A 56,562-nucleotide genomic window follows, 5' to 3' on the forward strand; every position below is an offset into this window, starting at 1 on the left:
CTGGGGGCCGACATCGGGTGGGACATCTTCAACGGCCAGGACGTCGCCATGTACGCCTGGCAGGCCGGCGGCTCACTCGTCACCTCCGACGGCAGGTGGAACCTCGACACGCCCCAGATGATCGACGCCCTCGACTACAACGCGTCCTTCTTCACCGCCGGGACCGCCGACACCAGTGGGCCGACCTTCCTCGACGCACAGCCGTACTTCGTCTCGGGCAGAACAGCGAGCATGATCACCGGCCCCTGGGTCATCGGCCAGCTCGACACCGCCGCCAAGAAGAGCGGCTGGACGGCCTCCCATGTCGCCACCGCCCCGCTGCCCGCCGGAGCGTCGAGCAGCGTCTCCTTCTCCGCGGGCGGTACCTGGGGCGTGCTCGCCGACAGCGGGAACCCGGACGCCGCCTGGAAGCTCGTCCGGTACCTGGCCAAGCCCACCACCCAGGTCGCGCAGTACAAGGCCTACGGATCGCTGCCGGCCGTCGTCTCCGCCTGGGACGACCCGGTGATCAAGGGCCAGCCGCTCATGGCGGCCTTTCTCACCCAGCTCAAGAACACCCGGGCGTTCCCTCAGATCAGCACCTGGCAGCAGGTCGCGACCCGGCTGGGCAAGGAGATGGAGGCCGTCGCCAAGGGCAGGCAGACCGCGGCGAAGGCGGCCGCGGCCATCCAGGCGTACGCCGAGAGCGTCGGCACGGGCAGGAAGTGATGACCACGACCGCCGTACCGGCCACCAAGAGGGCCCGGGCCGTACCGAAGACGGCTGCACCCAGGGCGTCCCGGGCCCGCCGCACCGCGGTCGCGTGGCTCTTCCTCGCCCCCTTCGGCGTCGTCTTCGTGGTCTACACGGCGATCCCCACGGTCGCCGCGCTCGCCCTGAGCCTCACCGACATCCGCGGCGCCGACCTGCGCACCCCGTTCGCCGTGGACTTCACCGGCATCGACAACTACCTCCGGCTGTTCCAGGACGACACCTTCGTACGGGACATCCTCAACACCGCCCTCTTCGTGGCCGTGGGCGTGCCCCTGACGATGGGCGCCGGTTTCGCTCTGGCCCTCGTGCTGAACTCCGGCGTCAGCAGGCTGCGCGGTGCCTTCCGGACGGTCTTCTTCGCTCCCGTCGTCACCAACGTCGTGGCCGTCGCGCTGATCTGGCAGTACGCCTTCCACGTCGACGGCACGGTGAACAAGCTGCTCGGCGCGGTCGGGTTCGCCGGACCGAACTGGCTGGACGACCCCGACCTGGCCATGCCGGTCGTCATCCTGCTCGGCGTCTGGCGCAACTTCGGCACCGCCATGGTGCTGTTCCTCGCCGGTCTCCAGGCGGTCCCGCGGGACGTGTACGAGGCCGCCGCCCTGGACGGGGCCGGCCGGTGGCGCCAACTCCGGCACATCACGCTGCCGTTGCTGCTGCCCACCACCCTCATGGTCTCCGTCCTGCTGACCGTCTTCTACCTCCAGGTCTTCGACGAGCCCTACCTCCTCACCGGCGGCGGCCCGCTCGGCTCCACCGAGTCGGTCGCGCTGTACACCTACCGCCAGTTCGGCGCGGGCGAGTTCGGGATGTCCTCGGCGGCGTCCTTCGTGACGCTCGCCCTGGTGACCGTGGTCAGCGTCGTCCAGTTCCGGCTGCTGAGGTCCCGCACATGAACCGTGCCGCCCGACCCCTGCTGTACGCAGCCCTGGTGCTGTGCGCTCTGCTCACCCTGCTGCCCTTCGCGTGGGGGGTGAGCGGCTCGCTGCGCAGCCTGGACGAGATCCGCTCCGACCCCGGGGCCCTGTTCCCGCACCAGCTCACCTTCGGCAACTTCACGCGGCTGTTCGAGACCCAGGGCTTCGGCCGGTTCCTGGTCAACAGTGTCGTCGTCGCGCTGATCGTGGTCGCCGGGAACATCCTGGCCGCCTCGGCCGCCGGGTACGCCCTCGCCAAGCTCGACTTCGCGGGCCGGCGGCTCGCGTTCGGCGCGGTCATGGCGGCGATGATGGTGCCGTTCACCGCGGTGTTCGTCACCCAGTTCGTGATCACCGTGGACCTGGGCCTCGCGGACACCCTCACCGGGATCGCCCTGCCCGGCGCCGCGCTCCCGCTGTCGGTCTTCATCGTGCGCCAGTACGCCCTGTCGATCCCCGACGAACTCCTCGAAGCGGCCCGCATCGACGGCGCCGGCGAGTTCCGGATCTTCTTCAGGATCTTCCTGCCGCTGGCCGGACCCGCCGTCGCCACGATCACGATCATGTCGTTCCTCAACTCGTGGAACAACTTCATCTGGCCGCTGGTCGTCGCCCAGAGCATGTCCACCTACACCCTCCCGGTCGGCCTCGCCGCCACCAGTCAGGCCGCGGCCCATGTCACCGACTACGGCCTGCTGCTCGCGGGGGCGATCGTCGTGATGCTGCCGGTGCTCGTGCTCTTCCTCTTCCTCCAGCGCTACTTCGTGCAGGGCATCGCCGGAACGGGGCTGCGATGAGCACGCGGGTCACCGTCCGGACCCGGGTGGCCTCCGAGTTCGCGATCGGCATCAGGAGCGGCTACGACCCGGTGACGGGAGGAGACGCGTGCTGATCGCCGGCATGAACCAGAGTGCCGTACGACGGGTCAACACCTCCGTGATCCTGAGGGCGTTGGCGGTGTCGGCCGGCCCGCGGAAACTCACCGAACTCGCCGCGCAGACCGCTCTGTCCCGTCGCACGATCGAGCTGGTCCTGGACTCGCTCGTCGAGGCGGGCTGGGTCGCCGAACTCGACCGGGTGCCCATCAGCGGCTGCGCCGGACGCCCGGCCCGCCGTTACGAACTGCGGGCCGAACACGCCCTGTTGGCCGCCGTACGGGTCACGACCGTCGACGCCTCCGCCGTCGTCGCCGATGTGCGCGGCCACATCCTCGGCCGGGCCCATGGTCCGCTGCGCGCCTACGAAAATCCGGACACCACCCTCGACGACGCCGCCGGTCTGGTCCGCCGGGCCCTCGACGACGCCGGCGGCTCGGTGGACCGGCTGCGCGCCGGGGCCATCGCGGGCGGCGGTGCCATCGACGACGAGGGAGTCGTACGGCGTCTGGTGCACACCACCCGCTGGGAGGGCGTGCACCTGCCCGAGGAGCTCGGCCGGCGCGTCCCGGTGCCCTGGTTCGCCGACAACGACACCAACCTCGGTGCGCTGGCGGAGCGTTGGCGGGGAATCGCCGCGGATCACGACAACGTCGTCTGGGCGATGCTCGGAAACCGGACCGGGCTCGGCATCCTCATCAGGGGGGCCGTGCACCGTGGGCTCGACGGTGCCGCGGGTGAGATCGTCGAGGCACGCTCGATGCCGGCCGGCTCGGTCGAGGACCGGCCGGTCGCCGCCCTGACCTCTCCGCTGGCCGCCCAACGCGCCCTCGCCCTGGCCCGGTTCGAGGCGGCCCGCGCCGGTGACACCGCCGCGCTCGCCGAGGTCGACGAGTTCGTGGAGAACATCGCCTCGATCCTCATCACCCTGTCCTGGACGGTCGCCCCCTCGCTCATCGTCCTCGGCGGCGGCCTCGAGGACGCCGCCGACGTCCTGCTGCCGCGGGTGCGCGCCGTGTTGCGGGACGCCCGGGCCCCCGCGGTCGAACTGCGCGCCACCGCGCTCGGCCACGACGCCCCGCTCGTCGGCGCGGTGAAGCTCGCCCTGGACCGCATGGACACCGAACTGTTCGGACCGCTCGTCCCGGTCGACTGACCCCCACACCACACGCACCCGGAGCTCCACTTGACCCACACCCCCCGCACGGATGTCCTCATCGTGGGCAGCGGCATCATGGGCTCCCTCGTGGCCCGCCTCCTGCGCAGGAGCGATCCGGCGCTGCACATCACCATGGCCGACGGCGGCAGCCCGATCGGCGGTGCGCCCGGGCGGCACCTGCACGACCTCGACGATCCCGAGCTGTGGGCCCGCTACAACGAGAAGGTCGCCACCGGCATCCAGGGCATGTACACGGGAGCGGAGGTGGTCCGGGAGGTGGCGGACAGCCTTCCCGGCCTCACTCCCGGCATGTTCCACGCCCTCGCCTTCGGCCAGGACGCCGAGGCGATGCCGCAGGCCGCGCTCGCCTGGAACGCGGGCGGCATGGGCGTCCACTGGACCGCCGCCACCCCCTGGCCCGCCCCGGACGAGGTCTTCGACTTCGGCGACCCCGACGCCTGGGCGGCCGACCTCGACACCGCACGCAGGCTGCTCGCCGTCACCCCCGCCGCGATCGGCCCGACCAAGGTCGGCGAACTCGTCCTCGATGTCCTGCGCCGACGCTACGGAGGCGCAGGACCCGCCGACCGGGCCCCGCAGCCCATGCCCATGGCCGTCACCCCCACACCCTCGGGCCCCATGCCCCGCACGGCCCCCGGGACGATCTTCCCCGCCCTCGCGCAGGGCGGCGATCCGGCCTTCACCCTCCTCACCGGCACCCTCGTGACCGCCCTCGGCACGGAAGGCGGCCGGGTCACGAGGGCCCGTCTGCGCCGCGTCGCCGACGGCACCGAGTCCGAACTCCGTGCCGGCACCGTGGTGGTGTGCGCCGACGCCCTGCGCACCCCGCAACTCCTGTACGCCTCCGGCATCCGACCCGAGGCCCTGGGCCGCCGGCTCAACGAGCACGCCTTCGTCACCGCCCGCGTCCTGCTCGACCTCGACCGGTTCGGCCTGGACGCCGACGCCCTGCCCCTGCCGCGTCCCGGCGAGTTCAGCACGGACTCGCTGTGGCTGCCCTGCAACGGGCCCGCCCAGCCCTTCCACGGCCAGATCATGAACCGCACCTACGTCGACGGGACCGGCCGGCCCCTCGCGCACTCCGTCGGTCTGTCGCTGTACGTCCCCGTCGAGTCGCGACCGCAGAACCGGCTCGTGTTCTCGGCGAGCGGGACCGATCTCGCCGGGCTGCCCCGCATCCGCGTCGAGTTCGGCTACTCCGAGGCCGACCGTGCGCTGATCCGCCGGGCGCTGGACGAAGTCCGTTCCGTCGCCGAGGAGTTCGGCCCCTTCGATCCCGCGACCGAGTCCACCGTGCTGCCGCCCGGTTCCTCGCTGCATCTCACCGGCACGGTCCGGGCAGGCGTCAGCGACGACGGCACCAGCGTGTGCGACCCGGACGGAAGGGTGTGGGGCTTCGACAACCTGTATCTGGCGGGGAACGGAGTCGTTCCCACGGCGATGGCCGCCAACGTCACCCTGACCGGCGCCGTCACCGCGGTACGGGCCGCCCGTGCCGTCACCGCGCGCATGTGAACGACTGGCACCTGAACCATCGAGAGGAACCGAAAGTGACCGACATCGCCAGGGAATACCGCATCGCCCTGCCCGCCTGGATCGACGACGAACTCGCCGACACGCCCGCCACCCTGCCCACCCACGAGGACCGGATGCGTCTCGTGCACCGCCTCGCCGACCGCAACTGGCGCGAGGGCAACGGCGGTCCGTTCGCCGCGCTCGTCGCCGAGCGCGCCTCCGGCCGGATCGTCTCCGTCGGCGTGAACGTCGTGCTGTCCACCGGAGTCTCCAGCGCGCACGCCGAGGTCGTCGCCCTCGGCCTCGCCCAGGTCGCCACCGGCAGCTGGGACCTCGGCGGCGACGGCCTGCCGTCCCACGAACTGGTCGTCAACTGGCGCCCCTGCGTGCAGTGTTACGGCGCCACGATGTGGTCCGGAGTGCGCGGACTGGTGGTCGCGGGTGAGGGTCCGGAACTGGAGGAGATCACGACCTTCGACGAGGGCCCGGTCGGCTCCGACTGGGCCGAGCAGTTCGAGAACCGAGGCATCGAGGTCGTGGGAGACGTCCTCAGGGACGAGGCGCTCGCGGTGTTCCGGAACTACCGCAAGGCCGTCGACGAGTCCGACGACGTCGTCGTCTACAACGCGCGCGGGGGAGCGGAATGAGCCCCCGCTTCGCGACGGACGTCGTCACCTTCCACCACCCCGGCTTCTGGGACCGCGACTCCGCCGACGCGGTCCGCGCCTGGGCCGCGGACCGTCCGGACCGCTTCTGGGGACGGGTGCTGGACACGCTGGCCGAGACCGAGGTCACCGGCATCGAGCTGACGTTCGCGCCCGGCAACATCGACTCGGCCCTGCGCGCCTTCGGCAGCGCGGAGGCGTTCCGCCGGGAACTGGCCGGCCGCGGTCTGGCGGTCGTCAGCGCCTTCGTCGCCGACAGCGACGCCCCCGACTGGCGGCACGGCGGCAACCTGTCCGCGATCGTCGCGGACGCGGAGCGCCGCGCCGCCTTCCTGGCCGAGGTGGGCGCCGAGGTCCTCGTCGCCGGACTGCCGATGAGGACGACGTACGGCACCCGCCCGCCCTTCTTCGTCGACGCCGCCTACATGAACCGGATGGCCGACATCGCGCACGCGGTGGGCGAGGCGGTGTCCCGGTCCGGGGTGCGGCTGGCGTTCCACACCGAGTCCCACAGCACCCTCTGGTACGAGCGGGACATCGACCTGTTCATGGCTCTGACCGACCCGCGCTACGTCTGGCTGTGCCCGGACTCCTGCCACATCGCGCTGGGCGGCGGCGACCCCGTCGCGGTGGCCCGGCGCCACACTCCGCGCATCACGCTGGCCCACTGGAAGGACGCGGTCGCTCCGATCGACGTCCATCTCACCGTCGACGACACGGTGTACTCCCGGCAGCAGCCGTACATGGCGGAGCTGGGCAGGGGGATCGTCGACTGGGACGGCTGGGCGGACGCGATGTCCCGCACGCCCGGCGCGGACACGGTCCTGATCGAACTGGACGAGGCCGCCGATCCGGTGGTCGCGCTGCGGGCCGGCACAGCCGTCGCGAAGCGGGTGCTAGCGGCGCAGTTCGCCGTGAGCGGTCTCCGGGAGCCGCAGGTAGACCAGTGACGAGCCGAGGCACAGGAGGGCCACGTACCAGGGGAACAACCCGGCGTGTCCCAACTCCTTGAACAGCGTGCCGATGTACGGCGCCGTCCCGCCGAACAGCGCGACCGTCAGGGAGTACGGGAACCCGATCCCGGCCGCCCGCACCCGGGGCGGGAACACCTCCGCGTTCACCGCCGCGCTGATCGAGGTGAACCCGGTCAGCAGCACCATCCCCGCGCACTGCACGAGCAGCAGGACCGCGAACGAGTCCCGCAGCGCGTGCAGCAGCGGCACGCTCAGCAGCGCGAACCCGACCCCGAAGAACAGCAGCAGCGGCCGCCGTCCGAACCGGTCCGACAGCAGGCCGCCCAGCGGCTGGAGCAGACCGAAGAAGGCCAGCGAGATCGTGCCCGCGAGCAAGGCGTCGGACTTGTCCACCCCGGCGTTGAGTTCGGCGTACGTGGGCAGGTACGACGTCCAGGTGTAGTACGCGATCGTGCCGCCCATGGTGATCCCGCAGATCAGCAGCGACTCGCGGGGATGGCGTCGCAGCGCCTCCAGCAGGGCGGGCCGCGGCGCCGACCGCTGCTCCGCGCTGCGGGTCTCCTGCGCGCCCTGCCGGATCCAGAAGCCGACCAGGGACAGCGCGGCCCCGAGCACGAACGGCACCCGCCAGCCCCAGGCGTCCATCCGTCCCTCGCTCAGTGTGTCCACCAGCACGGTGGCGATCCCGGACGCGAGGAGCTGCCCGGCGGTCGTCGACACGTACTGGAAGCTGGAGAACAGCCCGCGCCGGCCCGGGCCCGCCGACTCCACCAGGAAGGTCGTCGAGGCCGCGAACTCCCCTCCCACGGACAGCCCTTGGAGCAGTCGGGCGAGCACCAGGACGACCGGGGACAGCACGCCCACCGCCGCGTACGTCGGCGTCAGTCCGACCAGCAGGCTGCTGCCGCCCATCAGCAGGATGGTGACCGTCAGCGCGGCCCGCCGCCCGTGCCGGTCCGCGATCGCCCCCATCAGCAGCCCGCCGACCGGCCGCATGAAGAACCCGACCGCGAACACGGCGAACGTCGAGAGCAGCGGCACGAGCGAGTTGTCCGCGCCCTTGGGGAAGACGGCGGCAGCGATGTAGGTGGCCAGAAACGTGTAGGCGTACCAGTCGTACCACTCCACGGCGTTGCCCACGGAGGCAGCCAACAGCTGGCGTACAGGCCGTTTCGCGGGCGGCGCCACCGGACGTGTCGTCTCTGTCATGATCGCGACCATCCCCCGCTCGCGCCGCATCACACCTCCCGTACCCGCGACTTTCACATCAGCGACACCAGACCCTTCCCTGTCGTTTGGTGGACTTGGAAAACTCGCTGCGCGCACCTTCCGTCACGTTCCGGCCACCGATGCGCAGGATGAGAGGTCCCCTCACTCATGACTGACGTCAACCGGCGCAGATTCCTCCAACTCGCGGGTGCCACCACGGCCTTCAGCGCGTTGTCGAACAGCATCCAGCGCGCCGCCGCCCTCCCGGCCCACCACCGCACCGGGACCATCGAGGACGTCGAGCACGTCGTCGTCCTGATGCAGGAGAACCGCTCCTTCGACCACTACTTCGGCTCGCTCAGGGGCGTGCGCGGCTTCGGCGACCCGCGCCCGGTCACGCTGGACAGCGGCAAGTCCGTCTGGCACCAGACCGACCGGAACGGCAAGGAGATCCTGCCCTTCCGGCCCGAGGCGAACGACCTGGGCATGCAGTTCATCCAGGACCTGCCGCACGGCTGGAACGACGGACACGCCGCCTTCAACGGGGGCAAGTACGACAAATGGGTCCCCAACAAGGGGTCCACGACGATGGCGTACCTGACCCGCGAGGACATCCCCTTCCACTACGCCCTCGCCGACTCCTTCACCATCTGCGACGCCTACCACTGCTCGTTCATCGGCTCGACCGACCCGAACCGCTACTACATGTGGACGGGTTACACGGGCAACGACGGCCAGGGCGGCGGCCCGGTCCTCGGCAACGACGAGGCGGGCTACGGCTGGACTACCTACCCCGAGCGCCTGGAGAAGGCAGGGGTTTCCTGGAAGATCTACCAGGACGTCGGCGACGGGCTCGACGCGAACGGCTCCTGGGGCTGGATCCCGGACGCCTACCGGGGCAACTACGGCGACAACTCGCTGCTGTACTTCAACCAGTACCGCAACGCCAAGCCCGGCGACCCGCTGTACGACAAGGCCCGCACCGGCACCGACTACACCAAGGGTGAGGGCTACTTCGACCAGCTCAAGGCCGACGTCAAGGCCGGGAAACTGCCCCAGGTCTCCTGGATCGTCGCCCCGGAGGCCTTCACCGAGCACCCCAACTGGCCCGCGAACTACGGCGCCTGGTACGTCGCCCAGGTCCTGGACGCGCTCACCTCCGACCCGAAGGTCTGGGCGAGGACAGCCGTGTTCATCACCTACGACGAGAACGACGGCTTCTTCGACCACGTCGTCCCGGCCTACCCGGCGGGTTCCGCCGCACAGGGCAAGTCCACGGTCGACCCGGCCCTCGACCTGTTCCAGGGCAGCGCCAGCCACCCGGCCGGCCCCTACGGCCTCGGTCAGCGCGTGCCCATGCTCGTCGTCTCGCCCTGGAGCAAGGGCGGTTACGTCTGTTCAGAGACGCTCGACCACACATCGATCATCCGCTTCCTGGAGCGCCGCTTCGGCGTCCACGAGCCCAACATCTCGCCCTGGCGGCGGGCCGTGTGCGGCGACCTCACGGCGGCCTTCGACTTCTCCCGCAAGGACACCAAGCCGGTTGCCCTGCCGGACACGGACGGCTTCGAGCCGCCGGACCGCGTGCGACACCCCGACTACGTGCCGGTCCCGCCCGCCGTCGGAGCCCTGCCGAAGCAGGAACGCGGACTGCGTCCGGCCCGCCCGCTCAAGTACGCCCCGCACGTGGACGGTTCGGTCGACGCGAAGGGCGGCAGGTTCACGCTCGCCTTCGCCTCAGGGGCCAAGGCCGGCGCCGCCTTCCTGGTGACCTCCGGCAACCGCACGGACGGGCCCTGGAGTTACACCACCGAGGCCGGCAAGTCCGTCTCGGACACCTGGAACTCGGCGTACTCGAAGGGGTCGTACGACCTGACCGTGCACGGCCCCAACGGCTTCCTGCGCTCCTTCAAGGGGTCGAACAAGACCGCCGGGCCCGAGGTCACCGCCCGTCACAGTGGTGACGACATCGAGCTGACCTTCACCAACAGCGGCTCCGGCCTGGTCCGTCTGAAGGTCGAGAGCGGCTACGGCGACCGGGTGCGGACCTTCACCGTGCGGCCCGGCACCACCGTGCGGCACACCTTCGGCCTCGCCAGGAGCCGCCGCTGGTACGACCTCACCGTGACGGCCGACGGGGACCCGGCGTTCCTCAGGCGATTCGCCGGACATGTCGAGAACGGGCGCCCCGGAGTGAGCGACCCGGCCGTCATCACCGGGTAAAGCCGCTGCGCAAGCCGCCGAACAGGTGGCCGGATCGCGATGGTCCCGGGGTAATGTGCCCCGGTGACCACGCATTCGAACACACCTGCCGGTTGGTACCCCGATCCGCACGGAGCGCCCCAGACGCTCCGTTACTGGGACGGGGCGCAGTGGACCCAGCACACCAACGGCCAGCAGCAGGCGGCGGGCCAGGCCCAGGCCGTCCAGGCCCCGCCGGCCCAGCAGGCGCCCCAGATACCGCAGCAGGCGGCCGGCCCCGACGCGCGCGTGCAGCGTCAGGTGCAGCAGCAGGCCGGGGTCACTGCGGGCGGTGCGGGCGGCGGCACGCTCTTCACCGAGCCGGTGCTGGTGGTGAACCAGAAGGCCAAGCTGATCGAGCTGACCAACGAGTACAAGGTCATGGACCAGCACGGTCAGCAGATCGGCTCGGTCACCCAGGTCGGGCAGAGCGCGCTGCGGAAGATCGTGCGCTTCCTGTGGAGCATCGACCAGTTCATGAAGATCAGGCTGGAGATCCGGGACGCCCACGGGCAGCCGGTCCTGCTGCTGACCCGGCCGGGAAAGATCTTCAAGTCCCGTGTGATCGTGGAGCGTCCGGACGGTTCGCCGGTCGGTGAGATCGTCCAGCAGAACATGATCGGGAAGATCAACTTTGCGCTGATGGTGGACGGTCAGCAGGTCGGCGCGATCAAGGCGGAGAACTGGCGGGCGTGGAACTTCGCGATCGTCGACCACGCGGGGAACGAGGTGGCCCGGATCACGAAGACGTGGGAGGGGCTGGCCAAGACGATGTTCACGACCGCGGACAACTATGTCCTCCAGATCCACTACCAGTTGCCCGAGCCGCTGTTGAGCCTGGTGGTCGCCACGGCGCTGACCGTGGACACGGCGCTGAAGCAGGACGCCCGGGGGTTCGGCTGACCGGGCCTGGATCGGTCAGAGCGGTGTGAGGTGCCCCGGTTCGGAAGGCCGGGGCACCTTCACGTCCCGCAGTGACGGTTCCAGTGCCAGGACCGCTGCCACTGGGTGGTCGTCGTGTGCCAGGACGTCCGCCACCGGGTGGTCGTCCTGCACCTCGGCGGGAGCGACCCGGCTCAGCAGCACCACGCCCCACGAGGCCAGGCCCGCGCCCGCCAGCGCCAGCAGCACACCCGCCGCTCCGCCGCGCAGGCCCTCGCCCAGCAGCGAGAGCCCGATGATCGCCGCGGCCAGCGGGTTGGCCAGGGTGACCACCGCGAGCGGGGCGCCCAGACCGTCCCGGTAGGCCGTCTGGGAGAGCAGGAGCCCGCCCGCCGCGAAAGCCGCGACGAGCAGCGCCACGCCGATCACCTGGACGCTGAGCAGGGATCCGGAGCGGTCCGTCGCGGCCACCGTCACGGTCTGGGTGAGCGCGGAGGCGACACCCGAGGCGACCCCGGACGCCGAGGCGTGCCGTACCCCGGGCCGGGTGCCCGGGCGGGCCAGCAGCCCGATGAGCGCCGCCGTCGCCCCCGCCACCGCGACCGCCTCGGAGGTGCTCAGTACCCTCCCGGGTGCGGAACCCGACGCCACCACCAGGATGGCCGCGAGCCCCGCCAGCGTGTACGCCGTGCCCCGCCACTCCGTCGCCGTGACCCGGCGTCCCGCGATCCGCGCGCCCAGCGGCACCGCGGCGACGAGCGTGAGCGCGCCGAGCGGCTGGACCACGGTCAGCGGGCCGTACTTGAGGGCCACCACGTGCAGCAGCGCGGCCGACGCGTTGAGGGCGACGGATCCCCACCAGGCACCCGAGCCCAGCATCCGCAGCACACCCGAGCCGGGGTTGCGCGAGGCCAGGCGCTCCTGCGCGACCGCGGCGGCCGCGTAGGCGACGGAGGAGAGCAGGCTCAGGGCCACGGCGATCAGGGTGGCGTTCATCGGCCCGCTCCGACCAGGACGTTCTTCTTCTCGGATGGGGCCGGGGCGAGCTTCTGCCGGGCCCGTCCCGCCGTGCTCGCCGTGCGCTGCGGTGCGTGGAGGACCGCGAGGGCGATGCCGAGCAGCGCGGCCGCGACGATCGCGTCCAGCCAGTAGTGGTTCGCCGTGCCGACGATCACCGTCAGCGTCACCAGGGGGTGCAGCAGCCAGAGCCAGCGCCAACGGGAGCGGGTCGCCACGATCAGACCGATCGCCACCATCAGCGCCCACCCGAAGTGCAGCGAGGGCATCGCCGCGAACTGGTTGGAGAGGGTGTCGGTCTGCGGTGGGCCGTACACGGAGGGGCCGTAGGCCTTCGCGGTGTCGACCAGTCCGGCAGCCGCGAGCATCCGCGGCGGGGCCAGCGGGAAGACCAGGTGCAGGACCAGGGCGGCGCCGGTCAGCGAGGCGAGGACGCGGCGGGCCCAGACGTAGTGCGCGGGGCGCTTGAGGTAGAGCCAGACCAGGAAGGCGACCGTGGCCGGGAAGTGGACGGTCGCGTAGTAGGTGTTGGCGACGTGCGCGAGGGTGTCGCCGTGCAGCAGCAGCGACTGCACCGAGCGCTCCGAGGGCAGGTGCAGGGCCCGCTCCCAGTCCCAGACGCGACCGGCGTTGCGGAAGGCCTCGGGGGTGTGCCCCGCGACCAGTTGCCGGCCGAACTTGTAGACGAGGAAGAGTCCTACGACGAGCAGGAGCTCACGGACGAGCGGCGGCCGCGCTGTCGCGCCCGGCTCCGCTTCTGAAGGCTCGGTGCGGGCATTCATCCCCCGGCCCTTTCGCTGACGGTGGTGCGGGTACTGGATCCGGACAGGGTGATGACCCGTTCCGATCCCCAAACTCATCGATACGACATCGTACCGATACGCCAGTGTACCGATACGGTCGGGTACCGGTACACTGGCGTATCGATAGACGAACGACACACGGGAAACCGGGAATGAAACGCGCGGACCGCGCAGCAGGCCCGTCGCTCCGTGAGTGAGGAGAAGGGCAGATGACGTCGCAGGCCGCGGACGGACCGGAGACGGTCGCCGCCTCGCGCCGCTCCAAGATCACGCCGGAGCGTGAGCAGGAGTTCTTCGACGCCGTGCTCGAACAGATCCGTGAATGCGGATACGACGCCGTGACCATGGAGGGCGTCGCCTCCAGCACGCGGTGCAGCAAGTCCACGCTCTACCGGCAGTGGAAGACCAAACCCCAGTTCGTGGTGGCCGCGCTGCGCTCCCGGCGCCAGGCGAAGTTCGACGGCATCGACACCGGATCGCTCGCCGAGGACCTGCGCGAGGCCGCCCGGGCGGCGGGCCGGTGGTCGACGCGCGACACCAAGCTCCTCCAGGCGCTCGGCCATGCGGCGACCCAGGACGAGGAACTCGCGCGGGCCCTGCGGGAAGCCCTGGTCGAACCGGAGATCGCCGCCCTGAGGCACCTCCTCCAGCGGGGCGTCGACCGCGGTGAGATCGCCGCGGGACACCCGGCGCTGGAGTACGTCCCGGTCCAGATGTTCGGCGTGATCCGCGCCCGGCCGGTCATCGACGGGGAGTACGCCGACCAGGACTACCTGGTCCGCTTCGTCGAGGCCGCCGTACTGCCGGCCCTCGGCCTGACCTGACCCAGGCCGCCGTCCACGGGATGACTGGACGGCGACCTGCTCGCGCCGCACCGTGGGGACGGGGGCGGCGCGCACCCCCGGGCCGGGCGGGGCGCCTCCCGAGCGGAGAGGCGCCCCACCCGGCCGTCCGGCGTTGGCGGCGCGACGGTTTCGGCTCGGAGCCCTGGCCGTCCTGGCGTGGGAGCGCGGGCGTTTCGGCTCGGAGCCCCGGCCGTGCAGGTGTTTGGGGCGCGGCCGTCCCGGCGTCGGAGCCCCGGCTGTCCCGGCTTTCGGGAGCTCGGCGGACCCCGCTCCGGAGCCCCGGCGTCGGAGCCCCGGCTGTCCCGGCTTTCGGGAGCTCGGCGGACCCCGCTCCGGAGCCCCGGCGTCACACGTTGCTGCCGCTGCCGCCGCCCGTCGACACCTTGATCCCCTTGGTGATGTCGTCGATCACACCCTGGCCCTCGCCGACGTCCACACCGAAGCGCACCACCACGATCTGCTGCGGGTTCGCGGGCGCGGGGAAGGCCAGCGACTGGACATAGCCGTCGGAGCCCTTGCTGGTGACTGCCTTCCAGCGGACCAGGTAGCCCTTCCGCCCGGCCACGGTCACCGCCCTGGAGTCCAGCACGTCGTGCGAGGTGATCGAGCCGTAGGTCTTGCCGCCGTAGGACTGCTCGGCGTTCGCCTGGATGTCGGCCTTGGCGACCTGCTCGGCCGTGCTGCCCTTGCTGCCGAGCGCCAGGGCGGGCGCCGAGTAGGCACCGCCCTTCGTGCACGACGCGGAGGTGTCGCCGGGGCAGGCGTAGGAGTCCTTCGAGGTGACGGACGCGCCGACCTGGATCTCCTGGCCGTACCAGCCGTCCGGGATGGGCAGGCTGATCCCGTCGATCGAGTCGGTCACCGAACCGCTCTCGATCCTCGGCGCCTCGGAGCCCTGCGGGGAGGGCGTCTCGCCTCCGGAGCCGCCGTTGCCGCCATTGCCGCCGTCGCCACCGGAGCCGCCGTTGCCGCCGAAGGGGCCGCCCTGCCCGTTCTGGCCCCCGTTGCCGCCGAAGGGCCCGCCCTGGCCGCCCGGACCCTGCGAGTTGGCGGTGTCCTTGCTTCCGCCGTCGTTGTCGGTCAGCGCGTACACGCCGACGCCTATGCTCGCGAGGACCACGACCGCCGCCGCCACCGCCACCGCTATGCCCACCGGGCCGCGCCGCTTGGTGGTCGGCGGCTGCGCGGGATACGCCGGGTACGCCGGGTACGCCGGATGGGCCGCGTACTCCCCGGGGCTCGCGACCTGCTCCGGGGGACCCCATGCGGCGGCCGATCCGGTGGGACGGGTCTGCTCCGTCCACGCCCTGCCGTCCCACCAGCGCTCGGTGGCGGGACCGTCACTTGTCTGCCCGGGGTCGGGGTACCACCCGGGGGGAGTCTCCTGCGTCATGTCCCCACCGTAAGAGCACTCGGTGAAAGTGGGATGAGAGGGGCCCGGTCCATTCCGGCCGGGATCCCCACGCACGCCGGGCGACCCCTTCGGCACGCGCGCGTGCGGGGCGCCGCGGTGATCGTCGCGAAGGAGCCGCGGACGAGCCGCGGAGAACCGGACCGGCCACTGCCGAGGCTTCCAGCCGCGACTGCCGAGGCTTTCGACCCCCACTGCCGAGGCTTTCACCTCCCGCTGCCAGAAAGACAACTGACCGATAGTCAGGTTTGTCTGCGGCTGGTCACGGGCAGGGTGCGTCGCCTGCGCGTACCCCAGATCACCCGTCACGGCAACAGGTACCCCGACCGCCCTCCGCTTCCGCACCCGTACGGCTACGCTCGAGTTCTGAACGTCGTCCGGGCGACTTGGGGAGGTAGCGGGATGACGGAGGTACGGCCCACTGCGGCCGCCCCGGCCTCGCTGTGGGAGCGCGACGAGGAAATCACCGCCGTCGAACGCGCGGTCGACGCTCTGCGCGAGGACCACGCGTCCGCGGGCAGCGTGCTGATGATCGGCGGCGAGGCGGGCTTCGGCAAGACCGCCCTGCTGGCCGAGACCCGCAGGATCGCCGAGGCCCGCGGCTGCACCGTCTGGTCGGCCCGCGGCGGCGAGACCCTCAGGTCCGTCCCCTTCAACGTCGTACGCCAACTGCTCCAGCCCGCCCTGCTGTCGCTGATGCCCGAGGAAGCACGCGAGTACCTCGGCGACTGGTACGACATCGCCGGCCCCGCCCTCGGCATCGCGGACCCGGGGGAGCGGCAGGCCGACCCGCAGGGCGTGTGCGACGGACTGGTCGCCGCGGTGCGCCGGCTGGCCCGCCGGGACTGGCCGCTGGTGCTGACGATCGACGACGCCCACTGGGCCGACCAGGAGACCCTGCGCTGGCCCGCCGCCCCGGTGACGCCACCGGCGAGCGGGCCCGCCTCCTGGACGCGGTCGCCGCCACCGCGGGCCGCCCCGTCACCAATCTGAGCGCCCTCACCCCGTCGGCCGCCGAGGGCCTCACCCGCGCCACCCTGGGCGACCACGCCGACGCCCCGTTCTGCCGCGAGGTGTGGGCCGTCACCGGCGGCAACCCGTACGAGACCGTCGAACTCCTCGCCAAGGTCCGGGACAGCGGGATGGAGCCGAGCGAGGAGTCGGCGAGCGAACTGCGCGAGCTGAACCGCTCGGCCCGCGGCGGCGGACTCGTCGCCCGCCTGGAGGAACTCGGCATCGACGCCACCCGGTTCGCCTGGGCCGCCGCGATCCTCGGCACCGACATCTCCGTCGGTCTGGCGGCCCGGCTCGCCACCCTGAGTCCGCAGAAGGCGGCCCTCTGCGCCGAACTGCTGCGCAACGCCCGCATACTCACCGGGGTCCAGGGCGAGGCCGGCGAGCTGGAGTTCGTCCACCCGCTGATCGCCACCGCCGTCTACGACTCCATCCCCGACGCCCTGCGCACCGCCATGCACGGCATCGCCGCACAGCTCGTCACCGATTCCGGGCACGGCGCCGCGGCCGCCTCCCGGCATCTCCTCCAGGTCCACCCGGACGACGACGAGGAACTCGTCGAGCAGCTGCGCGAGGCCGCCCGCGAACACCTCGCCGTCGGCGCCCCGGACGCGGCCCGCCGCTGCCTGGAGCGCGCCCTGCTGGAACCCCCGCCGCCCGAGGTCCACGCGAGCGTGCTCTTCGAACTCGGCTGCGCCACCCTCCTGACCGCCCCGGCCAAGACCATCGGCCACCTCCAGACCGCGCTGGCCATGCCCGGCCTGGAGGGCTCCGCCCGGGTCGACGCCGTCATCCGGCTCTCCCAGGCCCTCATGCACAACAACCAGCTGGAGGAGGCCGTCCGCACCGTCGAGGCGGAGGCCGCCCGGCACGAGGAGGGCCCGGCCCGGCTCCGTCTCCAGGCCGTGCAGTACACCTGGGAGAGCCTCTACCCGGGCGAGACCACCTCCCCGGGCCGCTCCGAGCGCCTCGCCGCCCTCGCCGCCACCTGCACCGGCCGGGACAACGCCGAGCGCGCCCTGCTCATCCTGCGCGGCTTCGACGCGATGGCCCACGGCGAGAGCGCCGAGGAGATCGCCGAGAGCTGCGACCGCGCCCTGGTCAACGGCCGCCTCGCGCCCGGACTGGGCTGGACCGACACCGAGTGGGGCCTCGAACTGCCGCTGATGCTGGCCAGCGCGTACGCCTTCACGGACCGGCTGGACCGGGCAGAGGCCCTGTACTCCGACGCCCTGCGCACCTACGAGTCGGCCGGCTGGAGCGGCGGACACCTCGCGCTCGCCCACGCCTACGTCGGCCTCGGCCACCGCAGGCGCGGGCGGCTGCGGGAGGCGGAGACCTCGCTGCGCGAGTCACTGCGGCTCGCCGAGCGGGTCGGACGCGGACTGCCCCTGTACTGGTCGGCGACCTGCAACCTCGTCGACACGCTGCTCGCGCGCGGACATGTCGAGGAGGCCTGGGCGATCGCCGAGCAGTACGGGTTCGCCCCGCCCTACCCCGCCACGATCGTGCTGCCCGATCCGCGGTCCGTGCGCGGGCGGCTGCTGCTCGCGGTCGGCCGGACCAAGGAAGCCGTCAACGAACTGGAGGCCGCGGAGAAGGCGGCGCAGGTGCGGGGGCACCACAATCCGGTGCTGGTCCCCTGGGCCGTCGACCTCGCGCGCGCCCTCGCCGTGGAGGATCCGGTACGGGCGGCCCAACTGGTCAAGGAAGTCCGCCGGCATGCAGAGCGGCTCGGTACGGACACGGCCATAGGGGAGGCACTGAGGTGTGCGGCCGCGCTGGAGACGGGGCAGCGGGCGGTGCGGCTCGCTGCGCAGGCTGTGGCGTATCTGGAGGCGTCGCCGTGTCAGTACGAGCATGCGGCGGCGCGGGTGGAGTACGGGATTCTGGCTCGGTCGGTGGCTGAGCTGAACCGTGGGCTGGCGTTGGCTCGGTCGTGCGGGGCGGACGGGTTGGTGACCCAGGCCCGGGAAGTGCTGGAAACGGGGCGGGGGTTGCGGTGATGTCGTCTGCGCGCCGGTGGGGGCCGGCCGCGCAGTTCCCCGCGCCCCTGGGGAGTCACAGCGCGAGGAGTTGATCCGTCAACGCCATCAGACGCTTCTGCACCTCCCTGTCGTACGTCTCCTCATGCGCCCGAGCCGGACTCGTCCCGTCGAAGTAGCCGCCCGTACCCAAGTCCTTCGTGGCCAGGGCCAACACCCCCGGCGCCCCGTCCGCCACCGTCGACCAGGGCGCCATTCCGCCCTCCCTGACCATCGCCGTGTCCATGAACGTGGCCGGGTGGAGGACGTTCACCGCGACCCCCGTTCCCTTCAACTCCTCGGCCAGGGCGAAGGTGTGGGCCGCCAGGGCGAACTTCGCGCGGCGGTAGGCGGCGAATCCGGCGTAGCCCCGGGTGAACTCGGGGTCGTCGAAGTCGAGCGGCTCCTGCCCCACCGAACCCACGTTGACGATCCGGGCCGGAGCGTTCGCCGTCAGGGTCGGCAGCAGGGCCCGGGTCAGCGCCACCGGTGCCAAGTAGTTCACCGCCAGGCGGAGTTCGTGGCCGTCGGCACTCAGCTCGCGGCCTGTGCCGGGTGAACCGGCGCCCATACCCGCGTTGTTGATCAGCACATCGAGTCCGGCACGGGCCTCGGCGACCCGCGCGCCCAGGTCGCGCACCTCGGCCAGAGAGGCCAGGTCGGCCACGAACCCCTCGGCCTCGCCCTCCAGCCGCAGCTCCGCCACCAGGCTCTCCGTACGGCCCCGGTCGCGTCCGTGGGCGAGGACGACATGGCCGGCGCGGACCAGCTCGAAGGCGACGTAGCGGCCGAGACCCGAGGTGGCGCCGGTGATCAGGATGGTCGACATGCCCCCACGGTAGGCAGACCAGGGCGCCGCGTGCCTGCCCCTGCCGGTGTCACCCTTCCGGGCTCTCCTCTTCCGCCAGCACCCGCTGGGCCGTCGCGAACGCCGAGTTCGCCGCCGGAACCCCGCAGTACACGGCCGTCTGGAGCAGTACGGCCCCGATCTCGTCCGGCGTGAGCCCGTTGCGGCGGGCCGCGCGCACATGCATGGCCAGCTCGTCGTAGTGGCCGTGGGCGACCAGCGCGGTCAGCGTGATCATGCTGCGCTCGCGGCGGCTGAGCGTCGGGTCGGTCCAGATCTCGCCCCACGCGTAGCGCGAGATGAAGTCCTGGAAGCGGGCGGTGAAGGGGGTCTGACGGGACTGCGCCCGGTCCACGTGGGTGTCCCCGAGGACCTCGCGCCGCACCTCCATGCCCCGCCGGGCGCCGCCGTCGAGGTGGGCCCGCAGTGCGGTGAGCACGGCCTCCGGGCACTGCGCCGGGGCCAGGTGGGAGGCGCCCGGCAGCTCGACGAGCGTGGCACCCCGCACCGCGTCGGCGATCTCCCGCAGGTGGGGCGGCGGGGTCGCCGGGTCCTCGCGGCCCGCGATCAGCAGGGTCGGCGCGGAGATCCCGGCGAGCAGGTCGCGCAGGTCGAAGGCGGCCAGCGCGTCACAGCAGGCGGCGTATGCCTGCGGATCGGCCTCGGCGTGGTCCCGTACGAGCACCGGATCGGTGAAGTCACCGGCGAACCAGCGGGAGTTCGCGCTCTCCAGCAGCCACTCCAGCCCTTCCCGCCGGACCCGCTCGGCCCGCTCCTGCCACGGCCCCGCGCCGTTGAAGTGCGCGGAGGAACAGATGACCGCCAGTGAGGCGACCCGCTCCGGGTGGTGCACGGCCAGATGCAGACCGACGGCACCGCCCAGCGACACCCCGGCGTATGCGAACCGCTCGATGCCGAGGGAGTCGGCGAGTTCCAGCACCAGGGCGGCGAGGTCGCCCACCGTGGCGCCGGGCCCGATCAGGTCGGCCGCCGAACCGCCGTGCCCGGGCAGGTCCCAGCGGACCACCCGGTGGGTGATGGACAGCTCGGGCGCCACCTTGTCCCAGAGGGCGTACGACGTCCCGAGCGACGGCCCGAGCAGCAGAGGCGGCGCCGAAGCGGAGCCCTCGGCACGGTGGTTGAGGAGTTTCTCGGTCAACGTCGCTCCAGTGCGCGGTCGGTGAGGGCTCCGGCGGAGCCCGTGTAGCGAGCCGGGTCAGTGAGTTCCCCGAGGTCGACGTCCTTCAACTCGGGCTCCTGCGCGAGAAGTTCGCCCAGCGATCTGCCTTCGGCGTACGTCCGCCCGGCCAGCTCGGTCAGCAGCTCCTTGGCGCGGGCCCGGCCCAGCACGTCCGCCAGCTCGGCGGAGAGCCGCTCGGAGACGATCAGCCCGTGGGTGAGGTCCAGGTGCCGACGCATGGCGTCCGCGTTCACCCGCAGTCCCTCGGTGAGTTCGGCGGCGTCCCGGGCGGCGCCGCCGACCAGGCGCAGCAGATCCCTCAGCGGCTCCCATTCGGCGTGCCAGGCACCGGCCGGCCGCTCGTCCTCGGCGGCCATCGAGCCGTACAGCGTGGCCGCGAGCTGGGGAGCGCGCCGGGCGGCGGCCGCGATCAGCGTGGAGCGGACGGGGTTCGCCTTGTGCGGCATGGCCGAGGAGCCACCGCCGCTGCCCTCCGAGAGTTCGGCGATCTCGGTGCGGCCCAGCACCAGCACGTCCGTGGCGATCTTGCCCAGGGCTCCGGCCGTGCAGGCCAGGCACCCGGCGAGGTCGGCGACGGGCGTGCGCAGGGTGTGCCAGGGCAGGAGGGGCGCCTCCAGGCCCAGCTCCCGGGCGTAGGCCGCCGCGAGGCCCACCGGGTCCCCGGCTCCGTACACGGTGAAGGCAGCCAACGTGCCCGCCGCACCCCCTAGTTGAGCGGGGAGACCCTCCCGTACCCCGATGACCCGGTCCCGCGCGTCCAGTACCAGCGAACGCCATCCGGCCGCCTTCAGCCCGAACGTCGTCGGCACCGCGTGCTGGGTCAGCGTCCGGCCGGGCATCGCGGTGTCCCGGTGATCGGCGGCGAGCCGGGCCAGGGCACGCTGCACGCGGTCCAGGTCTGCCAGCACGAGGTCGAGCGTGCGTGCGGCCACCAGCATCAGTGCCGTGTCCAGGATGTCCTGGCTGGTCGCGCCCCGGTGCACATACGGGCCGTACTCCTGGCCCACCGCCTTCGTGAGGTCGGCGACCAGGGGGATGACGGGGTTGCCGCCGGCCCGCGCACGGCCGGAGAGGGACCGTACGTCGAAGCGGTCCGCGTGGGCCGCCCCGGTCACCGCCTCGGCCGCCCCGGCCGGAGCGAGACCCAGCCGGGCCTGCACCCGGGTCAGCGCTGCCTCCGCGTCCAGCAGCGCCTGGAGGAAGGCGCCGTCGGAGGTCGCGGAGGCGGCGGGGGAGTCTGCCCACCCGGGGGCGAGCAGACCGGTGTCCGGATCGGGAGAAGTCACTGGAACTCCAGGAAGACCGTCTCGCCTTCGCCCTGAAGGCGGATGTCGAAACGGTACGTCCCGTGACCGGTGTCGGCGGCGATCAGCGTGTCGCGGCGGTCCGCGTCCAGGCGGGAGAGCAGCGGGTCGGCACCCAGGGCCGCCTCGTCCCCCGGCAGGTAGATCCGGGTGAACAGGTGCACCAGCAGTCCGCGTGCGAAGACGCAGACACTGAGGTGCGGGGCGCTCTGTCCGCGGGCGCCGGGGCGCAGGGTGCGCGCGTACCAGTGCCCGTTGGCGTCGGTCTGGATGCGGCCCCAGCCGGTGAACTCCACGCCGTTGCGCCCCAGGTAGCCGCCGGTCGCCGGGTCGCGCCGGATCGAGCCGTCGGTCGTGGGCAGGTTGCCGTCCGGGTCCGGGCCCCACAGCTCCACGAAGGCGTCCGGCAGCGGGTTGCCCTCGCCGTCGGTGATGTAGCCCTGGACGGTGATGGTGTCCGGGTGGCCGACGGGCGCGATGTCACCGCCGCCGGGGAAGGGCAGCGCGTACCCGTAGAAGGGGCCGACGGTGTGCGAGGGGGTGGGCAGCACGCTCTCCGGCGAGCTGGTGTCGATCTTCGTCATGGCAGGTCAGCGTCCTTCCTCGACCCAGGTGGCGTGCGGCCCGTCCAGCACGATGTCCCAGTGGTAGCCCATCGAGAACTCCGGTACGGACAGGCTGTGGTCGTAGGTGGCGACCAGCCGCTGCCGTGCCGCGTCGTCCGTCACCGACTGGATGATCGGGTCGTACGGAAAGAGCGGATCGCTCGGGAAGTACATCTGGGTCACCAGGCGCTGGGTGAACGCGGTCCCGAACATGGAGAAGTGGATGTGGGCGGGGCGCCAGGCGTTGACGTGGTTGCGCCACGGGTAGGGGCCGGGCTGGATGGTGGTGAAGCGGTAGAAGCCGGAGTCGTCGGTGAGGGTGCGGCCGACGCCGGTGAAGTTCGGGTCCAGCGGGGCGTCGTGCTGCTCGCGTTGGTGGGCGTAGCGCCCGGCGGAGTTCGCCTGCCAGATCTCGATCAGCTGGCCGCGCACGGGCCGTCCGTCGCGGTCGAGCAGCCGCCCGGACACGGTGATGCGCTCGCCGACGGGCTCCCCGCGGTGGTGCCGGGTCAGGTCGTTGTCGATCTCGGTGATGTCCCGCTCCCCGAAGGCGGGGGAGTGCAGCTCCACCAGCTCCGGGTCCTTGGTCACGTCGATGGTGACCGGCGGCTGCTTCGGATGGCGCAGCACCGAGGAACGGTAGGGCGCGTAGTCGCGCCGCGGGTGATGCTCGACCGGTGCCCCGTCGGCGACCCGCTTCTCGTAGGCGGCGTGCTCGGCGGCGATTTCCTGGTCGATGTCGTGCTGGGTGAGAGTCATGGGGATTCCTGCGTTCCGTTAACGTTCGAGGACGAGAGCGAGACCCTGGCCGACACCGATGCACAGGGTGGCGACACCGACTCCGCCGCCTCTGCGGGCGAGTTGGTGGGCGACCGTGCCGGCCAGCCGCGCGCCCGAGGCGCCGAGCGGGTGCCCGAGTGCGATGGCGCCGCCCTGCGGGTTGAGGATGGCCGGGTCGAACTCGGGCCATTCGGCGACGCATCCCAGCACCTGGGCGGCGAACGCCTCGTTCAGCTCCAGGACCGACAGGTCGTCGAATCCCTTGCCCGCCTTGGCGAGCGCCCGGTTGACCGCCTCGACGGGGGCGAGGCCGAAGTAGTGCGGGTCCAGTGCGTTGACGCCGGTCGCGGAGATCCGGGCCAGCGGTTCGCGGCCGGTGGCGGCCAGGCCCTCGTCGTCGACGAGCAGCAGGGCGGCGGCGCCGTCGTTGAGCGGTGACGCGTTGCCCGCGGTCACGGTGCCCCCGTCTTTGCGGAACGACGGCTTGAGCTTCGCCATCGCCTCCAGCGAGGCGTCCGGCCGTACGCATTCGTCGGCGCCGAAGACCACCGGCTCGCCCTTGCGTCGCGGGATGGACACCGGCGCCAGCTCGGCGTCGAACAGCCCCGCCGCCTGTGCCCGGGCCGCCTTCTGGTGCGAGGCCAGGGCGAACTCGTCCTGCTGCTCCCGGCTGATCTTGTGCTTGTCGGCGATCAGTTCGGCCGACTCGCCCAGCGGGATCGTCCACTGCGGCTCCATGGCCGGGTTGACCATGCGCCAGCCCAGCGTGGTCGAGTACAGCTCGGTGTGGGCGGCCGGGAACGGCTTGTCGGACTTGGGCAGCACGTAGGGTGCCCGGGTCATCGACTCCACCCCGCCGGCGACGGCGATCGAGGCGTCCCCGAGGGCGATCGCCCGGGCCGCCTGGATCACCGCCTCCAGGCCCGAGGCGCACAGGCGGTTGACGGTCACGCCCGGCACGGAGGTCGGCAGTCCGGCGAGCAGGGCGGCCATGCGGCCGACGTTGCGGTTCTCCTCGCCCGCCCCGTTGGCGTTGCCGAAGTAGACGTCCTCGATCCGGGACGGGTCCAGGTCGGGCGTGCGGGCCAGGAGTTCACGGATCGCGTGGGCGCCCAGGTCGTCCGGGCGCACCGAGGCGAGGCCTCCGTTGTAGCGGCCGACGGGGGTGCGGACCGCGTCGACGATGTAGACGTTCTTCACTTCAGGTCCTCCGCGACACTCAGCTTGGCGTCGGTCTTGGCGGTGATCTCCTCGACGGTGACCCCGGGCGCCGTCTCGACCAGCACCAGCCCGTCCTCGGTCACGTCCAGGACGCCGAGGTCGGTGATGATCCGGTCCACGCACGCCTTGCCGGTCAGCGGCAGCGCGCACTCGGTGAGGATCTTGGGAGAGTCGTCCTTGGCGGTGTGCGTCATCACCACGATGACCGTACGGGCGCCGTGCACCAGGTCCATCGCCCCGCCGATCCCGGTGATCAGCTTGCCGGGGATGGCCCAGTTCGCCAGGTCGCCGGTCTCGGACACCTGCATGGCGCCCAGCACCGCCACGTCGATGTGCCCGCCCCGGATCATCGAGAAGGACAGCGCCGAGTCGAAGAAGGACGCCCCCGGCAGCACGGTGACGGTCTCCTTGCCCGCGTTGATCAGATCGGGGTCGACCTGGTCCTCGGTGGGGTAGGGGCCGGTGCCCAGGATGCCGTTCTCCGACTCCAGGATCACCTCGACGCCCTCGGGGAGGTAGTTCGGGATCAGCGTCGGCAGGCCGATGCCGAGGTTGACGTACTGGCCGTCCTGAAGCTCGCGTGCGGCTCGTGCGGCCATCTGCTGCCGGGTCCAGGCCATCAGTCGTTCACCGTGCCTCGTGCCGGAGCCGCGGAGACCGTCCGCTGCTCGATCTTCTTGTCCGTCGCCTGTTCCGGGGTCAGGGCCACCACCCGCTGGACGAAGATCCCGGGCAGGTGCACCGCGTCCGGGTCGATCTCGCCGGGCTCCACGAGTTCCTCTACCTCGGCGATGGTCACCTTGCCCGCCATCGCCGCGAGGGGGTTGAAGTTGCGGGTGGACTTGTTGAAGACCAGGTTGCCGTGCCGGTCCCCCTTCGCCGCCCGCACGAGGGCGAAGTCGGTGCGGATGCCGCGCTCCAGGACGTACTCGGTGCCGTCGAACTCCCGCACCTCCTTCGGCGGCGAGGCCAGCGCGACCCCGCCGGAGCCGTCGTAGCGCCAGGGGAGCCCGCCGTCGGCGACCTGGGTGCCGACCCCGGCCGGGGTGAAGAACGCGGGGATGCCGGCGCCGCCCGCCCGCAGCCGCTCGGCGAGCGTGCCCTGCGGGATCATCTCGACCTCCAGCTCACCGGCCAGGTACTGGCGGGCGAACTCCTTGTTGGCGCCGATGTAGGACCCGGTCACCCGGGCGATCCGCCCGGCCGCGAGCAGGACCGCCAGGCCCGACTCCATGGCCCCGCAGTTGTTGGAGACCACCGACAGCTCGGACACACCACGCTCGTACAGCGCCTGGATGAGCACGTTCGGCACACCGCTCAGACCGAAACCGCCCACCGCCAGCGACGCACCGCGGGGCACGTCGGCCACGGCCTCCCCGGCTGTGGCGACCACCTTGTCCATCCGCGCAGCCCCATCTCTTGATTTGCTCAGTGCACTGAGTATTTCGGCGAGGTTTCTCTTAAGCTGCCACTGTGGCAGCCTGGCGTCAAGGCTCGATATTCTTCAGTACACAGACCAAATCGACTCGGGAGCGCACATGGCCGCGGTGGACCTCACCACCCACCCCGGGCACCTCGCCCGGCGGCTCCAGCAGGCGCACTACCTGCTGTGGAACACGATGGTCTCCGAGGAGATCACCTCGCCGCAGTTCGCGGTCCTGAACGCGCTCGTCGCCGAACCGGGCCTCGACCAGCGCACGGTGGGGGAGCGGGTGGGCCTCGACCGGTCGACCATCGCCGAGGTGATCAGCCGGCTGGGCCGCCGCGGACTGCTCGACAAGGTCCGCGACGCCCAGGACGGCCGCCGCTTCCTGCTGCGCCTGACCGAGGAGGGGGTGCGCACGCACCGCAGGCTGACCGTGCGCACGGCCCGGATGAACCAGGTCTTCCTGGCCCCGCTCTCCGCCGACGAGCAGGACCTGTTCTTCGAGCTGATCCGCCGCGTCTCGGACGCGGCCGAGGGGCTCCGCAACCCGGCGGAACCGCTGGTCGGCCGGCCCTGATCGCACGGCGGCCCCGACTCAGGACGCTTTCGCGAACACGACCCATACCTGGCCCGTGGCGAAGTTCATGGGTGAGCCGTCCTTCGTCGTGAACCGCGTGCCGTCCGTCGCCTTGGCCCGCTGCCAGTTCACGTCCCAGGCCCGGCCGTCGCGCAGCACCTTCGCCTTCCCCGAGCCGACCGTCACCGTGTACGGCGTGTTGTTGCCGAGGAAGTCGTGGAAGGCGGACTTGCGGACCTTCACGTACTGCACCACGACCGTCGCCGGGGCCAGCCGCTTCCCGTCGGTCATCACGTCCGGGGTGCCGTCCAGCGAGACCAGCCAGCGCCCCCGGTTCGGGGACCAGGTGAAGGTGAAGCGGGCGGCCGGGAAACGGACCGTCTCCGAGGTGTCCTTCGTGCCGCCGGCGGGCGCGGGGCCGTAGCGGAACCCGGTGGTGAGTGCGTCCGGGCCCGGCGTGGTGGGCATCAGACGCTTCGGGCGCAGGTAGAGGTTGTGCGGGATGGCCCGGCCGGCGCCGCGGAAGTAGGCCTCGGACGCCTTCTCGGGGGTGCGGGCGTCCAGCGGTGCCCGGTTGATCAGGGGCATCAGCTTGCCCTGCGCGCCCGAGAAGGCGAGCGTCGGGTCGTGGAACTGCCGCAGCAGCTCCAGGTCGGACTCGCGGGCGCTGCGCACCGGGCCGACAGCCTTCGGCAGCCTGGTCGCGTACACCGCCATGAGCCGGCTGAGCCCGCCCTCGACCTGCTCGGCGTAGACGACGTCCGCTGAGTCGAGACCGGTCTGCGGCCGCGCCGCCCGCACGTTGTCGATCTTCACGGCGAGCGGGGACGGGGCCTGCCGGGCGGGTTCCGGCGAGGTCGGTGCCGAGGCGCTCGGGGCCGCGGTGTCCAGATGTCCCCGCCCGTCGTCGGCCGGGACGCGGGGCTTGCCCTGGTGCGTACAGCCTGCGAGGAACAGGCCTGCCGCGGCCAGCAGGGCCGCCGCCGTACGGGCGCGTTTCGCACGCGCCCCGGATCTGCTGCCCGCCGTGTCCGCCGTATCCGTGTTCTCCGCCGTCCCCGTCATGCCCATCGCTCCCGCCGCACGCGCCAGGCCCGCCATACGCACCCGCCTCGTGTCATTGATTGTGCGCTTATAAGTTCTTTGATGGCCATACCCGTCTGATTTTGATCGGGCACGCCCGATAGGCCGATCAGCCCTCGATCGCGGTTCGGCGGCGGACGCCACGGGTACCCGGGCCGGCGACCCCAGGACCGACACGCGCTGTACGAGGTGATGGAGGGAGTGCCGGGCGATGAAGGCTGTGACCTGGCAGGGCAAGCGGGACGTACGGGTGGAAGAGGTGCCCGATCCCCGGATCAAGGAACCGACGGACGCCGTCATCCGCATCACCTCCACCGGGCTGTGCGGCTCCGACCTGCATCTCTACGAGGTGCTCACCCCGTTCATGACCCCGGGCGACATCCTCGGGCACGAACCCATGGGCATCGTCGAGGAGGTCGGCGCCGCGGTGCCCGACCTCGCGGCGGGTGACCGCGTGGTCGTGCCCTTCCAGATCGCCTGCGGCAACTGCTGGATGTGCATGACCGGGCTGCCGACCCAGTGCGAGACCACCCAGGTCACCAGCGAGGGGATGGGCGCCGCCCTGTTCGGCTACACCCGTCTGTACGGCGCGGTGCCGGGCGCCCAAGCCGAGTATCTGCGGGTCCCGCAGGCGCAGTTCGGGCCCATCAAGGTGCCCGAGGGCCCGCCGGACGACCGCTTCGTCTACCTCTCCGACGTGCTGCCGACCGCCTGGCAGGCCGTCGCCTACGCGGACGTCCCCGAGGGCGGCAGTGTGGCGGTGCTCGGACTCGGGCCCATCGGCGACATGGCCTGCCGGGTCGCCCAGGTGCGGGGCGCCGGGCGCGTCTTCGGCGTGGACCTGGTGACCGAGCGGCTGCGCAGGGCTCGCGCGCGGGGCGTGGAGACGTACGACCTCCGGAGCTTCGACAGCGAGAAGGAACTGGTCCAGGCCATCCGCGACGAGACCGACGGACGCGGTCCCGACGCCGTGATCGACGCGGTCGGCACCGAGGCCCACGGCAGCGCGGCAGCCCGGCTCGCCCAGAACGCCTCGGCCCTGCTGCCGAGGAGGATCAGCGGGCCCTTCGCCGAGCGGTTCAGCATCGACCGGCTCGCCGCCCTGCACACCGCGATCGAGCTGGTGCGCCGCGGCGGCACCCTCTCCCTGACCGGCGTCTACGGCGGCATGGCCGACCCGCTGCCCATGCTCACCATGTTCGACAAGCAGATCCAGATCCGTATGGGCCAGGCCAACGTCCGGCGCTGGAGTGACGAGATCATCCCGTACCTGACGGACGAGGACCCGCTCGGCGTCGACGACTTCGCGACTCACCATGTGCCGCTGTCCGACGCCCCGCGCGCCTACGAGATGTTCCAGAAGAAGCAGGACGGCATGGTCAAGGTGCTGATGAAGCCCTGACCGCTGCTGGCCTCTGCTGACTTCTGCTGCCGATCCCGGTACCGGCCGCGGTCAGCGCAGGATGTCGTCCAGGTCGTAGCGCACCGGCTCCTCCAGCTGCGCGTAGGTGCAGCTCTCGGGGGTCCGGTCGGGCCGCCAGCGGCGGAAACGGGCGGTGTGGCGGAAGCGTGCGCCGTTCTCCATGTGGTCGTACGCCACCTCCGCCACCCGCTCCGGCCTCAGCGGCACCCAGGACAGGTCCTTCTTGCCCGACCAGCGGCTCGGCGCCCCGGGCAGCCGGGCGCTCTCGTGGGCGGCCTCCTCGGCCCAGGCCGCCCACGGATGGCCGCTCGCGTCCGCCATCCGCAGCGGCTCCAGTTCGTCGATCAGCTCGGCGCGCCGCTTCATCGGGAAGGCCGCCGACACGCCCACGTGCTGGAGCGTGCCCCGGTCGTCGTGGAGGCCGAGCAGCAGGGAGCCGACGACCGGGCCGCTCTTGTGGAGCCGGTAGCCCGCCACCACCACGTCCGCGGTGCGCTCGTGCTTGATCTTGAACATAGCGCGCTCGTCCTGGAGGTAGCGCCCGGTGAGCGGCTTGGCGATGACCCCGTCCAGGCCCGCGCCCTCGTACTGCTCGAACCACTGCTGTGCCACGCCGATGTCGGTCGTCGCGGGAGCGAGGTGCACCGGCGCCGTGACCCCGGACAGGGCGGTCGTGAGCAGCTTCCTGCGCTCGGCCAGCGGCACGTCCAGCAGGGACTCGTCCTGGACCGCCAGCAGGTCGAAGGCGACGAAGGAGGCCGGGGTCCGCTCGGCCAGCGTCCGCACCCGTGAGTCCGCCGGGTGGATCCGCTCGGTCAGCGCGTCGAAGTCGAGGCGGCCCTCCCGGGCGATCACGATCTCCCCGTCCATCACGCAGCGCTCCGGCAGCCGCTCCCGCAGAGCCTCGACCAGCTCGGGAAAGTACCTGGTCAGCGGCTTTCCGGTACGGCTGCCCAGCTCGACTTCGGCCCCGTCCCGGAACACGATCGCCCGGAACCCGTCCCACTTCGCCTCGTAGTGCATGTCCGGCGGGATCTTCGCCACCGACTTGGCGAGCATGGGCTTCACGGGGGGCATCACCGGCAGATCCATGGGTCCGATTCTGCTGGGAGGTGCCGTTTTTCGCCTGATATGCGCACTGTGCCCGCTGGGCCTACGGTGGCCGCATGGGTGACGCGGTGGAACTCGAGGCGGGCGGCCGGACGGTACGGCTGTCCAGCCCGGACAAGATCTTCTTCCCGGAGCGCGGCTTCACCAAGCTGGACCTGGCCCGCTACTACCAGGCGGTCGCCCCCGGCATCCTGCGCGCCCTGCGCAACCGCCCCACCACCCTGGAGCGCTACCCGGACGGGGTGACCGGCGAGAACTTCTTCCAGAAGCGGGCGCCCAAGAACATGCCCGACTGGATCCCCACCGCCCACATCACCTTCCCGAGCGGCCGCAGCGCCGACGAGATGTGCCCCACCGAGGAGGCCGCCGTGCTGTGGGCCGCCCAGTTCGGCACGCTCACCTTCCACCCCTGGCCGGTCCGCCGCGACGACGTCGACAGCCCCGACGAACTGCGCATCGACCTCGACCCGCAGCCCGGCACCGACTACGACGACGCCGTGCGCGCCGCCCACGAACTGCGGTCGGTGCTGGAGGAGTTCGGCGGTCTGCGCGGCTGGCCCAAGACCTCCGGCGGACGCGGCCTGCACGTCTTCGTGCCCATCGAACCGCGCTGGACCTTCACCCAGGTACGGCGGGCGGCGATCGCGGTCGGCCGGGAGATGGAACGCCGGATGCCGGACCACGTGACCATCAAGTGGTGGAAGGAGGAGCGCGGCGAGCGCATCTTCCTCGACTACAACCAGACGGCCCGCGACCGCACGATCGCCTCCGCCTATTCCGTACGGCCCCGCCCGCACGCCCCGGTCTCCGCACCCCTGCGCTGGGAGGAGGTCGGCGTGGCGCACCCCCAGGACTTCGACCTCGCGACCATGCCCGCGCGCTTCGCCGAACTCGGCGACGTGCACGCGGACATGGACGATCACGCCTTCTCGCTCGAGCCTCTGCTGGAGCTCGCCCGCAAGGACGAGCACGACCACGGTCTCGGCGATCTGCCGTACCCGCCCGAGTATCCGAAGATGCCGGGGGAGCCCAAGCGGGTACAGCCGAGCCGGGCAAGGAAGCCCGGTTCTACAACTCCTTGATCCTGACGTCCCGGTACGAGATCACGTCCGTCGTGCTGTGCACCTGGAGTCCGATGTAGCCGGAGGCGAACCGCCGCCCGTCCGTGCCCGGGTCGTCCGAGCGCGCCGGGTAGAAGTCCTGACCGCCGAAGTTGTCGAACTCGTTGATCAGCACGCCGTTGCGGAAGACCGAGTAGTGCTGGTCGACCACCCGGATCTCGTAGTCGTTCCAGGTCCCCTTCTGGGTGACGCCGGCACCGGCGAGTCCCACCCGGTCGAAGCCGTAGACCGAACCGGTCTTGTACATGTCGCCGTCGGGGCGGTCGAACACCTGGATCTCGTGCCCGAACTTGATGGCCGCCCACTCGGGCCGGGGCTCCTCCGGGTGGTCGTGGACCCACGGGAACCGCACGAACACACCGGAGTTGGCGTTGTCGGTGCCCGGGGCGTCGTCCCGCCACTGGAGCTTGAGCGAGAAGTCGCCGTACGTGCGCTCCGGGAACCAGAGCATGCCGAGGCCGTCCCTGGTGGTGCCGGACGTGATCGACCCGTCGCCGTTCGGTGCGAACGAACCGCCGCCCACCTGCTGCCACTTGGCGAAGGAGGCCGCGCTGCCGTCGAGGATCGTGCGGTAGCCCTCGGTCTGACCCGGCGTGCCGATGCCGGACTCGCGGGCCGCCGCGTCGATGGCGTCGTACTCGCGCGCGTCGAGCACCCCCTCCCGGAAGAGCCTGTCCAGGACGGTCTTCACGTGCTTGAGGAACAGGGCGTGGGAGGTCCACTCCTTCTCGTCCTCGATCAACTCGTTGATCCGGCATCGGCTGTTGGTGATCCGGTTCGGCACCCCCGAGTCGACCGCGCCGACGATCACCGTCAACCGCTCGTCGAGTTCGGGGCAGTTGGGCGCCGGAACCTGACTGGACACCACCGTGAAGGTCACCGTGCGCGCGGCCGAGGTGTTGCCCGCCTTGTCCGTCGCGCGGTACGCGAGGGTGTGCGTGCCCGCCCGGTCGACGACCACGGGAGCCGTGTACGCCAGATAGGGTCCGGCGTCGATCGAGTACGCGATGCCGGCGACACCCGAACCGCCCGTGTCCGTGGCGCTCACGGTCACCCTGGCGTTGCCCACGTAGGCGCCGTCGGAGTTCCGCGTGCCGTCCACGGTCACACCGGTCACCGGCGGGACGGTGTCCTGCGGGGCCGCAGCGACCACCGTGAACGCGACGCTCTTCTCGGCGGCCACGTTGCCCGCCTTGTCGGTCGCCCGGTACCGCACGGTGTGGGAGCCGACCTGATGCACCATCACGGGCATCGTGTACGGCTGCCAGGTCCCGCTGTTCACCGCGTACTCGATGGTGTCGACTCCGGATCCGGTGTCGGACGCCGACACGGTCACCGTGGCCATGTCGATGTACGTGCCGTCGGGGTTCTTCTCGCCGCTCACCGTCGCCGAGGTGTCCGGCGGCACGGTGTCGTCGGACGGCGGCGGCACCACCGTGAAGGCGGCGCTCTGCTCGGCGGAGACGTTGCCCGCCTTGTCGACGGCCCGGTAGCGCACCTTGTGGTCGCCTGCCTGGTCGACGACGACCGGGGCGGTGTACGGCTGCCAGGCACCCGTGTCCCCGATCGCGTACTCGATCCGGTCGACGCCGGAGCCACCGGCCTCGTCGGTCGCCGTGAGGGCCACGCTCGCCGAACCGACGTACTGGCCCTGCGCGTTCTGCGTGCCGGACACCTGAGCGCGGGCCGTCGGCGCGGTGGTGTCCTGGCCGGTGCCCTCGGTCACCACCAGGATGCCCTGCATCTGGCCGTGGCCCGGGATCGTGCAGTGGTAGAAGTAGCGGCCGGGGGTGAGGGTGACCTCGGCGGTGTGACGGCCTCCCGTGTCGTCGTTCGGGTTGGCGAGGATGTTGAGCTGGACGTCGTCGTTGAACTCGGGATCGCTGGTCACGAAGGTCAGCGTGTGCGGCATCCCGGTGGTGTTGCCGGTGGCCGTGCTGTTCTCGAAGACGATCGTGGCCGTACCGGCGACCGCTGTCGTCGGCGCCGAGGCGTACCTGGTGATGTCGTCGCCGGCGGTCCAGGTGAGGGTCTGCGCGGCGGCCTTGTTCACTCCCTGAGGCTGGGCTTTCGACGTCGATGTCAGGCCCAGCAGCATCAGCAGGGCCGCCAGCAGGACGGTCAGAGATCTCTGTCGGCGCATCACTGTCCTCCCCGCACCAACTCGCCGGCGGCCGGAGTGGGTCCGCCGCCCTGGTAAGTGACCCGCCACAGCGCCGACTTGGCGTCCGAGGTGAAGAAGCCGCGCCCGTAGTCGAGGACGTACAGAGCCCCGTCCGGACCGAACTTCCAGTCCATGAGGTTCTTGATGCCGTCGTTGCCGATCGGCACGATCTTCTTCAACGACTCGGAGTGCACCGGGAGTCCGCCCTCGCCGTGGGTCCTCGGGTCCGTGATCACCGCGTTGCGCGGCTGGTCGGCGTCGTAGAAGTCGCCGACGAACCACTTGCCGTCCCAGTAGGAGGGCCACTTGACGGTGCTGGTCGCCGCGGCGGTGTCGTACCGGTAGACCGGGCCGTTCATCGCGGCCTGGCCGCCGCCCTTGAGCCAGGGCAGCAGGTACGTGGCCTCCTCCTGCTTGTACGAGGGGATGCCGTTCGCGTCCCGCGGGTAGTCCGGAGCGCCGCCCTGCGGCGAGTACCAGATGTTGTTGCCGGTGACCGGAGGGAGGTTGACCAGACCGTCGTTGTTCGGCGACTCGTTCTTCGGGTGGTCGCAGTCGTACCAGCCCAGCGGCTGGTCGGGGTCGGGCAGGTTGCGGTCCCGGTAGGGCTGCTTGTTGCCCATGCAGTACGGCCAGCCCCGGTTGCTCGCGCTGGTGATGACGGCGAAGGTGTCGTACTTGGCCGGACCCCAGGTCGTCGAGGGCGCGCCCGCGTCCGGACCGACCCACCCCGCGTAGAGGATGTCGGTCTTCTTGTCGACGAAGATCCGGGCCGGGTTCCTGACCCCCATCACGTAGATCTCGCCGCGCGTCTTGCCACCGCCCTCGGCGGTCTCCCTGCCGGTGAAGAGGTTCCCCTCGGGGAGGGTGTACGTCCCGTCGGCCTCCGGATGGATGCGCAGGATCTTGCCGTTGAGGTTGTTGGTGTTGCCCGCGGTGCGGCGCGCGTCCGCGAAGGAGACGCCCTTGTAGTTCGGCTGCGGGTTGTTGCCGGAGTAACCCCCGCTGAAGCCGCTGGAGTTGTTGTCGCCGGTCGCGATGTAGAGGTTGCCCTTCGAGTCCCAGGACATCCCGCCGCCCGCATGGCAGCAACTGTGCACCTGGACCGGCCACTTGAGCAGTACCTTCTCGCTGTTCAGGTCCAGCCGGTTCGTCGCGAGATCGAGGGTGAAGCGGGAGACCCGCCGCTCGGCCATCTGCGTGTCGCGGTTGAGCCGGGAGTGCGGGGTGTAGTGCAGGTACACCCAGCCGTTCTCCTCGAACCGCGGGTCGAGCTCGATCCCGAGCAGGCCCTCCTCGACCTTCACCAGTTCGTCGCCGCCGCCCTTGTTCCCGAAGACGGTCAACGCGCCCGCGAGGGTGACCTTCCTGGTCCTCGGGTCGTAGACGTGGATCTCGCCCTTGCCCTTGCCGATGTCGGGGTTGTTCCAGTCGGTGATCACCGGCTGGGAGGAGTCGGCGCCGCCACGCCCGATGTACAGGACCCGCCCGTCGGGGGCGGTGACCAGGCCGTGCGGCTCGCCGATCTGGTCGTTCTGCCCCGGCTGGTTGGGCTGGGTGAGGCGTTCCGCCTTGTAGTTGGCGTTGATGGTCGCCTTGCAGTCGGCCTGCACGAGCCGTGAGGTCCACAGCAGCGCGCCGCGCAGATGGGTGCGGAAGTCGGTCTCGTCGTACGACGACACCGTGCCGCCCATGCCGGTGTAGAAGGACCGGCCGCCGTCGTAGTCCCGGCACCAACTCACCGGATGGTCCCAGCCGTTGGCGCCCGTGCCGGGCCGGTACGTCGACTCGCGCACCCGGGCCACGGTGTGCACCTCGCCGGACGGGTTCTTCACCCAGTTGAACCACTGGTCGGGGCGCTTCCACTGCACCGGCAGGTCCTTGGTCGCCGGGTGCTGCCGGTCGCCGACCTCGACGGTGGCCCGCTGGACGGCCGTCGGGCTTGTGGAGGCCGGCCGGGCGCCGACGAGCCCGGTGAACCAGTCGGAGTACGGTTCCGCCCGGGCCGCGTCATGGATGCCGACGAAGCCGCCGCCCGCCTCCATGTAGGCCTCCAGGCCGGCTTCCTGGTCGGGGTCGAGGACATCGCCGCCGCCGGTCAGGAAGACGATCGCGTTGTAACTCCCCAGCGCCCGCTCGTCGGTGAAGACCCGGGCGTCGTCCGTGGCCTCCGTCTCGAACCGCTGGTTCGCCGGGCCCGAGAGCCCGATCCGTTCGATGGCCGCGATCCCCGCGTTGACGACCGGCGACTCCTCGCCGGCGGCCGCGGAGCCGTAGAAGACCAGCACCCGCACGTCCCCGCCGCCCGGCGGCGACTTGACAGACATCGTTGTCGCGATGGGCTCCGGCGGCGGAGCCGCCCCCGCGGCGGGGCCGGACAACAGCCCGGCGACGACCCCGGCGGTCACGACCGCCACGCGGGTCCGTCTTCTCGTCGTTCCTCCGCTTCTCGCGCTCAACCCTCGTAAGTGCATGGGCACCTCCTCGGTCACGGCAGCAGCGCCATGGAAGCTAGACCGCTTCGCCCCGCTCGCCAATACCTATGACCGGGATCGCACCAACTTTGTCCTGAGTGTGGATAAACGGCTCGCGGGCCGGTACCGTCTCACAGGTTCATCACAGGTACGTCTCCGTCAAACCCTTACCACGGTGGGGAGTTCCGCATGGGCGCACTGGACAGACGTGGCTTCAACCGGCGGGTGCTGCTCGGCGGCGCGGCGGTCGCGACATCGTTGTCGCTCGCCCCGGAGGCCCGCAGTGATGACACAGGTCCGGCGTTGGCGCCCCCGGGCGGCGAGGTCAAGCGGATCAAGCTGTACGCCGAGCGGCTCCCCGACGGACAGATGGGCTACGGCCTCCAGAAGGGCAAGGCGACCGTCCCCGGACCGCTCATCGAGCTCAACGAGGGCGACACCCTGTACATCGACTTCGAGAACACCATGGACGTCCGGGCGAGCCTGCACGTCCACGGCCTGGACTACGAAGTCTCCAGCGACGGAACGGCGTTGAACCACAGTGACGTCGAGCCGGGCGGCACCCGCACCTACACCTGGCGCACCCATCTGCCGGGCCGCCGCAGCGACGGCACCTGGCGGGCGGGCAGCGCGGGCTACTGGCACTACCACGACCACGTGGTCGGCACGGAGCACGGCACCGGCGGCATCCGCAGGGGCCTCTACGGCCCGGTGATCGTCCGCCGCAAGGGCGATGTGCTCCCGGACGCCACCCACACGATCGTCTTCAACGACATGCTCATCAACAACAAGCCCGCCCATTCCGGACCCGACTTCGAGGCGACCGTGGGCGATCGGGTCGAGTTCGTGATGATCACGCACGGCGAGTACTACCACACCTTCCACCTGCACGGTCACCGCTGGGCGGACAACCGCACCGGCATGCTCACCGGCCCCGACGACCCTAGCCAGGTCATCGACAACAAGATCGTGGGACCGGCGGACTCCTTCGGCTTCCAGGTGATCGCGGGGGAGGGGGTCGGGGCGGGCGCGTGGATGTACCACTGCCATGTCCAGAGCCACTCCGACATGGGCATGGTCGGACTGTTCCTGGTGAAGAAGAAGGACGGCACGATCCCCGGCTACGAACCGCACGAGCACTCCGGGCAGCCGGCCGAGCACGACCACTGACCGATCATGGGCGGGTGACCCTTCTTCTCACACGCACCGATCTGGAGACGGTGCTGGAGCCGGCGACCTGCCTCGACGCCCTGCGCGACGGCTTCAGCACCACGGACAGCGCGCCGATCGCGGGGCAACGGGTGCGCACGGACCTCCCGTTCCCCGGCACGGCGACCGCACTGATCCCGGGCCTGCTGCCCGGCGTTCCCGCCTACACGGTGAAGGTCAATGCCAAGTTCCCCGGTGCCCGGCCCGCCCTGCGCGGGGTGATCTGCCTGCACAGCGGGACCGACGGCGAACTGCTGGCGCTGCTGGACTCGGCGACCGTCACGGCGTGGCGGACGGGGCTCGCGGCGGCCCTGGGCACCCATCTGCTGGCCGGCTGGGGAGAAGCCGTCGGGGTGATCGGGGCGGGCGCGCAGGCCGAGCTGATGGTGCGGGGCCTTGCCGCGCTCCGGCCTCGCGGCGTTCTCGTCGTCCACGACACGTCCGCCGACCGCGCCGCCGGGTTCGCCGCCCGGCACGGCGGCCGGGTGCTGTCCTCCGCCGCGGAGGTGGCTCAGATCGCCGACATCGTCCTTGCGGCGACCTGGTCCCGGGAACCGCTTCTGTATTTGAGCGATTCCCGGCCGGGCCGGCACTTCACCAGCCTGGGCGTGGACGAGCCCGGCAAGGCTGAACTGGCCCCCGATCTGCTGGACGCGGCCCTGCTGGTCGTGGACGACCGCGAACTGGCCGCCGGGGTAGGCGTGTCGAGGGAGGCCGACGCGACCCTGGGTGAGGTCGTGCGCGGCGAGCATCCCGGCCGTACCACCGACACGGACCTCACTGTCTACGCCCCCGTCGGCATGCCCTGGCAGGACCTCGCGCTGGCCTGGACGGCGTACGAGCGGGCCGCGCGGGAGGGGGTGGGGCGACGGGTGGATCTGTTGGCCTGAAGCGGGTTGCGGAGAGGACCGGCCTGGGGGCGAGTCAGGGTGCGGCGCGGGGCGCCATGCGCTGCCGAAGCTTGGTGACGCGGTGACGCGGTGACGCGGTGACTTGGCGGCTCGTGGCGAGAGCGCTCTCAATGGAGTCCTCCCGCAGAGCTATCCTGATCGGCACCCCGCCGACGAGGAGTCCGAAGTGAACGACGCCGCGCCACGTCCCACTCTGGAGGCCGTGGCCGCCCGGGCCGGGGTCTCCCGGGCCACGGTGTCCCGGGTGGTGAACGGCGGCGACGGGGTCAGGGAGCCGCTCGTCGAACGGGTGCGCAGGGCCGTCGAGGAACTCGGTTACGTGCCCAACCAGGCCGCCAGAAGCCTCGTCACCCGGCGGCACCACGCCGTCGCCGTCGTCGTTGCCGAACCGGAGAGCCGGGTCTTCGCCGACCCCTTCTTCGCCCTGCAACTCAGGGGGATCAGCAAGGAGCTGACGGCCCACGACAACCAGCTCGTCCTGCTGCTCACCGAGGGCCGCGACGACCACACGCGCGTCGCGCGCTACCTCGCCGGCGGACACGTCGACGGCGCGCTCGTCTTCTCCCTCCACCTGGACGACCCGCTGCCCGGCCTGATCCAACGGGCCGGTGTCCCCACGGTGTTCGGCGGGCGCCCCGGCTGGAGCGACGGCACGACCGACGTCGTCTACGTCGACAGCGACAACCGCGGCGGCTCCCGGGACGCCGTACGGCACCTGCTCGGCCTCGGCCGCACCCGCGTCGCCCACATCACCGGCGCCCTCGACCAGACCTCCGCGGTGGACCGGCTCGACGGCTACCGGGACGTCATGGGGGACGCCGACCCGGATCTCGTCGCGCCGGGCGACTTCACCCCGGCCGGCGGGGAGCGGGCGATGCGGGAACTCCTCGACCGGTGCCCCGGCCTGGACGCGGTGTTCGCCGCCAACGACCTCACCGCCTCCGGCGCCCTGCGCGTGCTGCGCGAACGCGGGCGCCGGGTGCCCGAGGACGTGGCCCTGATCGGCTTCGACGACATGCTGCCGGTCGCGGAGCAGACCGATCCGCCCCTGACCACGGTCCGCCAGGACATAGAGGAGATGGGGCGGTTGATGGCCCGCCTGCTGCTGCGGGGTCTCGACCCCCCACCGGCAGCCGGACCGGCGGGCGCCGCGCCGACCGGTGTGGTGCTCCCGACCACGTTGGTGCGGCGCGCCTCGGCGTGAGGTGTGGTGTGACCCCTAGGAGGACGTCTGCGGCTCGCTCTTGATCACCGCGAAGCGGGCTCCGTAGGGATCGGCCAGCTTGGCGACCCGGCCGACGCCCGGCACGGTCGTGGCCGGCAGCCGGACCCTGCCGCCCAGCTCCTGTGCCTTGGCAACCGTCGCGTCGGTGTCCGTCACCTCGAAGTACGGCATCCAGTACGCCCCGTCCCGGGCCTCCAGCGGGTCGTCGACGAGCGGGACGATGCCGCCGAACATGCTGTCCTCGCTCTGCCCGTCCGGCAGGACCGTCGTGTACGTGCCGCCGGGGAAGTCGACCGCGTAGGTCTCCAGGCCGAGCGCCGCGCGGTAGAAGTAGGCGGCCATCGGCAGGTCGGCCGTGTACAGCTCGACCCAGCACAGGGCGCCCGGCACCTGGGTGACGTCCAGGCCCTTGTTCCGGCCGGGCTGCCAGATGCCGAAGGGCACACCGGCCTTGTCGGCGAGGATCGCCATGCGGCCCTGGTCCATCACGTCCATGGGCTGCATCAGCACCGAGCCGTGCGCCTCCTCGGCCGCCTTCGCGGTGGCGTCCGCGTCCGGGGTCTGGAAGTACACGGTCCAGGAGGGCGGCCCCTGGTCCGGGGCGGTCTGCATACCGGCGGCGGCGGTCCGGCCGTCGAGCTGGAAGAAGCCGTACCCGCCGGCCTCGGGCGGGCCCGGCCGGAACTCCCAGCCGAACAGTCCGCCGTAGAAGGACGTGGCACCGTCGATGTCCGGGGTGCCGAGGTCGAGCCAGTTCGGAGCGCCGGTGACATAACGGGTCGTGAGCATCATTGCCCTCCTCTGACGGGGTCCCGTTGCCTGCACTGCCGAGTCTGGCACCGCCCACCGACAATCGCCGCCGGGATGCCGGGACGGACCGGGTGCGAGGCGAAACCGATCCAGCGCGCCGCCGTGCGCCCGGGGGCCGGGACGAGGACCATCGAGGCGGCTGGGGCGAGGGCCGACGAGGCGACCGGCGGTCATGAACGGCGGCGTTGATCCGGCGTTGATCGAACGTTTTTCGCTGCCCGGCACGATCTCGGCCATGCACACAGACACCATCAGCCCGGGCGGCCTCGACTGGCAGACGCAGGCGCTGTGCGCGCAGACCGGGGCGGACTTCTTCTTTCCGGAGCCGGGCAGCTCGGTACGGGAGGCGAAGCGCATCTGCGGCATGTGCGAGATGCGCCCGGCCTGTCTCGAGTACGCCCTGGCCAACGACGAGCGCTTCGGCGTGTGGGGAGGCCTCTCCGAGAAGGAGCGGCTCGACATCAGGCGGCTGGACAGCCGGTGAGTCGATCGGAAAACCGATGAGCCGGCCGGCCGGGAGTACGGCTAGGATCCCGGAGCGCACCCGGGCGTAGCGCAGAGGCAGGCGCACCGCCTTGCTCAGGCGATGTACGTCGGTTCGAATCCGACCCCCGGGCTGCGTCCGTGGGGCCCTGTAGAGCAGAGGCAGACTCGCCGCCCTCTCAAGGCGGATACGCCGGTTCGAATCCGGCCGGGGCCCATGGCACAGGGGTCGGTAGCGCAGAGGCAGGCGCACCTTCATCGCATGAAGGGAACGTCGGTTCGAATCCGACCCGGTCCGCGGCAGGTGACGAACGGGGCGGGGCGCAGGGGGGACATGATCGACGAGGACGAGCTGGCCGCCTTCCACCGCACGGTCGGCAGACTGCGCGAGCTGCCCGTCGACGACCCGGTACGGCTTCGTGCCGAGCAGGTCGCCGCGTCCTTCGCCCGCGACGGACGGCTGCGGCGGCGCAAGGCGCGCGGTGCCGAGACGGCCGCGGCCGACGCGGCCGCCATGGCGGCAACCGCCACCGGCGCCCAGGACCGGCGTGAGGACGCGCCGCTGGCCGTGTCCGGCGACGCGGGTGACGTGGGCGTCTTCCGCAAGCCGCGCAGTTGCTATGTCTGCAAAACGTCCTATCGACAGGTCGACGTCTTCTATCACCGCCTCTGCCCCCGCTGCGCCGCCGACAACACCGCCCGTCGCCGTCTGAGCACCGACCTCGCGGGCCGCCGCGCGCTGCTCACCGGAGGACGAGTGAAGATCGGCTTCCAGCTGGCCCTGATGATGCTCCGGGACGGCGCCGAACTCCTCGTGACCAGCCGCTTCCCGCACGACACCGTGCGCCGTTTCAGGGCCGAGCCGGGCAGCGCGCACTGGCTGGACAGGCTGACCGTGATCGCCGTCGACCTGCGCGACCCGCGCCAGGTGCTCGGACTGTGCGAGGAACTGTGCCGGGAGGGCCGCCCCCTGGACATCCTCGTCAACAACGCCGCGCAGACGGTACGCCGACCGCCCGAGTCGTACGCCCTCCTCGCCGCCGGAGAGCGGGACGCGCTGCCCGAAGGGGCGCGACGCGCACCGGGCTTCGTCTCGACGCGCATGCTGGAGAGCGGCGCGGCCGCCCTGCCCGTCGCGCTGCGCGAGGCCGATGAGGCCGGGCTGCTGCCCGACCCGTCCCCGGAGAACTCCTGGTCGGCCCGGCTCGGCGCGCTCGACCCCGCCGAGGTCCTGGAGACCCAGCTCGTCAACGCGCTGGCCCCGGCGCTCCTCTGCGACCGTCTGCTGCCCCTGCTGCTCGCCTCCCCGCACCCGCGCCGGTACGTCGTCAACGTGACAGCGGTGGAGGGACGGTTCGCCGTCCGCAACAAGATGCCCGGGCATCCGCACACCAACATGGCCAAGGCCGCCCTCAACATGCTCACCCGCACGAGCGCCGCCGAACTCGCCGAGCAGGGGGTGCACATGTGCGCCGTCGACACCGGCTGGATCACCGACGAGAACCCGGCGCCGAAGAAGGAGCGGATGGCCCGCGCCGGGTTCCGCACGCCGCTGGACATCGTGGACGGGGCGGCGCGGGTGTACGACCCGATCGTGCGCGGCGAGGCGGGCGACCCCGTGTCCGGGGTGTTCCTGAAGGACTACCAGGAGGCGGAGTGGTGAGCGCGGACGCCGAGGGCCCCTTCGCGGGGGTACCGCACGTCGCGCCCCGGCCGGTCGCCGAACTCGCCCCGCTGCTCGACTGGTTGCGGTCCGGCCGCCCGGCGGGTGAGCGGCTCGACTTCGCGGCGGGTACGGCGCTGCCCGACGGCCGACTCGACCTGTGCAAGCAGTCCCTGGGCGCCGAGGGTGCCGCACTGGTCGCCGACGCGCTGTCCCAGGGGCCTTCCCCGGTACGGCACCTGCTGCTGGGGACCGACGCGCTGGGCGACGACGGGGCTGCCGCGGTGGCCGGGGCGGGCACCGGCGTCGAGACCCTGTACCTCGGCTGCAACGGCGTCACCGAGGGCGGCGCCTGCCGGATCGCCGACCAGTTGCGGGCCTCGCCGCAGGTCGTCACGGGCGTCTGGCTCAAGCGCAACCCGCTCGGCGCCGGGGGCGGCCGGGCGGCCGCCGAACTCATCGACGCCGCACGCTCGTTGCGGACCCTGGACCTCGTCCAGACCGGGCTCGACGCCGCCGGAGCGGCCGTCCTGGCCGACGCACTGTCGGCCGCGGCGGAGAACGGCCGACGGATCGAGCGGCTGTTCGTCGGCGGCAACCCGCTGGGGGAGGCGGGGGCGGGAGCGCTCGCCGGGGTGATCGCATCGGGCGCGGTCGACGAACTGTACGTGTCCGCGGCCGGGTTGGGCGATGCCGGTGCTCTCCGGCTCGCGGCGGCGCTGGACCGGGCGCCGCACGGCCGGCTCGCCCGTCTGTCGGTCGCGAGCAACGGCATCGGCCCCCCGGCGGCGGCCCGGCTGGTCGCCGCGGCGACGACGGCCGGCGTGGAACTGCTGGACCTCGGCCGGGTACGCGCGGCGGCCGTGCTCGGCGCTCGGGACAACCACGTGGACCTGACGGCCGCCGAGACGATCGCGGACGTCCTCGCGAGCACCGCCGGACATCGGCTCACCCACCTCGTCCTCGCCCACACCGGCATGCGCAGCCGCGAGGCCCACCGCCTCCTGGACACCGCCCCCCGCGCCACCACGGCCACCCGCTTCGTCCTGGGCGAAGGCATCGCCGCCAGCGTCAAACGCCGTCTCGCCGCCCACAGCGCCCATCTCCCGCCCCCGTCGGTACCGGCGGACGTGGCGGCCGTACGCAGCGTGCACCGGACCCCGCCGGCGAGTGCCGCAGACTGACACCGGCGACCGGCGACCGGCGACCGGCGACCGGCGACCGGCGACCGGCGACCGGCGTCCGCCGACCGGCCCCCGGTGACCCGCTACCGGCGACCGGTCCGACGCCCGGTCATCGGGCCATCGCCATGAACACCTCCGTCCAGAAGCGCTGTTGCTGCGCCGACGCGCCCACCAGATAGGTCGCCCGCAGCTTCGCCGGCAGCAGGGTGACCAGGCGCGTCACGGCCGCCCGGTGCTTGCGCAGCTGGGACAACTCCGCGTTGGCGAGGATCTGGTGGACGGTGTCGCTGTCGTCACCGCCCTCCGAGGAGTGGCCGGCGGCGCGGCGCAGCCGGGCCTCCCAGGCGTCGAGGTCCCGCGCCAGCTCGCGCAGACCGGTGACCGGGCGGCCCCGGAAGCGGTCGATCAATGCGGTGAGCGGGACCGGCGCGTACTCGCCGTCGCCGAGATAGACGGTGCCCATCTCCAGCGGCAGCCCGCGCCGGTGCAGCTTGATCAGCCGCTCCAGCGTCCGCTTGGTGATCCAGGCCCGTCCCTCGTCGTCGATGTCGTGCTTCCACCACTCCAGGACGGTCTCGGCGTCCGAGCCGTACCGGGCCAGCAGCCACTCGTTGGCCGGTATGTCCTCGGGCTCGACCTGGAGCGAAGCCGTGAACCGGGTCGCCTGCGCGATGTTGTTCCGGGACACGAGCATCTTGCGGCCCAGATGGTACGGCGGGTTCTGTACCGCGATCTGTGCCCGCAGGTTCTCGATCCGCCGCCCCGCCAGCGACCACTCCTGGGTGATCTCCATGAGCTTCGCGAACGCGGCCTTGTCCTTGGGCCGGTTGTACTCGTCCCACACGATCGCCTTGGGCTCGGGCCCGGTGAACTTCGCCGCCAGCAGGTTGTCGAGGGTGCCGTCGGCGGACGGGATCGGCGCGCACAGGTCCTCGACGTTCGTCACCGGCAGCGAGAAGTACAGCGGCTCCCGGCCCAGGGCCGTCCGCACGGTCTCGCGCACCAGCTCCGTCTTCCCGCAGCCCGGCGGGCCCTGGAGCAGCACCGTCCAGCGGCCCCGCAGCGCGGCCCGCAGCACCTGCCGGACCGGGTCGGGGACGCTCGGCGGATTGGACACGCCGAGGAGCGCGGCGACGCGGTCCAGGATCTCGGCGGTGCGGTTCTGCCCCGGCCTGCCGTCCGGACCCGGCTCGGCCAGCCGCAGCCGCTCCCCGTCGACCAACGGCAGCCCCCAGCGCAGCGGAAAGCCCTCCCGGGCGTTCGCCAGCACGTGGTCCAGGGTGCGCGGGGACAGCAGCTCGCGCAGGGCGGGGGAGAGCGACGCCCACAGCGAGAACACCGGAGTCAGGTCCCACAGGCGGTACTTGGCGGCCAGGTGCCGCCGCCACGCGGTGTCGTTCGCCGTGATCCGCAACGTCACCATGCGGTCGAGGAGCGCCAGGTCGCTGCGCCGGGCCGAGGTCTCGGCCAGCGACTCGTTGTCCGTGAGGAAGACGCCGACGCAGCCCAGCGCCCGCAGGTCGTGCTCCCCGAGCGTCCAGTTGCAGGCGATCTGCATCAGCTGCGACTGGATCGTCTCGCCCGCCTGGAGGGAGTCGTCGATGAGCAGCACGAACGGCCGTCCCGGCTTCAGCTGACTCATCACCAGCTGGCGCAGGACCAGTTCACCGGTGTGCGGGTCGCGCACCGGCGCGTTGACCAGCAGGTCGTCCGGCGTCAGGTTGGCCGCCGGGACGTACACCAGCGTGGCGTCCGGGTGGGCCCGGCCGATGTGCGAGAAGAACGTCGCCGTCTTGCCGATGCCGTGCTCGCCGAAGATCTGGCCCGTCTGCCCCATGTCGATCATCGCGTCGATGAACGACTCGAGGCGCGATGTCGTCAACTGCTCGGTGTCCGTGGTCATTTACCGTGATCCTGTGGTGACGCGATGGCAGTCCATCGCCGGTGTGTGGGTTTCGGGCCACTCGCTGCCGCCCTCGGTGATCAGCCAGATCCATTTGTCCGGCTCGGCTGGCGTGACGGGCGGGGCGTATCCGTCGGTGAGCACCACGACGGCGTCCGGGGTGACGTCGAAACGCCGCCCGCCGACCTCCGTACGGCCCTCCACGTAGTCCGCGACCACCTGGAAGCTGGTGCCGCCACCGCCGTAGACCCGCTCGCCCGGTGCGAACGGCATCACCACGGCGTCGAAGGAGAGCCAGTGCGCCTCGACCCCGTCGATCCGGCCCACCAGCCGGGTGAGCCACTGGATCACGTGGTCCGGCATGGAGCCCGAGGTGTCGTACGCGACGACGAGCACCTTCTCCCGCACCGGACCGCGCCGCGAGAGCATCGGGTCCTGGCCGAGGGCGGCGAGCAGCGCTCCCCGCTTCTTCGGGTACACCAGCCGCTCGCCGTCGCGCAGTCTGGAGCCGAGCACGTCGATCAGCCAGCGCTGCCACCAGTCGACCGTACGCGTGCGCGTGGTCTCGCCGCGCAGGGTGCCCGCGCCCAGACTGCCCCAGATCCGCGCGGCCCGGGCGTTGCCGTCCTCGGTGCGGTCCATCAGGTCGAGGAGCTCCCGCTCCGCGCCCGCGTGCCCCCGCCGGGCCGCCAGCAGGGAGTTCAGCAGGGCCGAGGAGGTCACCTCGTCGACGGTCTCCTGGTCGGCCGGGACGCCTCCTTCGCGCAGGTGCACGCACAGCCGCCGCGCGGGGACGGGCGGCCTGTGCATGCGCTTCAGCTCGCCGTACACCCGCATGTCCGTCTCGGTGAACACCTCGTACGGCACCGGCTCCAGGCCGTGTGCCGTCAGGTCCCGGACGTAGGCGTCGTGGACCTCGCGCGGGTCGACCCCCGTGGGGCGGCCGTTCAGCAGGGGCAGCCGCGTGCGGCCCAGCCGGACCAGCGCCACATGGTTGACGGACACCTCGCAGGCCAGCTCGAACACCGGGTCGGCGCGCAGCTCCGGGTCGGTGAACAGATGCCGGTGCACGAGGTGCCGCGCCTCGTGGAACAGCACGAACTTGACGCCGTCCAGGCCGAGGCCGACGAAGAAGCCCGGGTTGTAGAGCAGCAGGCAGGAGCCGTCGCCCGAGGCCACCACGGCCGCGGTGTCGATCGCGGTCGTGGGGATCTGGTGGTGGCACTTGGCGTACAGCCAGGACGCCACCGCCGACTCGGTCAGCCCGAAGTCCAGCAGCGCGGCCTCCTTCAGCCGCCGCGCCTCCTCGATCACCCCCGCGTCCGCCGGGCGGTACCGCTCCAGCGCCCGGCGGTCGGCCAGGTCGACCACCGGGACACGCCGCCCCCGCTCTCCGTACGCCATGCCGAGCCCCCCGTACCGAATTCCCCCGTGCCTCATTGGTAGCAGCGCCCACTGACAACGGGCCAGCGCATTACGCCCACCCACGTCGGACCGGCGCACTAGGCTCGGGGACCAAGGGCGGGGCCGTAGCGCAGAGGCAGGCGCACCGGTCTCCAAAACCAGAACACGCTGGTTCGAATCCAGCCGCCCCGCCCCCCTTGCCCGGCAGGTTCAGGCGATCGCGCCCGCCGTCATGATCAGCTCCGGCGCCGTCCCGTGGAACGTGTCGAGGAGCTGCGCGAACACCGCCCAGGCCTCCTCCCGGTCGCCCAAGTGGTCGCGCACCACAGGGCGCAGGGCGTTCTCGGCGTCGCGCACGCGCGCGGGGAAGAGCGCGGGGCCGAGGGACAGCACCGTCAGGACGTGCGCGGCCGGTCCGTGCGCGGTCGCGTAGACACCGGGTCCGGCCAGCACTCCCGCCTGCCGGACGCGGTGGTCGAACTTGGCGTGGCTGCCGAACTGCTCGCGCAGCGCGGGCGGACAGTCCGGGCGTACGGACAGGGCCCAGCGGGCGTAACCGGGCAGCGGGCGTTCACGGTCGGCCGCGGTGACCGTCCGCCAGTCGTCCTGACCCAGCACCATGGACGCGGCCTCCCTGGCCGACCCCATGGCGGTGGCGGCTCGGAGCGCACCGACGAGCCCCAGCGCCACGACGGGTTGCGGCACGGGAGGTTCCACCGCGTGCTTGCGCAGGACCGTGTCCAGGCGCAGCGGGCCCGCGCGGCCGGGACCGAACGGCATGCCCCGCAGCACCGCCCGCCGCATCGGCTCGTCCGCCGAACGGTGCCCGTACACCGCCGCGTTGAGCTCGGGGTCGTCCTCCTCCAGGATCCACACCAGCACGGAGGAGGGGACCGGGGTCAGCCTCAGGGCCGCCTGTGCGGCCCGGCGCCGGTTGCCGCCCGGTCGCGGCGCGCCGATCCGCCGCCGTATCCGTGCGGCGGAGTCGGCGTCGATCAGGTCCAGCAGGAAGCCGACGGCCCGCTGATCCGTGCTGCTGTCACGCATGACCGCATGATGTCGCAGGCGACGGGCGCCCCGCACCGGATATACGACGGGCCGGCAAGGCCGGCAGTGCAGCTCGACGGGTCGGCCGGGCCGACACCGGATAGTCGACAGGTCGGCCGGGCCGGCGTCAGGCCTTCGCGCGGGCCGCCATCCGAGCCTTGCGCGCCGCGAGCTTCTCGTCGAACTTGAGGGCCTCGGCGTCAAGCCCGCCCATGAACAGACCGAGTTCGTCCTGCGCCTGCTGCCCCTCCGGGCCGAGGCCGTCGATCTCCATGACCTTCAGGAAGCGCAGCACGGGCTGGAGCACGTCGTCGTGGTGGATGCGCATGTTGTAGATCTCGCCGATCGCCATCTGCGCGGCGGCCCGCTCGAAGCCCGGCATGCCGTGACCGGGCATCCGGAAGTTCACGACGACGTCGCGCACCGCCATCATCGTCAGGTCGGGCGCCAGCTCGAAGGCCGCCTTCAGCAGGTTCCGGTAGAAGACCATGTGCAGGTTCTCGTCGGTCGCGATGCGCGCCAGCATGCGGTCGCAGACCGGGTCCCCGGACTGGTGGCCGGTGTTGCGGTGCGAGACACGGGTCGCGAGCTCCTGGAAGGCCACGTAGGCGACCGAGTGCAGCATCGAGTGCCGGTTGTCCGACTCGAAGCCCTCGCTCATGTGGGCCATCCGGAACTGCTCCAGCTTGTCCGGGTCCACTGCGCGCGAGGTCAGCAGGTAGTCGCGCATCACGATGCCGTGCCGGCCCTCCTCTGCGGTCCAGCGGTGCACCCAGGTGCCCCATGCGCCGTCCCGGCCGAAGAGCGAGGCGATCTCGTGGTGGTAGCTGGGGAGGTTGTCCTCGGTGAGGAGGTTCACCACCAGGGCGATCCGGCCGATCTCGGTGACCTTGGACTGCTCCTTGTCCCAGGCCTCGCCGTCCTCGAAGAAACCGGGGAAGTTGCGGCCGTCGCCCCACGGCACGTACTCGTGCGGCATCCAGTCCTTGGTGACCTTCAGATGCCGGTTGAGTTCCTTCTCGACCACTTCCTCCAGCGCGTACAGCAGCCGCGCGTCGGTCCAGGCGGAGGACGGGCTGCCGAGATGAGGGGAAGTGATCGTCACAGGTGCTCCAGGGGGACACGGCGAATACGTCTGGGAGCCGGCGAGCGGTGCCGGGAACCTACGGAATCGTAGGCTACGAAACCGTAGGTTACGAGACCGTAGGTTAAGGGTGTCGTAAAGATCCCTGATCAGCGGTGTTCCCTGGTCATGACAAGGTGCTCCGGGAAGCGCAGGTCCGGGGCCGTCCGGGTGCGGCGCTCACCCGATCAGACGTACAGCTCCCGCAGCCGGACCGAGAGGCATGTCACACATCCTTCGAGCTTCTCGAACTCGCTGATGTCCACCACCACGGGCTCGAAGCCGAGGTCGGTGAACAGGTCCGCCGTCTTCGGCGCGCTCGCGGCCATGAGCAGCTTGGGGCCGCCGAGCAGGACGACATGGGAGCCGGCTTCCTCGGGTACGGACAGGAACCGCGGGAAGAGCGAGGGCCGGTCCACCTTCGGGATGTGCCCGATGACGGTCCCGTCGGGCAGCGCCGTGACCGCAGACTTCAGGTGCAGCACCTTGCTCACCGGTACGACGACCACCTGGGCCCCGAGCGGCTCGAAGGCGGCCCGCAGCTGCTGGACGCCGGCCGCGTTGGTGCGCCCGCCGCGGCCGACGTAGATCGTGTCGCCGACCTTGAGGACGTCACCGCCGTCCAGGGTGCCCGGCTCCCAGATCCAGTTCACCGAGCACCCGAGCCGGGCCACGGCCTCCTCGACGCCGGCCGTCTCCTCGCGCCGGGACTCGGCGCCCGGGCGGGCGATCAGGGCGACGTTCTTGTACACGACCACCGTGTCCTCGACGAACACCGAGTCCGGGCAGTCCTCCGCGGGGTCCACCTCCACGGTCTCCCAGCCGTGGGTGCGCAGGGCCTCGACGTACGCCTCCCACTGTTCGAGCGCGAGGTCGACGTCGACCTTCTCCCGCTCGATGTGCGTCACCAGGCCTTCGGCGAGACGCGGACCGGGGCGGCGGACGAGGGCCTTCTTGCTGGGCACTAGGGAAACTCCGTATCGGCGGGACAGGGCGGCGCCCGTGACGGGCGCCGGTCAGCCATCATGCAGCGCCGATCCGTGTCGACAAAACCCCCCTTGTCAGGCTGTGGCCCTCCTGAGACACCCCCGGCCCACGAACCCCACCCCCGGAGTCCCGGCGGGCGCCGCGCCGGAGACCGGCGGCGGCGCCGCGTCGCGAGCCGGGGATGGCGCTACGCCAGGGACTCCAGGTCGTGGTGCTACGCGAGGGACTCCAGGTCGTCCGGAGTGATCTCACGGAGCTCGCCGTCCAGCAGCAGCCAGCGTGTGATGCCGATGGACTCCAGGAACGGCAGGTCGTGGCTGGCCACGACCAGGGCGCCCTCGTACGACTCCAGGGCCGTGGTCAGCTGCCGCACGCTCGCCATGTCGAGGTTGTTCGTCGGCTCGTCGAGCATGAGCAGCTGGGGTGCCGGCTCGGCCAGCATCAGCGCCGCCAGCGCCGCCCGGAAGCGCTCGCCGCCGGACAGTGTGGACGCCTGCTGGTCGGCCCGCGCGCCCCGGAAGAGGAAGCGGGCGAGACGGGCCCGCACCCGGTTGTTGGTGGCACCCGGCGCGAACCGCGCCACGTTCTCCGCGACCGACAGCTCACCGTCGAGGACGTCGAGCCGCTGGGGCAGGAAACGGAGCGGGACCTGGGCCGTCGCCTCGCCCGACACCGGCTCCAGCTCCCCGGCGATCGTGCGCAGCAGCGTCGTCTTGCCCGAACCGTTGCGCCCGATCAGCGCCACCCGCTCGGGCCCCCGCAGGTCGAAGCCGCCCTGCACCCGTGCGCCGTAAGCGAGTTCGAGGTCCATCAGGGTCAGTACCGTACGGCCCGGCGGCACGGCCGTGTACGGCAGGTCGACGCGGATCTCGTCGTCGTCCCGTACCGCCTCCACCGCCTCGTCGAGCCGTTCCTTCGCCTCCGAGAGCCGTTCCTCGTGCATGATGCGGTGCTTGCCGGCGGACTCCTGCGCCGCCCGCTTGCGCGCCCCCATGACGATCTTCGGCTCTCGCTTCTGCTCGAACATCTTCTGGCCGTACCGCTTGCGGCGGGCCAGCTTGACCTGTGCGTCGGCCAGTTCGCGCTTCTGCTTGCGGAAGTCGGACTCGGCGACCCGCACCATCCGCTCCGCCGCGTCCTGTTCGACGGCGAGGGCGTCCTCGTAGGCGGAGTAGTTTCCGCCGTACCAGGTGACCTCCCCGGCGCGCAGATCGGCGATCTGGTCGACCAGGTCGAGGAGTTCACGGTCGTGACTGACCACGACCATGACCCCCGGCCAGGAGGCGACGGCCGAGTACAGCCGCCTGCGGGCGTAGAGGTCGAGGTTGTTGGTCGGTTCGTCGAGGAGCAGGACGTCCGGGCGGCGCAGCAGCAGCGCGGCCAGGCGCAGCAGCACCGACTCGCCGCCCGAGACCTCGCCGATCGTACGGTCCAACCCGATGTGTCCGAGGCCGAGTTCGCCGAGGGTGGCCAGGGCGCGCTCCTCGACGTCCCAGTCGTCGCCGACCGTCTCGAAGTGCTCCTCGGCCACGTCGCCGGCCTCGATGGCGTGCAGGGCCGCGCGCCGCGCGGCGATGCCGAGCGCCTCGTCGACCTTGAGGCCGGTGTCCAGCGTGACGTTCTGCGGGAGGTAGCCGACCTCGCCCGCGACGCGTACGGCGCCGTCCGCCGGGGCGAGTTCGCCGGCGATCAGCTTCAGCAGAGTTGATTTACCCGACCCGTTGACGCCGACGAGGCCGGTGCGGCCGGGGCCGAAGGCGATGTCCAGGCCCTCGAAGACGGACGTGCCGTCGGGCCAGGCGAAAGCGAGCGAGGTGCAGGTGATGGAAGCAGACATACGAGTCTCCGCGGTTGCTCGAAGCGAGAAGGGGCAATCGCGTATCGAGACACCTGCGACCGGCGGGAGACGAGGGAAACCGGGGGGCGTGAAAGGGGCCCTGCTCGTCGGGAACGGCTCGTGTGCCGAGGTCGCACGCAGCGCACACACCTCAGGTGTGTGACACGGTGTCTCAGGACCTCAGACGAGCAACGTCCTTCTCCGATCGACGGCAACAGAAGCGTTCTACACCGTATGAGGCGGCCACAGAGCTGTCAACGCATTAACCGGACCGACGGTCCGAAGTCCTGAACCGACGGCCAGAACTCGAAACCAACGGTCAGAAGTCCGAAGGAGGCCCCGTGACCGACGGCTCGCTCTCCCTGCCGGCCCGTCTCTACCTGCTGGCCTGGGACACCTCGAAGTCCGAGGTCACCGGCAGCGCGCAGGTCCCTCAGCTGGTCCGGGCCGGCGCCCTCACCGAGCTCGCCCAGCGCGGTCTGCTCCTCGACGACGACGGCATCGCGACCCCGGTCGACATGGACGCCGAGACCGGGGACCCCGTCCTGGACGGGCTCCTCGAACTGGTCCGGGAATCGCGTCCGCACCGGTGGCGCGGCTGGGTGACATTGCACTCCCGGTTCACCCTGGACGCCGTGCGGGAGCAGCTCACCGCGGGCGGATATCTCCGGGCCCGGAAGAAGCGGGCTCTCGGACTGTTCCCCACGGTCGACCACGACCTGGCGCGACCGGCCGCGGTGGAGGCGCTCCAGGAGGAGGCGCGGGAGATCCTGCGCGGGCAGAGCGCCGGACTGTCCGCCCGGGACGCGGCCCTGGGTGCTCTCGCGGCCGCCGCCGATCTGCGCACCCTGCTGCCGCGCAAGGACCGTCACGACGTCCACGTCGAGGAACTGATCGACCGCAGCGGCCCGGTGGCACCGGTGCTGCGCAAGCTCGTCCAGGAGGTGCGCGGAGCGGTGACGGCGGCGACGGTCGCCACGCGCGCGTGACGGAGGTTCGGGCGGTGCGGTGACGGTGACTCCACGTCTCCGCACGCGGCCCGGCCAGGACCGGCCGGGGGAGCCGACGGGTGCGGTCGGCCTCGGAAGGGGGCAGTGCGCGGCCTCGGAAGGGTTCGGTGCGCGGCCACGGAAGGGGTCGGTACGCGGCCCAGAAGACGCCAGTACGCCTCGTCGGAAGGCGTCAGTACGCGTCGCGCATCAGTTCCGCGAGGTCGTGGTCGAGGTCGAGCTGGAGGTGCTCGAGACCGCTCGGCACGAGGTCGTTGGTCGCCTCCAGGAACCGGCGCAGCTCACCGGTGCGGACATGCACGACGGCGGTGCCCTCGGGGGCGTGGAACTCGAGGACGGTGCGGTCGTAGCCGTACGGGCGCACCCGGACGTCGCCGTGGCCCTCGGGCTCGTCCAGACCTGTGGTGAGCAGTTCGCGGCTGAAGGTCCAGCAGACCTCGACGCCCTCAAGAGTGGCCGGGGCGGGGAAGGTCATACGGACGGCGAACGGGTCGCAGCGGTCGTAGTGCAGTGTGGCGGGAATGCTCGGCATCCGCGGTGCCGCGGCGACGAGACGGGCCTCTACGGGCTGCTCGATGACGGTGGACAACGCCTTGCTCCCTTGTGACGGCTGATGGGGCTCTAGGAGGGTGGGACGGGCAATGGAAGAGACGTCGGAATCGGCCAATCCGTGTACACGAGAATCGAGTGACCTCTGTCACCGTCGCCACGCGCTCGTGTGATCCCGCCCTTCTCCCGTGCCCCCGGAGACACTTGTGACACCTCGCGCACCGGTCGGCGTGCGGCCGAGGGCATCTGGACGGCGCCCGGAGCGTGCACTAGCTTCGCCCGCCATGAGGCGCATGGGGAACACGCGAGGCAAGAGACCTGTGGGACTGACCGTCCGGACCATCACCGCGGGCGCGGCCTGCGCGGCGGCGCTGGCCGCCGTGACCGCCGTACCGGCCCAGGCGCACGGCCCCGACGGCCGTACACCGCACTGGGAGCTGAAGGACAGCGGCGCTCCCGGCGTGCGCTTCCGGGGCCTCGCGGCCGTCAGCCGGGACACCGCCTGGGTGGCCGGAACACAGGGCACCGTGCTGCGCACCACCGACGGCGGGGCGAGCTGGCGAAACGTCTCACCGGCCGGGGCGTCCGACCTCCAGTTCAGGGACGTCGAGGCCTTCGACGCGCGCCGGGCCGTGGTGCTGGCCATCGGTGAGGGCGAGGCGTCCCGGGTGTACCGGACCGAAGACGGCGGAGCGACCTGGACCGAGTCCTTCCGCAACACCGACGCCAAGGCCTTCTACGACTGCCTCACCTTCTTCGACCGCCGCCACGGACTGGCGATGAGCGACCCGGTGGAGGGGAAGTTCCGCATCCTGTCGACCGCGGACGGCGGCCGCTCCTGGAAGGTGCTGCCGAACAAGGGCATGCCGGCCGCCCTCGACGGCGAGGCGGGCTTCGCGGCGAGCGGTCAGTGCCTGGTGAGCTCGGGCCCGCGCGATGTCTGGCTGGCCACCGGCGGAGGCGCACGCGCGCGTGTGCTGCACTCCGGCGACCGTGGCCTGACCTGGACGGCCTCCGACACCCCGATCCCCGGCGGTGCCGCGGCCAAGGGCGTCTTCGCCCTCGCCTTCCGGGACCGCGCGCACGGCTTCGCGGTCGGCGGCGACTACAACGCGGACCAGCCGTCCCCGCGCGCGGGCGCCCGCACCACCGACGCCGGCGGCTCCTGGCAGCAGGCGGCCACCCCGCCGCCCGCGTACCGCTCCGGTGTCGCCTGGCTCCCGCACAGCCGCACCGCCGCCCTCGCGGTCGGCCCCACCGGCACCGACCTCACCACGGACGGCGGCCGGACCTGGCGGACCGTGGACACCGGCTCCTACGACACCGTCGACTGCACGGTCGACGGGGGCTGCTGGGCCTCGGGCGAGAAGGGACGGGTGGCTCGGCTGGAGCACTGAGCGGCGGAATGCGGGTACCCGGTCGCCGACGGTGAAAGGAGTGATCCCCCATGCCGGCTGGTTCGAACTCCAAGCGCGAGCGCCAGTACGAACACATCAAGAAGAGTGCAGAGGACCGGGGCGAGAGCACCGGACGGGCCAAGGAGATCGCGGCCCGCACGGTCAACAAGGAACGCGCCCGCTCCGGTGAGTCCAAGACCGCGAGCCGCACCTCCACGAAGGACATGTCGTCCGGCGAGCGGGGCGGCCGGCGGTCCGGCAAGGGCTCCCAGGGCCCGACCTACGACCAGCTCTACGAGGAGGCCAGGCGCAAGGGCGTCAAGGGCCGTTCGGACATGAACAAGACCCAGCTCCAGCGCGCACTCGGCAACAAGGGCTGACCTTTCGGAACCCCCGGCCCCTCGGCCGGGGGTCTTCCGCCACGGCTCCGGCATGAGCCCGCGCCGCCGGGCCGTACGCTCGTCCCCACCATGGAGACGACGGAAATCCCCGCGGGCCGGCCCGCGACCGAGGAACAGGCCCGCGCGATCCAGGACGAGTTGAGGACGAGGACGATCCTCGGCGAACCGGGCCCACCGCCCGGCACCGGACATGTCACCGGCGTCGACGTGGCCTACGACGACGGGCGGGACGTGGTCGCGGCAGCCGCCGTGGTGCTGGACGCGGCGACCCTGGAGGTCGTGGCCGAGCGGACCGCCGTGGGCCGGATCTCCTTCCCGTACGTGCCCGGACTGCTCGCCTTCCGAGAGATCCCCACCGTCCTCGCCGCCCTCGACGCCCTGCCGTGCCCGCCCGGCCTCGTCGTCTGCGACGGCTACGGTCTCGCCCACCCCCGCCGCTTCGGCCTCGCGAGCCACCTCGGCGTCCTCACCGGCCTGCCCACGATCGGCGTCGCCAAGAACCCGTTCACCTTCTCCTACGACGATCCCGGGCCCCGGCGCGGCGCGTGGACGCCGCTGCTGGCGGGCGACGAGGAGGTGGGGCGGGCCCTGCGCACCCGCGAGGCGGTGAAGCCGGTCTTCGTCTCGGTCGGCCACCGCGTGAGCCTCGACAACGCGTGCGCTCACACGCTCGCACTCACCCCGGCCTACCGGCTCCCGGAGACCACCCGCAGGGCGGACGCGCTGTGCCGGCGGGCGCTGCGGGAGGCGACGACCCGTCAGGGAGCCCGAGAGGGTGCCTAGTACCGCCTGAGTACGTCGTCTGAGTATCTGTACGGATGTGCGGGCCCCGGTGCGGTCGGCAGGCTGTCCCGCATGACGACGCACCGTATGACCCAGCGTTCCCCCAAGCCCCTCGCCGACCCCAACCGGCCCGTCGAGCGCGCCGTGACCGCCGCACTGGTCCTCGGCGTGCTCGCGGGACTCGGCTGGATCGCCGGGATGATCTACACGGTGGCGGGCTGGTCCTTCTGAGGCCCTGCCACCCCGCCCGAGGCCGCCCGCACCGCTTTAGGCCCGCTCACTTGGCCGACGCCACCCGGAAGGTGATCCCGGTCTCCTGGAGCCGCTCGATCAGCGCGTCGCCCATCGCCACCGCCGTGGTGACCTGACCGGACGTCTCCGGCAGGTCGTCGAAGGCCAGGGACAGCGCGGACTCGGCGAACATCTTCGCCGTCTCCCCGTACCCGGGGTCGCCGCCCCTGACCTCGGTGTACACCCGCCGACCGCCGCCCTCGCCGACGAACCGCACCGAGAACCAGCTCTTCGCCCGCTTCTCCGGGCTCGGTCCGTCACCCGGCCTGACCCGGCCCGACAGCCAGCGCCGCGCGGGCGGCACCTGGGCGGCCGCGAACAGCGCGCCGACGGCCGCGACCCCGCCCACCGCGACCGGCAGCCGTCGTACGGCCGCGTAGTGCCGGTAACGGAAGTCCGGGCCGTAACGCTCCAGGACCTTCGCCGAGCGCTGGACGATCTGCGCGTCGATGGTCGGCAGCGGCAGGGCCCAGGCGCCGACCTCCGGAGCGTAGCGCGGGGTGCCGGCCGGCGCGGTGGCCCTCCGGCCCGCCAGGCGCGGCTCGTGCCGGGCCCGGTCCCGGGCGGCGGCGATCATCTGCCGGCCGCGCGCGAACTGGTTGAGGGCCGAGGCGAAGGTCCCGCCGGAGAACATGGCGTCCGCGGTCACGAACCCGTCGACGGTGAGCGGCACGCCCTCCGGCA

Annotated in this window: 49 protein-coding genes, 4 tRNA genes and 1 pseudogene (2 of these 54 running past the window's edge); 29 read left to right on the top strand and 25 right to left on the bottom strand. The window is 71.7% G+C overall.

Annotation, left to right across the window (positions count from 1 at the left end; all coding sequences use genetic code 11):
- The 7 genes from IF54_RS0105440 to IF54_RS0105475 all read left to right on the top strand — a co-directional run.
- Positions 1-708: the 3' portion of an extracellular solute-binding protein gene (locus tag IF54_RS0105440; protein WP_030315068.1), read on the top strand. The gene continues 591 nt to the left of window position 1, outside the view; 708 of the gene's 1,299 nt are visible here — the last part of the coding sequence; its start codon lies beyond the left edge, outside the window; it ends in the stop codon at positions 706-708.
- A complete protein-coding gene (locus tag IF54_RS0105445) occupies positions 708-1,649 on the top strand; it encodes a carbohydrate ABC transporter permease (RefSeq protein ID WP_030315069.1) in 942 nt (313 codons plus the stop codon). Before IF54_RS0105440 ends, IF54_RS0105445 begins: the two co-directional genes overlap by 1 nt.
- Complete coding sequence (locus tag IF54_RS0105450) at positions 1,646-2,467, top strand: carbohydrate ABC transporter permease (protein ID WP_030315071.1); 822 nt, start codon at positions 1,646-1,648, stop codon at positions 2,465-2,467. Before IF54_RS0105445 ends, IF54_RS0105450 begins: the two co-directional genes overlap by 4 nt.
- Before the next feature lie 88 nt (positions 2,468-2,555).
- Positions 2,556-3,701: an ROK family transcriptional regulator gene (locus IF54_RS0105460; RefSeq protein ID WP_037819350.1), complete on the top strand. Its 1,146-nt coding sequence runs from the start codon at positions 2,556-2,558 to the stop codon at positions 3,699-3,701.
- 30 nt (positions 3,702-3,731) lie between these two features.
- Positions 3,732-5,240: a GMC oxidoreductase gene (locus IF54_RS0105465; protein WP_030315075.1), complete on the top strand. Its 1,509-nt coding sequence runs from the start codon at positions 3,732-3,734 to the stop codon at positions 5,238-5,240.
- A gap of 35 nt (positions 5,241-5,275) precedes the next feature.
- Complete coding sequence (locus tag IF54_RS0105470; protein ID WP_030315077.1) at positions 5,276-5,887, top strand: nucleoside deaminase; 612 nt, start codon at positions 5,276-5,278, stop codon at positions 5,885-5,887.
- On the top strand, positions 5,884-6,855 hold the full coding sequence (locus IF54_RS0105475; protein ID WP_030315082.1) for a sugar phosphate isomerase/epimerase family protein: 972 nt from the start codon (positions 5,884-5,886) through the stop codon (positions 6,853-6,855). The genes IF54_RS0105470 and IF54_RS0105475 overlap by 4 nt, the downstream gene beginning before the upstream one ends.
- On the opposite strand, the gene IF54_RS0105480 is transcribed toward IF54_RS0105475, so the two are convergent.
- On the bottom strand, positions 6,802-8,100 hold the full coding sequence (locus IF54_RS0105480) for an MFS transporter (protein ID WP_030315083.1): 1,299 nt from the start codon (positions 8,098-8,100) through the stop codon (positions 6,802-6,804). The genes IF54_RS0105475 and IF54_RS0105480 overlap by 54 nt on opposite strands.
- Positions 8,101-8,256: 156 nt before the next feature.
- On the opposite strand from IF54_RS0105480, the gene IF54_RS0105485 reads away from it, so the two are divergent.
- Positions 8,257-10,311, top strand: coding sequence for a phosphocholine-specific phospholipase C (locus IF54_RS0105485; protein WP_030315084.1), 2,055 nt, complete (start codon positions 8,257-8,259; stop codon positions 10,309-10,311).
- A gap of 63 nt (positions 10,312-10,374) precedes the next feature.
- Positions 10,375-11,232: a phospholipid scramblase-related protein gene (locus IF54_RS0105490; protein WP_030315087.1), complete on the top strand. Its 858-nt coding sequence runs from the start codon at positions 10,375-10,377 to the stop codon at positions 11,230-11,232.
- 15 nt (positions 11,233-11,247) lie between these two features.
- Here IF54_RS0105490 and IF54_RS0105495 read toward each other — a convergent pair whose 3' ends face one another.
- Together IF54_RS0105495 and IF54_RS0105500 are read right to left on the bottom strand one after the other, a co-directional pair.
- Complete coding sequence (locus IF54_RS0105495; RefSeq protein WP_030315088.1) at positions 11,248-12,207, bottom strand: hypothetical protein; 960 nt, start codon at positions 12,205-12,207, stop codon at positions 11,248-11,250.
- On the bottom strand, positions 12,204-13,010 hold the full coding sequence (locus IF54_RS0105500; protein WP_030315090.1) for a phosphatase PAP2 family protein: 807 nt from the start codon (positions 13,008-13,010) through the stop codon (positions 12,204-12,206). The genes IF54_RS0105495 and IF54_RS0105500 overlap by 4 nt, the downstream gene beginning before the upstream one ends.
- Positions 13,011-13,240: 230 nt before the next feature.
- On the opposite strand from IF54_RS0105500, the gene IF54_RS0105505 reads away from it, so the two are divergent.
- Positions 13,241-13,855, top strand: a complete 615-nt coding sequence (locus tag IF54_RS0105505) for a TetR/AcrR family transcriptional regulator (protein WP_030315092.1) — start codon at positions 13,241-13,243, stop codon at positions 13,853-13,855.
- 367 nt (positions 13,856-14,222) lie between these two features.
- Here IF54_RS0105505 and IF54_RS0105510 read toward each other — a convergent pair whose 3' ends face one another.
- Positions 14,223-15,269, bottom strand: a complete 1,047-nt coding sequence (locus tag IF54_RS0105510; protein WP_030315095.1) for a DUF2510 domain-containing protein — start codon at positions 15,267-15,269, stop codon at positions 14,223-14,225.
- A gap of 420 nt (positions 15,270-15,689) precedes the next feature.
- Here IF54_RS0105510 and IF54_RS39425 point away from each other — a divergent pair.
- A pseudogene (locus tag IF54_RS39425) lies at positions 15,690-18,307 on the top strand (ATP-binding protein).
- A 55-nt stretch (positions 18,308-18,362) separates the two neighbouring features.
- On the opposite strand, the gene IF54_RS0105520 reads toward IF54_RS39425, so the two are convergent.
- From IF54_RS0105520 to IF54_RS0105555, 8 genes are read right to left on the bottom strand one after another with little or no spacing between them, the layout of a single operon-like run.
- A complete protein-coding gene (locus tag IF54_RS0105520; protein WP_030315096.1) occupies positions 18,363-19,154 on the bottom strand; it encodes an SDR family NAD(P)-dependent oxidoreductase in 792 nt (263 codons plus the stop codon).
- Between the two features lie 49 nt (positions 19,155-19,203).
- A complete protein-coding gene (gene pcaD / locus IF54_RS0105525) occupies positions 19,204-20,331 on the bottom strand; it encodes a 3-oxoadipate enol-lactonase (protein WP_030315098.1) in 1,128 nt (375 codons plus the stop codon).
- A complete protein-coding gene (gene pcaB / locus IF54_RS0105530) occupies positions 20,328-21,659 on the bottom strand; it encodes a 3-carboxy-cis,cis-muconate cycloisomerase (protein WP_030315100.1) in 1,332 nt (443 codons plus the stop codon). The genes pcaD and pcaB overlap by 4 nt, the downstream gene beginning before the upstream one ends.
- On the bottom strand, positions 21,656-22,261 hold the full coding sequence (gene pcaG / locus IF54_RS0105535; protein ID WP_030315102.1) for a protocatechuate 3,4-dioxygenase subunit alpha: 606 nt from the start codon (positions 22,259-22,261) through the stop codon (positions 21,656-21,658). The genes pcaB and pcaG overlap by 4 nt, the downstream gene beginning before the upstream one ends.
- Before the next feature lie 6 nt (positions 22,262-22,267).
- A complete protein-coding gene (gene pcaH / locus IF54_RS0105540; RefSeq protein WP_030315104.1) occupies positions 22,268-23,041 on the bottom strand; it encodes a protocatechuate 3,4-dioxygenase subunit beta in 774 nt (257 codons plus the stop codon).
- Between the two features lie 18 nt (positions 23,042-23,059).
- A complete protein-coding gene (locus IF54_RS0105545) occupies positions 23,060-24,262 on the bottom strand; it encodes a thiolase family protein (protein WP_030315106.1) in 1,203 nt (400 codons plus the stop codon).
- Entirely contained in the window at positions 24,259-24,903 is a 645-nt protein-coding gene (locus IF54_RS0105550; RefSeq protein WP_030315109.1) for a CoA transferase subunit B, read from the bottom strand. The genes IF54_RS0105545 and IF54_RS0105550 overlap by 4 nt, the downstream gene beginning before the upstream one ends.
- The gene (locus IF54_RS0105555) at positions 24,903-25,685 is read right to left on the bottom strand and encodes a CoA transferase subunit A (RefSeq protein WP_030315110.1); all 783 of its coding nucleotides are present in this window, start codon (positions 25,683-25,685) and stop codon (positions 24,903-24,905) included. The genes IF54_RS0105550 and IF54_RS0105555 overlap by 1 nt, the downstream gene beginning before the upstream one ends.
- Positions 25,686-25,821: 136 nt before the next feature.
- Between IF54_RS0105555 and IF54_RS0105560 the strand changes: the two genes are divergently transcribed.
- Positions 25,822-26,286: a MarR family winged helix-turn-helix transcriptional regulator gene (locus IF54_RS0105560; RefSeq protein ID WP_030315113.1), complete on the top strand. Its 465-nt coding sequence runs from the start codon at positions 25,822-25,824 to the stop codon at positions 26,284-26,286.
- Between the two features lie 18 nt (positions 26,287-26,304).
- Here the strand turns inward: IF54_RS0105560 and IF54_RS0105565 are convergent, their stop codons facing one another.
- Positions 26,305-27,351, bottom strand: a complete 1,047-nt coding sequence (locus tag IF54_RS0105565) for a DUF3048 domain-containing protein (RefSeq protein WP_051735352.1) — start codon at positions 27,349-27,351, stop codon at positions 26,305-26,307.
- Between the two features lie 229 nt (positions 27,352-27,580).
- Between IF54_RS0105565 and IF54_RS0105570 the strand changes: the two genes are divergently transcribed.
- Positions 27,581-28,771, top strand: coding sequence for a zinc-dependent alcohol dehydrogenase (locus IF54_RS0105570; RefSeq protein WP_030315116.1), 1,191 nt, complete (start codon positions 27,581-27,583; stop codon positions 28,769-28,771).
- 51 nt (positions 28,772-28,822) lie between these two features.
- Here the strand turns inward: IF54_RS0105570 and IF54_RS0105575 are convergent, their stop codons facing one another.
- Positions 28,823-29,884, bottom strand: coding sequence for an ATP-dependent DNA ligase (locus IF54_RS0105575; RefSeq protein ID WP_030315119.1), 1,062 nt, complete (start codon positions 29,882-29,884; stop codon positions 28,823-28,825).
- 74 nt (positions 29,885-29,958) lie between these two features.
- Here IF54_RS0105575 and ligD point away from each other — a divergent pair, with 74 nt between their 5' ends.
- Positions 29,959-30,984: a non-homologous end-joining DNA ligase gene (gene ligD, locus IF54_RS0105580; RefSeq protein ID WP_030315120.1), complete on the top strand. Its 1,026-nt coding sequence runs from the start codon at positions 29,959-29,961 to the stop codon at positions 30,982-30,984.
- Here ligD and IF54_RS0105585 read toward each other — a convergent pair.
- Both IF54_RS0105585 and IF54_RS0105590 read right to left on the bottom strand, forming a co-directional pair.
- The gene (locus IF54_RS0105585) at positions 30,971-33,166 is read right to left on the bottom strand and encodes an OmpL47-type beta-barrel domain-containing protein (protein ID WP_030315122.1); all 2,196 of its coding nucleotides are present in this window, start codon (positions 33,164-33,166) and stop codon (positions 30,971-30,973) included. The genes ligD and IF54_RS0105585 overlap by 14 nt on opposite strands.
- Positions 33,166-35,661 (bottom strand): ThuA domain-containing protein, encoded by a 2,496-nt coding sequence (locus tag IF54_RS0105590; protein WP_199821180.1) that lies wholly within the window; start codon positions 35,659-35,661, stop codon positions 33,166-33,168. The genes IF54_RS0105585 and IF54_RS0105590 overlap by 1 nt, the downstream gene beginning before the upstream one ends.
- A gap of 189 nt (positions 35,662-35,850) precedes the next feature.
- Between IF54_RS0105590 and IF54_RS0105595 the strand changes: the two genes are divergently transcribed.
- The 3 genes from IF54_RS0105595 (at position 35,851) to IF54_RS0105605 (ending at position 38,985) form a co-directional block, all read left to right on the top strand.
- Complete coding sequence (locus IF54_RS0105595; protein WP_030315126.1) at positions 35,851-36,831, top strand: multicopper oxidase domain-containing protein; 981 nt, start codon at positions 35,851-35,853, stop codon at positions 36,829-36,831.
- A 14-nt stretch (positions 36,832-36,845) separates the two neighbouring features.
- Positions 36,846-37,760 (top strand): ornithine cyclodeaminase family protein, encoded by a 915-nt coding sequence (locus IF54_RS0105600; RefSeq protein WP_030315127.1) that lies wholly within the window; start codon positions 36,846-36,848, stop codon positions 37,758-37,760.
- Positions 37,761-37,947: 187 nt separating this feature from the next.
- Entirely contained in the window at positions 37,948-38,985 is a 1,038-nt protein-coding gene (locus tag IF54_RS0105605) for a LacI family DNA-binding transcriptional regulator (protein ID WP_030315129.1), read from the top strand.
- Positions 38,986-39,000: 15 nt separating this feature from the next.
- Here IF54_RS0105605 and IF54_RS0105610 read toward each other — a convergent pair whose 3' ends face one another.
- Complete coding sequence (locus IF54_RS0105610) at positions 39,001-39,795, bottom strand: VOC family protein (RefSeq protein ID WP_030315132.1); 795 nt, start codon at positions 39,793-39,795, stop codon at positions 39,001-39,003.
- Positions 39,796-40,051: 256 nt separating this feature from the next.
- Between IF54_RS0105610 and IF54_RS0105615 the strand changes: the two genes are divergently transcribed.
- The 6 genes from IF54_RS0105615 to IF54_RS0105640 all read left to right on the top strand — a co-directional run bounded on the left by IF54_RS0105615 (position 40,052) and on the right by IF54_RS0105640 (position 43,146).
- Positions 40,052-40,300: a WhiB family transcriptional regulator gene (locus IF54_RS0105615; RefSeq protein ID WP_199821181.1), complete on the top strand. Its 249-nt coding sequence runs from the start codon at positions 40,052-40,054 to the stop codon at positions 40,298-40,300.
- A 59-nt stretch (positions 40,301-40,359) separates the two neighbouring features.
- Positions 40,360-40,433, top strand: a tRNA-Ser gene (locus IF54_RS0105620).
- An 11-nt stretch (positions 40,434-40,444) separates the two neighbouring features.
- A tRNA-Glu gene (locus IF54_RS0105625) sits at positions 40,445-40,516 on the top strand.
- A 9-nt stretch (positions 40,517-40,525) separates the two neighbouring features.
- Positions 40,526-40,597 (top strand) — tRNA-Ala (locus IF54_RS0105630).
- A gap of 36 nt (positions 40,598-40,633) precedes the next feature.
- Positions 40,634-41,962 (top strand): SDR family NAD(P)-dependent oxidoreductase, encoded by a 1,329-nt coding sequence (locus IF54_RS0105635; protein ID WP_030315136.1) that lies wholly within the window; start codon positions 40,634-40,636, stop codon positions 41,960-41,962.
- A complete protein-coding gene (locus IF54_RS0105640; RefSeq protein WP_107047797.1) occupies positions 41,959-43,146 on the top strand; it encodes a ribonuclease inhibitor in 1,188 nt (395 codons plus the stop codon). Before IF54_RS0105635 ends, IF54_RS0105640 begins: the two co-directional genes overlap by 4 nt.
- Before the next feature lie 109 nt (positions 43,147-43,255).
- Here the strand turns inward: IF54_RS0105640 and IF54_RS0105645 are convergent, their stop codons facing one another.
- On the bottom strand, positions 43,256-45,049 hold the full coding sequence (locus tag IF54_RS0105645; RefSeq protein WP_030315140.1) for an AAA family ATPase: 1,794 nt from the start codon (positions 45,047-45,049) through the stop codon (positions 43,256-43,258).
- A complete protein-coding gene (locus IF54_RS0105650) occupies positions 45,050-46,453 on the bottom strand; it encodes a DUF2201 family putative metallopeptidase (RefSeq protein ID WP_030315142.1) in 1,404 nt (467 codons plus the stop codon).
- Positions 46,454-46,570: 117 nt separating this feature from the next.
- Between IF54_RS0105650 and IF54_RS0105655 the strand changes: the two genes are divergently transcribed.
- Positions 46,571-46,646 (top strand) — tRNA-Trp (locus tag IF54_RS0105655).
- Between the two features lie 17 nt (positions 46,647-46,663).
- On the opposite strand, the gene IF54_RS0105660 is transcribed toward IF54_RS0105655, so the two are convergent.
- The 4 genes from IF54_RS0105660 to IF54_RS0105675 all read right to left on the bottom strand — a co-directional run bounded on the left by IF54_RS0105660 (position 46,664) and on the right by IF54_RS0105675 (position 51,447).
- Positions 46,664-47,500 carry a hypothetical protein gene (locus IF54_RS0105660; RefSeq protein ID WP_030315143.1) on the bottom strand — a complete coding sequence of 279 codons (837 nt, stop codon included), beginning with the start codon at positions 47,498-47,500 and terminating at the stop codon, positions 46,664-46,666.
- Positions 47,501-47,627: 127 nt separating this feature from the next.
- The gene (locus IF54_RS0105665) at positions 47,628-48,605 is read right to left on the bottom strand and encodes an acyl-ACP desaturase (protein ID WP_030315144.1); all 978 of its coding nucleotides are present in this window, start codon (positions 48,603-48,605) and stop codon (positions 47,628-47,630) included.
- 206 nt (positions 48,606-48,811) lie between these two features.
- Positions 48,812-49,588 carry a dimethylargininase gene (gene ddaH, locus IF54_RS0105670; RefSeq protein WP_030315147.1) on the bottom strand — a complete coding sequence of 259 codons (777 nt, stop codon included), beginning with the start codon at positions 49,586-49,588 and terminating at the stop codon, positions 48,812-48,814.
- Positions 49,589-49,824: 236 nt separating this feature from the next.
- Positions 49,825-51,447, bottom strand: coding sequence for an ABC-F family ATP-binding cassette domain-containing protein (locus IF54_RS0105675; protein WP_030315149.1), 1,623 nt, complete (start codon positions 51,445-51,447; stop codon positions 49,825-49,827).
- A gap of 341 nt (positions 51,448-51,788) precedes the next feature.
- On the opposite strand from IF54_RS0105675, the gene IF54_RS0105680 reads away from it, so the two are divergent.
- Positions 51,789-52,436, top strand: coding sequence for a GOLPH3/VPS74 family protein (locus tag IF54_RS0105680; RefSeq protein ID WP_030315151.1), 648 nt, complete (start codon positions 51,789-51,791; stop codon positions 52,434-52,436).
- Between the two features lie 193 nt (positions 52,437-52,629).
- Here the strand turns inward: IF54_RS0105680 and IF54_RS0105685 are convergent, their stop codons facing one another.
- The gene (locus tag IF54_RS0105685; RefSeq protein ID WP_030315153.1) at positions 52,630-53,046 is read right to left on the bottom strand and encodes an SsgA family sporulation/cell division regulator; all 417 of its coding nucleotides are present in this window, start codon (positions 53,044-53,046) and stop codon (positions 52,630-52,632) included.
- 253 nt (positions 53,047-53,299) lie between these two features.
- On the opposite strand from IF54_RS0105685, the gene IF54_RS0105690 reads away from it, so the two are divergent.
- From IF54_RS0105690 to mmpA, 4 genes are all read left to right on the top strand, one after another.
- The gene (locus IF54_RS0105690; protein ID WP_051735335.1) at positions 53,300-54,403 is read left to right on the top strand and encodes a WD40/YVTN/BNR-like repeat-containing protein; all 1,104 of its coding nucleotides are present in this window, start codon (positions 53,300-53,302) and stop codon (positions 54,401-54,403) included.
- Positions 54,404-54,453: 50 nt separating this feature from the next.
- Entirely contained in the window at positions 54,454-54,783 is a 330-nt protein-coding gene (locus IF54_RS0105695) for a hypothetical protein (protein ID WP_030315155.1), read from the top strand.
- Between the two features lie 90 nt (positions 54,784-54,873).
- The gene (locus tag IF54_RS0105700; protein ID WP_030315156.1) at positions 54,874-55,587 is read left to right on the top strand and encodes an endonuclease V; all 714 of its coding nucleotides are present in this window, start codon (positions 54,874-54,876) and stop codon (positions 55,585-55,587) included.
- A gap of 72 nt (positions 55,588-55,659) precedes the next feature.
- Entirely contained in the window at positions 55,660-55,818 is a 159-nt protein-coding gene (mmpA, locus tag IF54_RS42950; protein ID WP_162951986.1) for a morphogenic membrane protein MmpA, read from the top strand.
- 46 nt (positions 55,819-55,864) lie between these two features.
- Here the strand turns inward: mmpA and IF54_RS0105710 are convergent, their stop codons facing one another.
- Positions 55,865-56,562 carry the 3' portion of a saccharopine dehydrogenase family protein gene (locus IF54_RS0105710; RefSeq protein WP_030315157.1) on the bottom strand. It continues 481 nt past the right edge of the window, so the window shows 698 of its 1,179 coding nt (coding positions 482-1,179); its start codon lies beyond the right edge, outside the window — the gene reads right to left on this strand; it ends in the stop codon at positions 55,865-55,867.

This window comes from Streptomyces sp. NRRL B-3229, assembly GCF_000719505.1.
Classification (GTDB): Bacteria; Actinomycetota; Actinomycetes; order Streptomycetales; family Streptomycetaceae; genus Streptomyces; species Streptomyces griseorubiginosus.

Bases quoted from the DNA above. Each gene is read 5' to 3' on its own strand.
- IF54_RS0105555 (WP_030315110.1), bottom strand. From the start codon at position 25,685: ATGGACAAGGTGGTCGCCACAGCCGGGGAGGCCGTGGCCGACGTGCCC.
- mmpA (WP_162951986.1), top strand. From the start codon at position 55,660: ATGACGACGCACCGTATGACCCAGCGTTCCCCCAAGCCCCTCGCCGAC.
- IF54_RS0105700 (WP_030315156.1), top strand. From the start codon at position 54,874: ATGGAGACGACGGAAATCCCCGCGGGCCGGCCCGCGACCGAGGAACAG.
- IF54_RS0105565 (WP_051735352.1), bottom strand. From the start codon at position 27,351: ATGACGGGGACGGCGGAGAACACGGATACGGCGGACACGGCGGGCAGC.
- IF54_RS0105590 (WP_199821180.1), bottom strand. From the start codon at position 35,661: ATGCACTTACGAGGGTTGAGCGCGAGAAGCGGAGGAACGACGAGAAGA.
- IF54_RS0105570 (WP_030315116.1), top strand. From the start codon at position 27,581: ATGAAGGCTGTGACCTGGCAGGGCAAGCGGGACGTACGGGTGGAAGAG.
- IF54_RS0105510 (WP_030315095.1), bottom strand. From the start codon at position 15,269: ATGACGCAGGAGACTCCCCCCGGGTGGTACCCCGACCCCGGGCAGACA.
- ligD (WP_030315120.1), top strand. From the start codon at position 29,959: ATGGGTGACGCGGTGGAACTCGAGGCGGGCGGCCGGACGGTACGGCTG.
- IF54_RS0105450 (WP_030315071.1), top strand. From the start codon at position 1,646: ATGAACCGTGCCGCCCGACCCCTGCTGTACGCAGCCCTGGTGCTGTGC.
- IF54_RS0105550 (WP_030315109.1), bottom strand. From the start codon at position 24,903: ATGGCCTGGACCCGGCAGCAGATGGCCGCACGAGCCGCACGCGAGCTT.
- IF54_RS0105505 (WP_030315092.1), top strand. From the start codon at position 13,241: ATGACGTCGCAGGCCGCGGACGGACCGGAGACGGTCGCCGCCTCGCGC.
- IF54_RS0105560 (WP_030315113.1), top strand. From the start codon at position 25,822: ATGGCCGCGGTGGACCTCACCACCCACCCCGGGCACCTCGCCCGGCGG.
- IF54_RS0105690 (WP_051735335.1), top strand. From the start codon at position 53,300: ATGGGGAACACGCGAGGCAAGAGACCTGTGGGACTGACCGTCCGGACC.
- IF54_RS0105595 (WP_030315126.1), top strand. From the start codon at position 35,851: ATGGGCGCACTGGACAGACGTGGCTTCAACCGGCGGGTGCTGCTCGGC.
- pcaH (WP_030315104.1), bottom strand. From the start codon at position 23,041: ATGACTCTCACCCAGCACGACATCGACCAGGAAATCGCCGCCGAGCAC.
- IF54_RS0105660 (WP_030315143.1), bottom strand. From the start codon at position 47,500: ATGCGTGACAGCAGCACGGATCAGCGGGCCGTCGGCTTCCTGCTGGAC.
- IF54_RS0105500 (WP_030315090.1), bottom strand. From the start codon at position 13,010: ATGAATGCCCGCACCGAGCCTTCAGAAGCGGAGCCGGGCGCGACAGCG.
- IF54_RS0105575 (WP_030315119.1), bottom strand. From the start codon at position 29,884: ATGGATCTGCCGGTGATGCCCCCCGTGAAGCCCATGCTCGCCAAGTCG.
- IF54_RS0105445 (WP_030315069.1), top strand. From the start codon at position 708: ATGACCACGACCGCCGTACCGGCCACCAAGAGGGCCCGGGCCGTACCG.
- IF54_RS0105635 (WP_030315136.1), top strand. From the start codon at position 40,634: ATGATCGACGAGGACGAGCTGGCCGCCTTCCACCGCACGGTCGGCAGA.
- IF54_RS0105650 (WP_030315142.1), bottom strand. From the start codon at position 46,453: ATGGCGTACGGAGAGCGGGGGCGGCGTGTCCCGGTGGTCGACCTGGCC.
- pcaG (WP_030315102.1), bottom strand. From the start codon at position 22,261: ATGACGAAGATCGACACCAGCTCGCCGGAGAGCGTGCTGCCCACCCCC.
- IF54_RS0105645 (WP_030315140.1), bottom strand. From the start codon at position 45,049: ATGACCACGGACACCGAGCAGTTGACGACATCGCGCCTCGAGTCGTTC.
- IF54_RS0105520 (WP_030315096.1), bottom strand. From the start codon at position 19,154: ATGTCGACCATCCTGATCACCGGCGCCACCTCGGGTCTCGGCCGCTAC.
- IF54_RS0105610 (WP_030315132.1), bottom strand. From the start codon at position 39,795: ATGCTCACGACCCGTTATGTCACCGGCGCTCCGAACTGGCTCGACCTC.
- IF54_RS0105675 (WP_030315149.1), bottom strand. From the start codon at position 51,447: ATGTCTGCTTCCATCACCTGCACCTCGCTCGCTTTCGCCTGGCCCGAC.
- IF54_RS0105485 (WP_030315084.1), top strand. From the start codon at position 8,257: ATGACTGACGTCAACCGGCGCAGATTCCTCCAACTCGCGGGTGCCACC.
- IF54_RS0105475 (WP_030315082.1), top strand. From the start codon at position 5,884: ATGAGCCCCCGCTTCGCGACGGACGTCGTCACCTTCCACCACCCCGGC.
- IF54_RS0105480 (WP_030315083.1), bottom strand. From the start codon at position 8,100: ATGGTCGCGATCATGACAGAGACGACACGTCCGGTGGCGCCGCCCGCG.
- IF54_RS0105615 (WP_199821181.1), top strand. From the start codon at position 40,052: ATGCACACAGACACCATCAGCCCGGGCGGCCTCGACTGGCAGACGCAG.
- IF54_RS0105695 (WP_030315155.1), top strand. From the start codon at position 54,454: ATGCCGGCTGGTTCGAACTCCAAGCGCGAGCGCCAGTACGAACACATC.
- IF54_RS0105495 (WP_030315088.1), bottom strand. From the start codon at position 12,207: ATGAACGCCACCCTGATCGCCGTGGCCCTGAGCCTGCTCTCCTCCGTC.
- IF54_RS0105585 (WP_030315122.1), bottom strand. From the start codon at position 33,166: ATGCGCCGACAGAGATCTCTGACCGTCCTGCTGGCGGCCCTGCTGATG.